Here is a 55,808-nt window from a genome sequence, read left to right as displayed (position 1 = left end):
GAGGCGGCGCGCCCGCCGACGGACTTCGCGTCCGGCGTATCGAAGGGCTGGCGGCTTTCAAGATCGTACTCGACTGACTGACGGATGCAGGACACGTGTCGCGATGAAGCACGTGCGGCAATGCCGCGCGGCGACACGTCGGCAAGGTGTGTCGCAACGGTTTCCGGTGCGGTGCGGCCACGATCGATGGCTCCGCCGCCGGTGCGCGCGCGACGACTTCCTGACATTCAGCTTATATCACCTAAGAATTGCGTCAAATTTTCGGGTGCCGATGACGATATCGATCAGACAAAAAAAACGGCATCGATCGCCGGGATCGATGCCGTGTTGTGCATTGCGTCGGTGCGCACGCTACATGCCGACGGGCTGCCGCCCATTGCTCCGCCGCGCCGCCGCAAGCGGGCGGCCCGTGCTCAGCGATGCGCGAGCGCGGTTTCGACGAGCGTCTGCAGCAGCGGCACGATCCGCGCTGCACGCGCTTCGTCGTACGCGTAGGGGCGCGTCTCGTCCATGTAGGTGATCTGCGACAGCTCGAGCTGCACGGCTTCGACACCGGTATGGGGCACGCCGTAGTGACGCGTGATGTAGCCACCCTTGAAGCGCCCGTTCGCGACGGCCGTATAACCGCCATGTGCGAGCACGCGCTCGGCCAGCGCCTCCGCGAGGCCCGGTGCTGCGCTCGCGCCGCCCGACGTGCCGAAGTTGAAGTCCGGCAGGCGGCCTTCGAAGAAGCGCGGCACATGCGAGCGGATCGAATGCGCTTCCCACACGAGCACGCGACCGTGCTCGCGCTTCAGGCGCGCGACTTCGCTTTGCAGCGCGTCGTGATACGGGCGCCAGTAAAGGTCGCGGCGACGCATGATCTCGTCGTTGCCGGGCAGTGCGTTCGCCGGATACAGCGGCGCCTTGTCGAACGTATCGACCGGCACGAGCCCCGTCGTGTCCTGCCCCGGATACAGGTTCTCGTTATCGGGTGGACGGTTCAGGTCGACGACGTAACGCGCATGCGACGGCACGAGAATCGATGCGCCGAGGCTCGCCGCGAACCCGTACAGCCGCTCGAGATGCCAGTCGCAGTCGTCGACGAAGCGCGCGTCGGGCGTCATCGTCGCGGCGATGTCGTCGGGGATGTGCGTGCCTGCGTGCGGAATCGAGATCAGCAGCGGCAGTGTGCCCTGCTTCAGCGTGAATACAGCCGGTTGTTCAGTCATGTCGCATCACCGTTAGAGTCTGCCGGCGCACGCATGCGGCGTGCGCCGGTTGCCGCGCGTCAGCGCAGCAGTTGCGCCAGCGCGGCGCGGTAGTCGGCATACGCGACGGCTTCGTCGCGATGGCGGCGGCCGCTCACGACGCACTCGCCGCCCGTATAGACGTCGAGCACGGGTGTCTCGCCGTGCTCGGCGAACACGACGCCCGACAGCCAGGATGCGCTGCCGTGTTCGGCGATCGCCGGATGATCGGGATCGAGCACGAGCCAGTCGGCGCGGCAGCCTTCGCGCAGCGCACCGACGCGCCGCCCGCTTGCCTGCGCGCCGCCTGCGAGCGATGCGTCGAACAGGCGATCGGCGACATGCGCCTGCGTGTCGCTCGCCAGCACGTTGCGCGCGCGGTGCACGAGCCGCTGCCCGTATTCGAGCAGGCGCAGCTCCGCGCGCCAGTCGACCGACGCGTGGCTGTCCGAGCCGACGCCGATCACGCCGCCCTGCGCGAGATAGTCGACGGCCGGGAACACGCCGTCGCCGAGGTTTGCTTCGGTCGTCAGGCACAGGCCGGCGACCGCGCGACGCTTCGCGAGCGCTGCCGTTTCAGCCGCGTCGATGTGCGTCGCGTGCACGAGGCACCAGCGCGCATTGACGTCGAAGCGATCGAGCAGCCATTGCACGGGGCGCGCCCCGTATGTACGGACGCAGTCGTCGACTTCGGCCGTCTGCTCGGCGATATGGATATGCACGGGCGCGTCGTCGGGCAGCCCGTCGAGCAGCGCGCGCAGCCCGTTCTCGGACACCGCGCGCAGCGAGTGCGGCGCGACGCCGTAGCGCAGCCCGCCGTGCTCGGGCGCGGCGCGACGCATGGCGTCGAGCAGTTCGAGCAGGCCTTCGGGCGTGTTGATGAAGCGGCGCTGGTCGTCGCGCGGCGGCTTGTTGCCGAAGCCCGCGAACTGGTACGACACGGGCAGCATCGTGATGCCGATGCCGGCCGAGCGTGCGGCGTCGACCACGCGCGTGCCGAGTTCCGCGATCTGCGGATAGCGCGAACCGTCCTGCGCGTGATGCACGTAGTGAAATTCGCACACCGACGTGTAGCCGCACTTGAGCATCTCGACATACAGCCAGCGCGCGACCGCCGCGAGTGCGTCGGGCGTGATCTTCAGCGCGAATCGGTACATCAGGTCGCGCCAGCTCCAAAAGCTGTCGGCGGGATTCGCGCGGTATTCGGTGAGCCCTGCCATCGCGCGCTGGAACGCGTGCGAATGCAGGTTCGGCATGCCGGGCAACACCGGCCCGGCCGCGCGCGCGACGCCTGCCGGCGCGTCGGTGTCGGGCGTCACTTCGGTCAGCGTGCCGGTTGCGTCCCAGCGCAGCAGCACGTTGCGGCGCCAGCCATCGGGCAGGTAGGCATGGTCCGCGAACAACATCGAGTTGGTCATTCCGAGTCCTTGTCGACCGGACTTAGCGCTTCAGCGCTTAGTCCAGTCCCATGCAAAGCGTCGACCGGACCAGGCACTTGAGCACCCGGCCCGATCCCACGAAAGTTATCCGTTCATCCGGCGAAACACGGTCGTGCCGCCGCGCACGACCCGCTCGCACAGCGGCCGGCCAATCCAGTAGGCGAGCTCCGACAGCGAACCGACCGACCACGCGGCGAAGTCGGCCTGACGCCCGACCTCGAGCGCACCGTGCCGATCCGCGCGGCCGAGCGCCGCGGCCGCATGGCGCGTGACGCCCTGCAGTACCTCGGGCACCGTCATGCGGAACAGCGTGCAACCCATGTTCAGCGTCAGCAGCAGCGATTCGAGCGGCGACGTGCCCGGGTTGTGATCGGTCGCGAGCGCGATCGGCACGCCGTGCTTGCGCAACAGCGCGATCGGCGGCATTTGCGTTTCGCGGATGAAGTAGTACGCGCCGGGCAGCAGCACGGCGACGGTACCGGCCGCCTTCATCGCCTCGATACCGGCTTCGTCGAGAAATTCGAGGTGGTCGGCGGACAGTGCGCGATAGCGCGCGGCGAGTGCCGTGCCGCCCGCGTTCGACAGTTGCTCCGCATGCAGCTTCACGGGCAAACCGCGCCGCGTCGCGGCTTCGAACACGCGCTCGGTCTGCGCGAGCGAAAAGCCGATGCGTTCGCAGAACACGTCGACCGCGTCGACGAGCCCCTCGTCGGCCAGCGTCGGCAGCATCCGTTCGCACACTTCGTCGATGTACGCATCCGCGCGGCCCGCATATTCGGGCGGCAGCGCATGCGCGCCGAGGAAGGTCGTGTAGACGGTGACCGGGAAGCGCTCGCCGAGCTGGCGCGCGACGCGCAGCATCTTGCGCTCGCTCGCGAGGTCGAGCCCGTAGCCCGACTTGATCTCGATCGCGGTCACGCCTTCGGCGAGCAGCGGCTGCAGGCGCGCCGCGGCCTGCACGAACAGCGTCGTCTCGTCGGCCGCGCGCGTCGCGCGCACCGTCGACACGATCCCGCCGCCTTGCCGCGCGATTTCCTCGTAGCTGACGCCCGCGAGGCGCTGCGCGAATTCGTCGGCGCGCGCGCCGCCGTATACGAGGTGCGTATGGCAGTCGACGAGGCCCGGCGTCACCCACGCGCCGTGCAGATCCTCGCGCTGCCAGTGCGCATGAGCGTGCGGCAGCGCGGACAACGCGCCGAGCCAGACGATCGTGCCGGTTTCGTCGACGGCGATCGCCGCGTCGTCGATTGTCTCGTCGGGATGGCCATGCGGACACAGCCTCAGGTGATGCCAGACAGTCGGTTTCATGCGTTCAGCCTCGTTCGCCGACGGTGAGCGAGGCGGCAAGCAGCGCGCCGCCCCCGCTCACGACGACGTCAAACGCACGCCGCGACCCGTCAAGCCGCAGCGTGTCCATTTCTTCCAGTGCGTAGTGCGTGCCGTCGATTTCGACGCCGACCGCACCGGCCGCGCAAAACAGCAGCACGGTATCGGCACGCTCGATGCGGTGTGCGCCTGCGCGCCATACGTCGAGCGCGCCGCGCGCGGCCGAACGGCGCGTCATCAGGTTGAAGTCGCGTGTCGCGCCGTCGTGCAGCGTCGCGTTGATCACCGTCTCGCCCGCGAAATCCGCGCGCGTCAGCGGCGTATCGAGCACGTGGCGTGCACCGCCCGCTTCGGCGAGCGTCATGCCGGCGCCGGACAGCAGCACGAGCGTGCGGTCGATCCCGTCGAAACGCGAGAACGGCCCGGCCGTGCCGACATCCGCGACGCTCACGCGCCACGCGAATGCGTCGAGCGCGGCGCCAGGAGGGAATGCACCGATCTCGCGCGTCACGCCGCCGCCGTTCTTCCACGGCGACGCGACGAGATCCGCTGCGCGGATCATTGTCGCGTTCACCGGCGCCTGGTCGAGCGCCGTCATGCTCAGCGGCCGAGCATCGGCAGCTTCAGGCCGGCTTCGCGGGCCGTCTGCTGCGCGAGTTCGTAGCCGGCATCCGCATGGCGCATCACGCCCGTCGCCGGGTCGTTCAGCAGCACGCGGCCGAGACGCTCGTGCGCTTCGGCGGTACCGTCGGCGACGATCACGACGCCCGAGTGCTGCGAGAAGCCCATGCCGACACCGCCGCCATGGTGCAGCGACACCCACGATGCGCCGCCTGCCGTGTTCAGCAGTGCGTTCAGCAGCGGCCAGTCGCTGACCGCGTCCGAACCGTCCTTCATCGATTCCGTCTCGCGATTCGGGCTTGCGACCGAACCGGTGTCGAGGTGGTCGCGGCCGATCACGATCGGTGCCTTCAGTTCGCCGCTCTTCACCATCTCGTTGAACGCCTGGCCGAGGCGGTAGCGATCCTTCACGCCGACCCAGCAGATCCGTGCGGGCAGGCCCTGGAACGCGATGCGCTCGCGTGCCATGTCGAGCCAGTTGTGCAGGTGCGGATCGTCGGGGATCAGCTCCTTCACCTTCTGGTCGGTCTTGTAGATGTCTTCCGGATCGCCGGACAGCGCGACCCAGCGGAACGGGCCCTTGCCTTCGCAGAACAGCGGGCGGATGTACGCCGGCACGAAGCCCGGGAAGTCGAACGCGTTCTCGACGCCCATTTCCAGCGCCATCTGGCGGATGTTGTTGCCGTAGTCGAGCGTCGCCGCGCCGCGGTCCTGCAGCGCCAGCATCGCACGCACCTGAACGGCCATCGACTGCTTCGCGACCTTCACGATGCTCTGCGGATCGACCTTCTGCGCTTCGCGCCATTGCGCGACGGTCCAGCCCTGCGGCAGGTAGCCGTTGATCGGGTCGTGCGCGCTCGTCTGGTCGGTCACGCAGTCCGGCGTGATGCCGCGCTCGACGAGTTCCGCGAACACGTCGGCCGCGTTGCCGAGCAGGCCGATCGACACGGGCTTGCCCGTGCGCTTCGCTTCGTCGATCATGCCGAGCGCCTCGTCGAGCGTCGTCGCCTTCTTGTCGACATAGCGCGTCTTCAGGCGGAAGTCGATGCGCGTCTCGTCGCATTCGACCGCGATCATCGAGAAGCCGGCCATCGTCGCGGCGAGCGGCTGCGCGCCGCCCATCCCGCCCAAGCCGCCCGTCAGGATCCAGCGGCCCGACGGATCGCCGTTGAAGTGCTGGTTCGCGACCGAGAAGAACGTTTCATAGGTGCCCTGCACGATGCCCTGGCTGCCGATGTAGATCCAGCTGCCGGCCGTCATCTGGCCGTACATCATCAGGCCCTTGCGGTCGAGCTCGTGGAAGTGATCCCACGTCGCCCAGTGCGGCACGAGGTTCGAGTTCGCCAGCAGCACGCGCGGCGCATCCTTGTGCGTGCGGAACACACCGACCGGCTTGCCCGATTGAATCAGCAGCGTCTCGTTCTCTTCGAGATCCTTCAGCGACGCGAGGATCTGGTCGTAGCATTCCCAGTTGCGCGCGGCGCGGCCGATGCCGCCGTACACGACGAGCGCGTGCGGGTGCTCGGCGACTTCCGGATCCAGGTTGTTCTGGATCATCCGGTAGGCCGCTTCGGCCAGCCAGGTCTTGCAGGTCTTCTCGCTGCCGCGCGGCGCGCGGATCGTGCGCGTCGGATCGAGACGGGGATCGATGTGTTTCGGATGGTTCATGACGACTGCTCCCGAAGGAAAATGAATATCAAATAGGAATCAGAAATGCCCGGTGAAGCGATAACGGCTGCCGGGGTGCCACAGATTCGCCACCGAGGCGACGACGCCCTGCGACCAGGTGCGCCGATGTAAAACCAGACACGGCTCGACGTCGTCCATCCGCAGCTGCTCGCGCCGCTCCGGCGCCGGGGCCGCCGCTTCGATCCGGTACTCGACGCGCTGCAGCGGAGCCGCGCGCATCAGGTACAGGTTCGGCGTCGTGTTCGTGAAATCCTGCTCGGCGTAATCCGGCGCGACCGCCGGATTCACCCATCGTTCTTCGAGCTGCACCGGCTCGTCGTTCTCGAAGTGCAGCACCAGCGAATGAAACAGCTTCGCGCGCACGGCCACCTGCATCTCGTCGGCAAGCGCCTCGTCGGCGCGGATCGTCTCGAGACCGAGCACGCTGGCGTGGTACGCATGCCCGCGCGCGCCGACCTCCTCCGAGATGCTGCGGATCGCCACCAGCGTCGATTCGTACTTCGGCCGCGCAACGTAAGTGCCCGCGCCCTTCATGCGCGTGAGCACCTGCTCGGCCGTCAACTCGCGCAGCGCGCGGTTGACGGTCATGCGCGCAACCTTGAATTCGCGCGCCAGCTCGTTCTCGGACGGCACCTGGTCGCCCTCCTCCCACTCGCCGGCGTGGATGCGGCCCAGGATGAAATCCTTGATCTCCTGGTAGACCGGCGCGCTCATGGGCTTACTGTTCCGATGCGAACGAGAACGGGCTGATCTTCGCGAACGCGCGCTCGCCGACGAGCTTCGCGATCGCTGCGATGTCCGGCGCGAAGTAGTGGTCGAGCTCGTAGTGCGCAACCTTGCCGCGGATCGCTTCCATCGCGGGCGTCAGCTTCGGGCTCGTGTGATACGGCGCGCGCAGGTCGACGCCCTGCGCGGCGGCCAGCAGTTCGATCGCGAGGATGTGCTTCGTGTTGTCCGCGATGTCGGCGAGCTTGCGCGCGGCGAACGTCGCCATCGACACGTGGTCTTCCTGGTTCGCCGAGGTCGGCAGCGAGTCGACCGACGCCGGGTGGGCAAGCGTCTTGTTTTCCGACGCCAGCGCGGCGGCCGTCACGTGCGCGATCATGAAGCCCGAGTTCACGCCGCCGTCCCGCACGAGGAACGGGGGCAGGCCCGACAGCGTCGCGTCGATCAGCAGCGCGATGCGGCGCTCGGCCAGCGCGCCGATTTCCGCCGCGGCGAGCGCGAGGTTGTCGGCTGCGAACGCGACCGGCTCCGCATGGAAGTTGCCGCCCGACAGCACTTCGCCGGTGTCCGGGAAGATCAGCGGGTTGTCCGACACGGCATTCGCTTCGATCAGCAGCACGTCGGCCGCATGGCGCATCTGGTCCAGGCACGCGCCCATCACCTGCGGCTGGCAGCGCAGGCTGTACGGATCCTGCACCTTGTCGCAGTCGCGGTGCGACTGGTTGATCGGCGAGCCATCGAGCAGGTCGCGGTACGACGCGGCCGCGTCGATCTGGCCTTGATGGCCGCGCAGTTCGTGGATGCGCGCGTCGAACGGCTTCACCGAGCCGGCGGCCGCGTCGACCGACAGCGCACCCGCGACGAGCGCGGTGCGGTACAGGTCTTCGATCGAGAACATGTTGTCGAGCGCCAGCGCCGTGGATGCCTGCGTGCCGTTCAGCAGCGCGAGGCCTTCCTTCGCCTGCAGCGTCAGCGGCGCGAGGCCCGCGACGCGCAGACCGTCGAGCGCGCTGGCACGCTCGCCGCGGATGAACACTTCGCCGACGCCGAGCAGCACGGCCGACATGTGCGCGAGCGGCGCGAGGTCGCCCGATGCGCCGACCGAGCCCTTCACCGGGATCAGCGGCAGCACGTCCGCGTTGAACAGCTTGATCAGCGCGTCCATCACTTCGCGGCGGATGCCCGAGTGGCCGCGGCCGAGGCTCGACAGCTTCAGCGCCATCAGCAGGCGCACCGACGAACGCGCCATCGGCTCGCCGACACCGACCGCGTGCGACAGCACGAGGTTCTTCTGCAGCAGCTCGAGCTGGTCGTGCGGGATGTGCGTGCTGGCCAGGCGGCCGAAGCCCGTGTTGATGCCGTAGGCCGGCTCGCCCTTCGCGGCGATGTCGGCGACGGCCTTCGCGCCGGCGTCGATCTTCGCGAAGCTGGCCGGGTCGAGCGTCAGTTGCACGGATTCGCGTGCGATCCGGCGCAGTTGCGGGAGGGTCAGGTGGCCGGGGGTCAACGTAATCATGTGAGCAATCCTGTCTAGACAAGTTCGGAATGGATTGAAGTGTAGCCACCCGAACTTGTCTAGACAACCCGTTTTTCACCGATTTCGACTTGGGAGTTTCCCTGATGTCCGGCGCGGCCCGCCGGACCGACTGATGTGGCCCGTTCTTTAACATATGTTGCGTTTATTTTATTTTTGTCAACATACGGATCACCATTCGACAAGGAGATCCCCGTCATGAACATCCCGCCTCGGTTCGCCGCCCTGTTCGGCCGCAGCCTGCTCGTCGCCGCGTGCTCGCTCGCGTGCGGCGCGTCACTCGCCGCCGAGCCGCTATCGGGCACGCTCGAGAAGATCCGGCAGAACAACCTGATCTCGATCGGCCATCGCGAAACGTCGGTGCCGTTCTCCTATGTCGACGCGAGCGGCAAGGTGATCGGCTTCTCGCAGGACCTGTGCGATCGCGTGATCGCCGCGGTGAAGGCGCGCACCGGCAAACCCGACCTGCAGGTGCGCTTCGTCCCCGTCACGTCGCAGAACCGCATCCCGCTCGTGCAGAACGGCACCGTCGACCTCGAATGCGGCGTGACCACGAACCTCGCCGCGCGCCATGCGCAGGTCGCGTTCTCGACCACGTTCTTCGTCGCGACGACGCGCCTGCTCACGCGCACGACGTCGGGCATCCGCGATTTTCCCGACCTCGCCGGCAAGACGGTCGTGACGAACCAGGGCACGACGTCCGAACGCCTGCTGCGCAAGATGAACGAGGAAAAGAAGATGAACATGCAGATCATCAGCGCGAAGGACTACGGCGAAGGACGCCTCACGCTCGAATCGGGCCGCGCGGCCGCGTACATGATGGACGACGTGCTGCTCGCGGGCGTGCGCCAGCTCGCCGCGAAGCCGGGCGACTGGCAGATCGTCGGCACGCCGCAGTCGTCGGAAGCCTACGGGTTCATGCTGCGCAAGGACGATCCGCAGTTCAAGGCACTCGTCGACGGCGTACTCGTGCAACTGATGAAGCGCGGCGAGATCGACGCGCTGTACGACAAGTGGTTCATGAAGCCGGTGCCGCCGAAGGGGCTGACGTTCGACTTCCCGATGAGCGACGTGATCAGGGCGCGCTACGCGGCGCCGAACGACGCGCCGCTCGAATGAGCGCCGCTCGCTGACGCCGGTTCACGCGCGCGTCCACGCGACGCACGCCGCGTAGCCGGGCGCCGCGTCGAGCCACGCCGCGTCGAACGCCGCGACGCCGGCGGCGGGAGCGGCCGGCTCGACGATCGTCGTCGCGGGGCTCGTCGCATCGCGCGGCGGCACGACCGCGAACGCGCGCAGCCCGCCGACGATGCCGGTGCCGAGCGCCTTGAGCAGCGCCTCTTTCGCGGACCAGACTCGCATGAATTCGCCGGCGCGCGCGGCAAGCGGCAGGCCGTCGAGATACGCGGCTTCGGCGGGCGCGCAGACTTCGCTCGTCAGCGCACGCCAGTCGGCGGTGCGGTTGCAGGATTCGATGTCGACCCCGACGCGGCCCGCGGGCGCCCACGCGAGCAGCGCATGATCGCCCGCGTGCGATACGTTGAAGTCGAGCGCCGTGCCATGCGCACGATCCAGAGATGGCCGCCCCGATTCGTCCACGACGATCGCGACCGCGTGCGGCGCGACACCGAGGGCCGCGCCGAGCACGTCGCGCAGCGCGGCGCGCGTCGCGGCGCTGCGCACCGCATCCTCGTGACGCATGAAGCGTGCGGCGCGTGCACGCTCGTCATCGCTGAGCGCCGCATACGCGGGCGACGCCAGCGGCACGCGCCAGTCGAAATCGACGCGCGCGATCCGCACGCGGGCGCGGGACGCGGCGGCCGGCACGTCGAGCGCTTGCACGCGCCACGCGCGCGGTGTTTCGACAGGGAAAGCGGAATCGGACGGCATGGACATCGGCACGCGGCAGCCTGTTCTGTGGAATGAAACGTCCGATCTTAATCGATCGCGCAGGTGCACGAACCGGCGTGAGCGCGGATTGCCGCGCCCGCATCGAACGACGGATGCTTCACGAACGACATTCGAAAGCTGCGCACGGCAACGTGCCGCGCATGCGCCGCATTGCGCGACCGCGCCGCTTCATCCGTTCGCGGCAACGCCCGGCACGCCGCTACCCGCCATCCGAGCGCGCGACGCCGAATGCAGCGCGTGCACGTTGCCCGGCGCATCGGCCGGCAGCACGCCGTGTTTCAGCCAGTACAGCGCGACGGGCCACAGCGTGTCGGTGAAGCGGCTGTGGAAAAACGCGAAATGGCCGATCGCGTCGACGCCGATGTCGGCCGGCGCGATCCGCAGGTGCGTGACGTCGCTGCCCGTGTAGTAGCCGACCAGCCGCTCGATCGCGTCGACCGTGCCGAACGCGTCGTCGTCGGTGCCGATCGCGAGCATCGGCGCCGACAGCCCCGCGAAGCGCGCGGGCAGCGCCGCACGGCTCACGGCACCTTCGTCGAGCAGGCCGCCGACGTAGCCGTCCTCGAAACGCGGCCGCGAGCGCGCCCACGACAGCGCGATGCCGCGCGGCGTGTCCTCCATCCAGCCGAGCCGCTTCGCGGGCACGTAGCCGAACACGGCCGCGAGCGCCGGCATCGCGACATGCCACTTCCACCACATGCGGCGACGCTCGGCCGGCAGGTAATCTCGCCAGTACGCATACTGCGCACCGACGGTCACCGCGTGCCGCACATGCACGTTCGATGCGGCCAGCCCGAGCAGGCAACCGCCGATGCTGTGCGCGACGACGTCGATCGGCTGGCCCGGAAATGCGTCGCGCGCGTATTGCAGCGCGGCTTCGCAATCGAGCTGGCCCCAGTCGAGCCAGTTCGCGCGCAGCTTCGCGAGCCGTGCCGGGCGCGAGCCGCCGATGCCGCGATAGTCGTAGACGAGCACGTCGCGCCCCTGCGCGAACAGCCAGGCCGCGAAACGGAAGTAATAGTCGCAGCGCACCGACGTCGCGCAATTGACGACCGTCACGGGCCGCATCGCGCCGCCGCCGCGATGGCGCCACACATGGCCGCGCAATGCATAACCGTCGGCCGCGCGCAGCGTCACGGGCTCGGGCGGCAACGCGCCTGCCGCGCAACTACCCAGTGCCGCGCCGTCCCCTTCGTTCGAAATCGTCATCCTGTCTCCTGTCGATCGCAGTTAGCGCTTTAGCGCTCTTACTGCGATCCCATGCTTCGCGGTCGGCCGGAGTTTGCGCTTTAGCGCCTGCTCTGGTCCCATGCTTCGCGGTCGGTCAGAGTCAGCGTTTTAGCGCCTCCTCTAGCCCCATGTTTCGCGGGCCGGGCCCGCGCGAACCACTACTCGCACCCATCGGCCAGCCTCCATTGAACTTGACGCATGCTGCGTTCTCAACCAATCTTGCTGCTCCGTTCGCATGAGTCACGCGCATGTCAACGCCTCTCGTCCGTCTCCCGTCGCTCGACCTGGTCCGCGGTTTCGTCGCCGTCGGCCGCCGCATGAGTATCACGCTCGCCGCTCAGGACCTGTGCGTCACGCAGTCGGCGGTCAGCCGCCAGATGCATGCGCTCGAAGCGCACCTCGGCGTCGCGTTGCTGCAGCGCGGCTACCGGAAGATCGCGTTCACGCCGGAAGGCGAGCGGCTGTTCCGCGTCGCGGATGCGGCGCTGCACAGCCTGCAGGACACCGTCGCGTCGCTCGCCGCCGCGCGCGAACGCCAGCCCGTCACGATCACCGCGAGCATCGGCGTCACCGCGCTGTGGCTGCTGCCGCGGCTCGGGCGGCTGCAGGCGCGCCTGCCGGAGATCGACCTGCGCGTCGCCGCGAACGACAAGGTACTCGATTTGCGCACCGAAGGCATCGACCTCGGCATCCGCTATTGCCCGCGCGATCGCGCGCCGGCCGGCGCGCTGCGTCTGTTCGACGAGATCGTCGTGCCGGTCGCGCATCCCGCGCTCGCCGCGCGGCCGGTCACGAGCGCGGCCGCGATCGCCGACCATGTGCTGCTCGAGTTCGACGGGCCGCCGCAACCGCAATTGCAGTGGCGCACGCACCTGCATGCGGCCGGGCTCGGCGATGCGCGCCCGAAAGGCGTGCTGCGCTTCAACCAGTACGACCAGGTGATCCAGGCCGCGATCGCGGGCCAGGGCGTCGCGCTCGGCCGGCTCGCGCTGGTCTCGCCGATGCTCGCGGACGGGCGGCTCGCGGTGCTCGGGCCGCACACGCAGGCACTGTCGGATGCGTACGGGTACTGGCTGTTCCAGCACGATCCGGCACCGCGCCGCGAAGTCGCCGACGTGCGCGACTGGATGCTCGCCGAAGCGGCCGAATGCGATACCGCGATGCGCGCGCACGACATGGCGTCGACGTAAGCCGGCCCCGGCTTTTCGGATACCCCTGACCACGCACGGCCGGCCGCTGCCGACCCGACCGCCCCGTCACATTCCCCGCACGCATGCCAACCTGACCGAATGATCGCTTGAGCGACGCCGGGCCCGATCGTCTAATCGGATCGAGCGCAGCCGTTCGCCGCGCGCCTACATCCGGAGACACGCATGACCCCGATCGAGCAGGAAGTCCGACGCCGCTGGCTGCCCGTGCTGGCCGGCGGCCTGATCATGGGCGCCGCGCTCGGCATCCGCCACGTGCAGGGCCTGTTCCTCGCGCCCGTTTCGCTCGACCACGGCTGGTCGCGCGAAGCGTTCGGGCTTGCACTGGCGCTGCAGAACCTGATCTGGGGTGTCGCGCAGCCGTTGACGGGGATGATCGCCGACCGCTTCGGCTCGGTGCGCGTGATCGTCGCCGGGATGCTGCTGTATGCGGCCGGGCTCGTCACGATGGCGCATGCGGCGTCGACCGGCATGTTCACGGTCGGTGCCGGGCTCGTGATCGGCATCGCGCTGTCGGGCTCGGCGTTCGCGTCGATCTACGGCGCGCTGAGCCGCCTGTTTCCGCCCGACCGGCGCGGCTGGGCGCTCGGCGTCGCCGGTGCGATCGGCGGGCTCGGCCAGTTCTGCATGGTGCCCGTCGCGCAGGAACTGATCGGCGGTATCGGCTGGCGGCACGCGTTCGTCGCGCTGGCGCTCGTCGCGGCGCTGCTCGCGCCGCTCGCCGTGCTGCTGCGCGACCGGCCCGCGCAGGCGTCCGGCACCGCCGCCGGCCCCGACCAGTCGATCGGCGAAGCGGTGCGCGAGGCGTTCGCGCATCGCGGTTTCTGGCTGCTCAACGCGGGCTTCTTCGCGTGCGGCTTCCAGCTCGCGTTCATCGCGACGCATCTGCCCGCGTACCTGCTCGACCACGGGCTGCCGGCGCGCCACGCGAGCGTCGCGCTCGCGCTGATCGCGCTGACCAACGTGGCCGGCACCTATGCGTGCGGGCATCTCGGCGGGCTGCTGCGGCGCAAGTACGTACTGTCGGCGCTGTACCTCGTCCGCGCGCTCGCAATGGCCGCATTCGTCGCCGTGCCGCTGTCGCCCGCGAGCGTCTATGTGTTCGCGGCCGTGATGGGGTTCACGTGGCTCGGCACGGTGCCGCTGACGAACGGCGTGATCTCGCAGGTGTTCGGTGTGCGCTACATCGCGACACTGTTCGGTTTCGTGTTCTTCGGGCACCAGCTCGGCAGCTTCTTCGGCGTCTGGCTCGGCGCGCTCGTGTACGACGCGACGCATTCGTACCTGCCGCTGTGGATCGGCTCGATCGTGCTCGGCGTGCTCGCGGCGCTCCTGCACCTGCCGATCGACGACGCGCGTGTCGCGCGCCCGGCATCGCGCAACGCGGCATGGGCATGATCCGCGCGGCGCTGGCGGCCGGCATGCTCGCGTTCGTCGCGTGGTGCGGCGCGGCCTACTTCGATTCGGGTATCGCGTACGCGCTGCTCGAACACGTCGCGTTCTGCAACTGACGCGGCAAACCGTGCCGCGCAGGCAGACGGTCAGCGACGTTTCGGCAATGCGGCCAGCGCATCGAGCGCGCGAGCGCGCGCGGCGGCATGATCGACGAGCGGTGCAGGATAGTCGACGCCGAGCCGCACACCGGCCGCGTCGAGTTGCAGCGGCGACGCTTCCCATGGCGTGTGGATCGACGCGTTGTCGAGGCCCGCGAGTTCGGGCACCCAGCGCCGCACGTACGCGCCGTCCGGGTCGAACTTCTCGCCCTGCGCGACCGGATTGAAGATGCGGAAATACGGCGCGGCGTCGGCGCCGCAGCCCGCCACCCACTGCCAGCTCGCCGCGTTGTTCGCGGGATCGGCGTCGACCAGCGTGTCCCAGAACCACGCTTCGCCCGCGCGCCAGTCGATCAGCAGGTGCTTGACGAGGAACGACGCGACGACCATCCGCACACGGTTGTGCATCCAGCCGGTCGTCCACAGCTCTCGGAGGCCCGCATCGACGAGCGGATAGCCGGTCCGGCCGCGCTGCCATGCGCGCAGCGCCGCGGAATCGTCGCGCCACGGCATCGCGTCGAACTGCGCGCGGAAGTTCTCGGTCGCGAGCGCCGGGAAGTGATACAGCAGCGCGTAGCTGAACTCGCGCCAGCCGAGCTCGCTCAGGAACTTGTCGGCGCCCGCAACGTACGCCGCGCCGCCTGCATTCGCGGCGCCCTGCACCGCGTGCCACACCTGTCGCGGCGATACGTTGCCAAAGCGCAGGAACGGCGACAGCCGGCTCGTCGCGGGCCGGTCGGGACGATCGCGCGCGTCCGCGTAGCCGGCGAGCGCCGCCGTCAGGAACGCGTCGAGCCGTTCATGCGCACCGGCCTCGTCGGGCACGGGCCATGCGTCGCGCAAGCCGCCGGCCCAATCCGGCACGGGCGAGCGCAACGCGAGCGTGTCGAGCGCCAGCGCACGGCCACGCACGGTTTCCGGCCATGGTTGAAACACGATCCGTTCCGGCTCCGGCAACGGCGCGGCGACCGTGCGGTCGCGGCGCACCGCGCGCCAGTACGCGGTGAACACCTGGTATGGCGCACCGCTGCCCGTCAGCACCTCCCATGGCTCGTTCAGCAGGCTGCCGTTGCTGCTCTCGACCTTGACGCCGCGTGCCTTGAGCGACGCCTTCAGCGCCGCGTCGGCGTCGCGCTGCGGCTGCGCGTAGCGGCGGTTCCAGTACACGGCGGCCGCGCCCGTGTCGTGTACGACGCGCTCGATCTCGCGCTGCGCGTCGCCGCGCAACAACAGCAGGCGCCCGCCGTGACGCGCGAGCGCGGCGTCGAGCCCGGCCAGCGCCCCGTGCAGCCACCAGCGCGCTGCGCCGCCCAGCGGGCGCCCCGAACCGGCGCCCGTATCGTCGACGAACACGCACACGAGCGGCCGGCCTGACTCGACCGCGCGCGTCAGCGCGGGCTGGTCGGTCACGCGCAGATCATCGCGAAACCAGACGATCGCGGGAGCAACGGACGACTTGGCGGGCACGGGCACCTCGATGCGGAACGCGGAACAGGATGCGTATTGTCGCGGCTGCACCGCGCGGTGTCGACGTTCGACGTTCGACGTTCAGCGTGCCGATGACGGCCACGGCCATCGCACCGCGTCGCGCGTCCGGTAAAACGCCTTGGTCCATTCCGACGATTCTTCGCCGCGTCCGCCGGCCTACGCTCGATGTCGGGTGCACGTGCACCGCGATGCGCGGCACGTGCCGGCCGTGCTCGCGGGTGCGACCGGCTGATTCGGCTGATCTGGCCACGACGCGCGCCGCGCAACGGCTGCACGGCGCGCGTCGCCGATCGCTTCGTCAATCGAGCCGGAACGCCGCCTCGAAACGCGCGGCGAATGCGTCGAACTCGGTTTCCGGCAGATGGTTGATGCCGCCCGCGCGCTTGCGCCCGCCGCCGGTCGCAAAGCCGCGGCAGAACTCGTCGGCGCCGAGCGGCCGGCCGTCGGGCACGCGCACGCTGACGACGAGCCCGCCATCGGCGCGCGGCGACAGCACCGCGAGCGCCGCATGCGGCGCGTTGCGCATCCGTTCGTTCGCGAGCATCCCGGTCGCGCGCCGCGCCCACGGTTGATCAGGCATCCGTACCAGCGTCGCGCCCGGCACCTCGCGCAGCGGCGCGAGCGCGCATGCGCGCGCCATGTCGTCGCGGTAGCCGTCGTGCAGTGCGGCGAACACGGCGGTCTCGCGCACGAAATCGAGCGGGTCGACGCACGGCAGCATCGCGTCGGCGAGCGCCGCCGGATCGAAGTGCAGATCGCCGACGCAATCGCCGTATGCGTTGTAGTTCAGGTAGAGCCCCAGTTCCGCAAGCATGCCGCGTTCCGCGTCGCCGATGGCGTGCTCGCGCGCGAGCGCGTCGCCGAGCGCCGGCAGTTCGTCGCCGTACGCCGCGACGATCGCCCAGCGCACGTACCGACCGCCGAGATGGCGGTTCACGAGCGCGCTCGTGCAGACATCAGCCGCCGTGTCGATATGCGCGTGGAAGCCCGGATCGTCGGGCAGCTCGCCCGCGAAGTGATGATCGAAATAGCGGACTGTCGCGCCGTCGCGCAGCAGCCGCGCACAGGCGTCGCGGTTCTGGTCGTGCGACACGTCGAGCACGGTGACGATGTCGCCCGCGCGTGCATCGATCCGCTCGAGCAGCTTGATGTCGCGCTTCACGCCGGTCACGAGCGTGCCGCGCACGCCTTCCGCGAGCCGCAGTTGCTGAAGCGCGCACAGGCCGTCCGCATCGCCGTTGAACGCGAAGAAGTGACGTCCGTGGTGGTTGTCCTGCATGTTCCGTCGCTCCGTCTTCAGCATGAAATTGCCGCCGTTCGCGCACATGCGATGCACACCGAGCGCGCGAGCCCGGTATTTTGCCGCAACCGCGCGCGCTCTCGATACAGCGTAGCCGGATTCACCTGCAAATGGCTTGCAGCGCACATGCCCACGATAGTCATACGTCATCAGACATTATCGAAGATCCAACCGATCTCATGGCATTCACCAATATCTGGGAAATTTCCGGGTAAACCCGTGACGCCTCCATCAGAGCTCAGGCGTACCATGTCGTACGACGACATACTACATAAGCCATCACCCAGACGCCGACGCGGGCTGCCGCCCCGTCCGCCGCCCGACCGGAGACACCCTTGAACCCGCCCTCGCCCGCGCTGCCCGACCGCGACCCGCTCGCGTCCGCCGTCTCGAAAGTGAAGTGGCACGTGCTGCCGCTCGTGCTGATCATGTTCATCGCGAACTACATCGACCGCGTGAACGTCGGTTTCGTCGATCGCCACCTCGAAGCGTCGATCGGCATCGGCGCGGCCGCGTACGGGCTCGGCGCAGGGTTGTTCTTCGTCGGCTATGCGCTGTTCGAAGTGCCGTCGAACCTGCTGATGCAGCGCTACGGCGCACGCGTGTGGCTCGCGCGGATCATGGCGACGTGGGGCATCGTCGCGGCCGCGATGGCATTCGTGTGGAACGACACGTCGTTCTACGTGCTGCGCTTCCTGCTAGGCGCGGCCGAGGCCGGCTTCTTCCCCGGCGTCGTGCTGTACCTGTCGCAATGGCTGCCGCCGCAGGAGCGCGGCAAGGCGATGGCGATCTTCCTCGGCGGCTCCGCGTTCGCGTCGGTGCTGTCCGGGCCCGTCACCGGCGCGCTGCTGTCGATCCGCGGCTTCGGCCTCGAAGGCTGGCAATGGATGTTCCTGATCGAAGGGCTGTTCTCGGTCGCGCTGTGCGGCGCGAGCTGGCTGCTGCTGAAATCACACATCCGCGACGCGACGTGGCTCACGACCGACGAACGCGCGGCGCTCGAAAACGCGCTCGACGCGGAGCGCGCGACGCGCGACGTACGCTCGAACGTGCCCGTGCGCGCCACCGCGCTGCTGCGCGATCCGCAGATCATGCTGTTCTGCTTCCTGTACTTCTCGATCCAGCTGACGATCTACGCGGCCACGTTCTGGCTGCCGACGATCATCCGCAAGATGGGCGGCCTCACCGATTTCCAGGTCGGCCTGTACAACACGATTCCGTGGATGATCGCGATCGGCGCGATGTACGGCTTCGCGGTGCTGTCGTCGAAGTGGAAACATCCGCAGCGCTGGCTCGCGTTCGCGCTCGTGCTCGCCGCATGCGGGCTGTTCGCGTCGACGTCGCACGATCCCGTGTGGTCGTTCGCGTCGATCTGCTTCGCCGCGCTCGGCTTCAAGGCCGCGGCGTCGCTGTTCTGGCCGATCCCGCAGGGTTACCTCGACACGCGCGTGGCCGCGGCCGTGATCGCGCTGATCAACTCGGTCGGCAACCTCGGCGGCTTCGTCGCGCCGACGGCATTCGGCTATCTCAAGCAACATACGGGTTCGATCACGGGCGGGCTGTATGCGCTCGCGATCGCGTCCCTCGTCGCCGCGGTCGCCGCGCTGTTCGCGCGCACGCACCGGCGCAGCGATCCGCCGCGCGGCCTGCCGGCCGACGCATCCTTCACGAACGCCACGATGCTCCGCCATGCCGAACACTGACCGCCTGACCGTTGTCGTCTCGAATGCCGCCGACGGTGACCTCGCCACGTTCTCCCTCGCGAGCGACGGCACGCTCGCGCCGCTCGCCCGCTACCCGGCCGCCGACATCGCGATGCCGATCGCCGTGCAGGCCGACCGCGCGCGGCTCTACGTCGCGACGCGCGGCGAGCAGCCGACGATCGTCGCGTTCCGCATCGCCCCGGCTACGGGCACGCTTGCACGCATCGGCGCGACCGCGATCGACGCGAGCCATGCGTACCTGTCGCTCGACCGCAGCGGCCGCTGGCTGCTCGGCGCGTCGTACGGCGGGCATTCGCTGAGCCTCTACGACGCCGCACGCGTGCGCGACGGCGACGGCGCGCCGCTGCAGGTAGCCGGCGGCATCGCGAACGCACACGCGGTGATCGTGTCGCCGGACAATCGTTTCGCGTACGTCAGTTCGCTCGGCTCGGATCGCGTGTTCAGCTTCGCGCTCGTCGAGGACGCAGCCGGCCTGCGTTTGGCCGAACACGGCGAAACGCGCGTGCCGGCCGGCTTCGGCCCGCGTCACCTGCGATTCGCGCGCGACGGCCGCGCGCTCGTCGTCGTCAGCGAATTCCAGGGCACGCTCGCGACGTTCGCGCGCGATCCCGACAGCGGCCGGCTCGGCGACGCGCATGTGAGCGCGCGCCACCCGGCCGTCGCCGGGCTTGCGCAAGGCCATGCACGGCCGCCCGCGCCTGCCGAACCTTCGGTGTGGGCCGCCGATCTGCACCTGACGCCCGACGAGCGGTTCGCTTATGTCAGCGAACGCACGTCGAGCCAACTGCTCTGCTATCGCCGCACCGCCGACGGTACGTTCGAGCCCGCGCACGCGACAACCACCGAAACGCAGCCGCGCGGCTTCGCGATCGATCCGTCGGGGCGCTGGCTCGTCGCGTGCGGCGAGCAGTCGGAATACGTGTCGGTGTATGCGATCGCGCCGGACGATGGCGCGCTGTCGCTGCACACGTGGGCAGCGAGCGGGCGCGGCGCGAACTGGGTCGAGATCGTCTGACGAAACAGCGCCGGGCGCAGGATCGAGGAGGCCGCAGCAACGATCCGTTCGACCCCGCGCTCAGCGCCGCTCGCTCGGCGCAACACCCGTCCAGCGCTTGAACGCGCGCGTGAAATTGGCGCGGTCCGTATAACCGACCCGCGCCGCGATCTCGTCGACCGGCAGGCGCGTGCCCTCCAGCAACCGCAGTGCATCGCGCAGCCGGATCTCGTCGAGCAGCGCCGAATAGGTCGCGCCGTACTCGGCGAGCTTGCGCTTGAGCGTGCGCGCCGATACATGCAGCTCGCGCGCGACGTCGTCGACCGACGGATAACCGCCGTCGCCGCAGATCAGCAGGTTGCGCACGCGCTCGACGATGCTCTCCGCATAACCGAGCCGAGCGAGTTCGGCCTCGCATTGCTGGACGATCATCTGCGCGGTCTGCGCGTTCGCGGTGCCGATCGGCTCGTCGAGCAGCGCGGCGTCGCAGCGGATGCGGTTCGCTCTCGCGTCGAAATGGCAGCGCGGCAGCCGCGCGCGATAACGCTCGAACCACGACGGCTCGGGCCATTCGAAATGCAGTTCGGCGCGCGACTGCAGCGTGCGCCCCGGCGCCGGATACAGCAGCGAATTGAACAGGATCGCGGTCTCGACCAGGAAGTTTTCCACTGCAAACTGGCGTAGCCGGCCGAGCGGAAACGCTTCGAGCACGTCGATGTCGACGATCCCGTCGAGCTGCGCGAGCCGCACCGAGAAGAACGGCACGCGCGTCGGCAGATAGCGGATGCCGAGCGCGATCGCCTCGCCGAGCGTCGCGCAGCTCATCAACCCGAAGCCGATCAGCCCCGCTTTCGTCAGGCTGCTGCGCAGGCCGATCTCGATCGCGATCGACGGGTCGTCGGTCGCGTCGAGCAGGTTGAACACGATCGCCGCCTGCTGCAACGGCGTGATGCGCGCATCGGGCTGCGCGAGCCGCTCGCGCTCGACGCCCGAGCCGGCGAGAATGCGGCCGCCATCGATGCCGCGCTCCTCGGCCAGCATCAGCATGAACAGCGCATACGCGGACGACACCGTCGCCTTGTTCAACTGGCGCGCGGCATCCGGGACGGACAGGGCCATGCACAGGACTCCGGAGCGGCTTCGGCGGATTGTAGCGTCGCTGGCCCCCAATGACACCGCGGCGGCACTCTAGCCGCGCGGCGCACCGTCGAGCGCCCGCTCGCCGGCCGTCGTGGCCCGAAATGACACCATCATTGGCACCGGCGGCCCTCGCGTGCGGTGCGGCGCGCGCCTATGCTTGTCACATCGGCATAACGCCCCACTCTTTCCGCACGGATTCCGGTCGATGAGCCAACCCGCACGAATCGTCTTTCGCAACGACGCGGACAAGGTCGCGTACGTCCGCCGCGAGGTCAACGCCGCGAGCGACGCGATCCGCGCGCGCTTTCCGCTGCTCGACAACCAGAACCTCGTCGGCGCGACCGTGATGGCCGTGTCGGTAACCGCGATGCTCGCGATCGCGTGGCTGTATGCACGCGGCACGATCGCGTGGTACGTCGCGCTGCCGCTCGCCGCATTCGTCACGTCGCTGATTCACGAACTCGAGCACGACCTGATCCACCTGATGTACTTCAAGAAGACGCCGTGGGCCTATCACCTGATGATGGCGCTGTGCTGGCTCACGCGGCCCGGCACGATCAACCCGTGGACGCGGCGGCGCATGCACCTGCATCACCACAAGGTGTCGGGCGGCGAATCGGATCTCGAGGAATTCGGCATCACCAACGGCGAGCGCTGGGGCCTGAGGCGCCTGCTGATGATCGCGGACGGGATGCTCGCCGTCGTGCTGCGGCCGGCCGCGATGCGCCGCAAGGTGAAGCAGTACGTGGCCGCGCAGCCGGTGCAGGATCGGGCCGAGCGTATGCAGTTGCGCGTCGAGCAGGTGTCGTCGTACATGCCGGTCGGTCATGTGTACTACGCGCTGTGGCATGCGTTCATCGTCTATCACGTCGGGCTGTTCGCATTGCGTGCGTTCGGCTACGCGGTGACGGTGCCGGCCCCGGTCGAGCGTGTGATGGATCTTGCCGATTTCCTGGCGGTCGTATGGCTCGGGCCGAACTTCGTGCGCAGCTTCTGCATCAACTTCGTCAGCTCGAACATGCATTACTTCGGCGACATCGATTCGCGCAACGTGATCCAGCAGACGCAAGTACTGAATCCGTGGTGGATGATGCCGTTCCAGCTGTTCTGCTTCAATTTCGGCAGCACGCACGCGATCCATCACTTCGTGGTGCGCGATCCGTTCTACATCCGGCAACTCACCGCGCGAACCGCGCATGCGGCGCTGCGCGAAGTGGGCGTGCGCTTCAACGACGTCGGCACGTTTGCGCGTGCGAATCGCTGGGGCGCTTATCGTCCTTCGCGCGGCACGCGCCACGCGCAGGCCGACGCGTAATACCTGCGCCGGCTGCGCGCCGCATCATTCGCCGATCGGCGGCATCGCCCCCTGCCCGCGGATCCACGACCAGTTCGCGAGTTCGGCCATTTCCTTGTCGCCGCGGCTGTCGCCGTACGCGAACAACCGCTTCGGCGGCCGGTTGCCCCACCACCCGCGCAGCCGCACGACCTTCTGCGGCCCCCAGCAATTCTCGCCGTCGAGCCGCCCGGCGAATGCGCCGCGCTCGAACGCAAGCCGCGTCGCGAGCACCGCGTCGAAACCGGCCGTCTTCGCCCACTTCTCCAGATACAGCGACGGCGACGCACTGACCAGCACGACTTCATGCCCGCGCGCCCGATGCTCGCGAATCCGCTCGAGCATTTCCGGACGCACGAAGCGCGGCAGGTATGTATCGACGAACGTGCGTGCCAGCGCATCGAGCGCGTCCTCGCGAACCGGCCCGAACGCGAACGACGCGAACTTCGCCTTCGCGTCGCCGCGCGACAGCAGCCCGGCCTTCATCGCGACGATCCACGGCAGTGCGCGCAGCCCTGCCCACGCGAAGCGCGGCGTGCCGACCGCGTAGCGGACGAAGTGGCGGAAGCTGTCGGTGGTCGTGATGGTGCCGTCGAAATCGAACGCGGCGACGATGCGGTCAGTCATGGAGAATCGGCGGGAAAGCGATGAGATGCCCGGGAAGATAGCAGACTCGCGGCGGCACGCGCGAATCGGTGTAACGAAGCGCGCCCCGGGGCAGCGACCACGCGCCGAAGCGCACGTGGCGATCGTGCCGTTCGCTCAGCGCTGCGGCCGCGCCGCCAGCGCCGCCGGCAGCACGACGTTCATCAGGTGGTCGGCGCGCGACAGCAGATCGGTCACGCGCTCGTCGAGCCCGCGCAGTTGCGCGGGCTGCATCCGGATCTGCTGGACGGCCTGCCCGACGATGTTGCGGCGGTCGAACAGCGTGCGCTCGACACCCGCATCGTCCGGCACGCGCACGACGTCCGCCACCGCACTCAGCGCCGCGAGTACGATCACGAGGTTTTCTTCCGCATGGCGGACCTTCGCGGCGAGCTCCTCGGTGCGGCGCGGGAAGAAGCCGAGCGATTGCTTGAGCGCGCCGAGCGCCGCGCGGTAGTCGACATGGCTCGACGCCGCGCCGAACCAGCGTTCGAACATGCCGACCTTGCGCGTCGCCTGCGCGAGCATGCCGGCCATCATGTCGGCCGCGCCGAGTTCGTTGAATTCGCGCGTCGTCGCCGCGACGGCTTCGACGAGGTTGCCCGCCGTCTCCAGCGCGCCGTCGCCGATCGTCGCAACCGTCGCGAGCTTGAGCGGCACCAGTTGCCGGATGTGCCGCTCGATGCGCGGCGCATAGTCGGGATAGAGATTCGGGAAGCTGGCCTGCGCGGCGCGGAAGCACGATTCGAGCAGCGGGTGGTTCGATTCGCCGAACAGCGCGCGTCCGACCGCATCGGCGGGCGCCGCGCGCATGGCCTTGTCGGGCGCTGGCCCGAAGTCGAGCGCCTGCGGCGCCGGCCGGTCGGGCGCACGTGCGGCCGGCGCACCGGCCGTGGGCGGCACATCGAACGCAAGACGCCCGGGCGTGCGCTCGGGCGTCGTATCGAACTCGAGCCGCTTCGGCTCGTCGGACGGATTCGTCATCGTTGCATCCTGCCCGGCGCGGCGGTTTCCCGCACGCCGGGCTGCCGCCAGTCAGACCGCGCCGCCGTACGCGCGCACGAAGTCGCCAAGGCCGCGGTTGTAACCGGCGCCGACCGCCTTGAACATGAAGTGGCCGTCGCGGCGGTAGAAGCTGCCGACCTGCACCGACGTCTCCATCGAGAAGTCCTCTTCCAGCGCATACTTCGCGATCACCGCACCCGACACCTCGTCGGCGATCTGGATGTAGCTGTTGCGAACCTGCCCGAAATTCTGGCGGCGCGCTTCGGCCTGGTCGATCGTCACGACCACCGAGATTTCCTCGACGTCGGCCGCGAGTTTCGTCACGTCGATGAAGATCACTTCGTCGTCGCCGCCGCCGCTGCCCGTGCGGTTGTCGCCGCTATGCACGACGCCCATGCACTTCGACGCCGGCATCCCGCGCTTCGGGAAATCGTCGCCCGGCTGGATGAAGGTTTCGTTGCGGTCCATCGTGCGCACTTCGCTGTTGTAGAACACGAAGTGCTGATCCGAGATCAGCTTCGGATTGGTCTGCGCATCGTACTTGCACAGGAACACCGACACGTCGAGATCGAAATCCGTGCCCGTGTCCGTCGCGTTCGCGTCCCAACCGAGACCGATGCGGAATTTCTGCGTGCCGGGCGCTTCCTTCGACAGGTTGACGCGACCGCCTTTCGACAAATTGATCATCTGAACCTCTTCTGCTGGAACCGCCGTTGCGCCGGCGGCAATGCCGGGCCGCCCTGCGCGGCCCGTCGTTGATGGTTTCCGTGCCGCGTCTATTACTTGCTCGCCACCGCGGTCCGGTCTTCCTTGCGCTGCACGACGATCGACGACCACACGGCCGCAGCGATCATCGCCGCGCCGATCAGGCCCGTGACAACCTCGGGCACCTCGAATTTCACGCCGAGGAACATGATCGTTGCGAGCGCACCGATCGCCCAGAACGCACCGTGTTCGAGAAAGCGATACTGCGCGAGCGTGCCCTTCTTCAGCAGCACGAGCGTCATCTCCCGGATGTAGGCCGCGCCGACGCCGAGGCCGAGCGCGATCAGGAAGATGTTGTTCGACAGCGCGAACGCACCGATCACGCCGTCGAAGCTGAACGACGAATCGAGCACTTCGAGATACATGAAACCCGCGACGCCTTCGCGCACCACGCGCGTGCCGGTGTCCTCGCCGCCGACCAGGTCGCCCACGCCGTGCGCGATCACGAAGCCGATCACGCCGAACGCGCCCGCGAGCAGGAAGCTCACCTGCTCGGCCGCCGGCACGTAGAACGACGCGACGATCACGATCGCGAGCGTCAACGCCACTTCCAGCGCCGTGATGCGGCCGAGATGGCGCATCGGGCCTTCGAGGAAACCGATCCAGTGCTCGTCCTTCTCCGTGTCGAGCATGAACTTGAAGAACACCATCAGCAGGAACGCGCCGCCGAACGCCGACACCTCGTGATGTGCGGACGTCAGCACCGCCGCGTACTTGTCCGGCGATTCGATCGCGAGCGTCAGCGCGTCCCACAGGCCGATGTGGCCGATCACCGCGACGATCAGCAGCGGAAACACGAGCCGCATGCCGAACACGGCAACCGGCAGGCCGAACACCATGAAGCGGTTGCGCCACTTCTCCGACCAGTTCTTGAGCACCGATGCGTTGACGACCGCGTTGTCGAGCGACAGCGAAATTTCGAGCACACACAGGACCGCGACGATCAGCATGTCCTTCACGCCGCCGAGGAGATAGGCCGCGATCAGCGCGAGCACCGTGAGCGACAGCGGGATCTTGAAGTCTTTCAACATGATGGGGGGGGTAGGCGAGTTTTGAAAAAGGGGCATGCGGGCCGCGCTTACTTCGCGCGCACCCAGTCGCAGAATTCCTGCGTGATCAACTGTTCGTAGATCTGTTCGTCGCTGACGTCGAGCGATTCGAGATGCAGGAAGCCGACGTTCGGCATTTCGTCCGCGATTTCCGCGAGGAAGCCGAATTCGCTCGGATCGCCGACGCCGACGAGCGACCAGTACAGCGGGAAGTGCTGCGACTCGGCCAGCAGCTGGCGCACGCGCTTGCGGTCGTTCTTCGGGTTCTGGCCGTCGGTGACGAACAGCACCCATGCGGGCAGATGGCCGTTCACCGGCGCGGATGCGGCCGGCGCGGTCGTTTCGTCCGCGCCGCCGAACAGCCGGCTCAGGAAGCCGCGTTTCTCTTCGCGCTTCGGCGCCGGCTCCGGCGCGCGGAAGAAGAAGTCGACGATGTCGTTCATCACCGGCGCGTACTGCGTGCCGCCCCACTTGTCGATCCGCGCTTCGAGCACGTGGTCGGAGATATACGAGCCGTAGTTGTCCGGCGTCGCGGTCGGCAGGCGGTCGTAGCCTTCGGTGAAGGTCCACGTGTCGACTTCACCGTTGTCGTCGAACTTCAGTGCGATGCCGAGGATCCGGTCGTGCGTCTCCTGGATCACGCCCGACTGGTAAAGCGGCTTCGCGGAACCCGAGATGTCGAGCGCCGCGCCGACACGCACGACGGGCGGCTTCAGGATCTGGCGTTTTTCGAGGACGATCGCGACCTTCGCCGCGCGTTTCTCAAGCGTAATCATGCGGTGTTCCTTAGTTATGCTTCGGAGCGAATCGGGTGATCAGGTCCTGTTCGAGCTGGCGCAGGCGCGGCGCGTCCTGCTCGCGCTGGCGCTTGCCGTCGGCGATGATCTGCGTGATGTCGTCGAACGCGCCGAACAGCTGCTGCTGCGCGTATTCGAACGTGTCGGTCGAGATCACCGGGCGCTGGCCGAGCCTCGCGACTTCCTGCGCGTTCTGGCGATTCAGGTCGGCCTGCGCCCGGATCGCCTCGTCGGCCGCGTCGTATGTCGCGTTCGCGAGCGCCGCCGCGCGCTTCGTGCTGAGCTGTTCGAGGTAGAGCGCGAACGCGTTGGTCCACGCGGGGATCAGCACGGTCTTGATCGTCATGAACTTCGACGTCAGCGTGCGTTTCTGGTCCTGCTCCATCCGGATCTGCGGCGCGAGCTGCTTCGACATCAGCATCGCGCGGTCGAGGTCGTCGAGCTTGCTTTCGAGCGCGTCGACCTTGCGCTTCACGTCGAACAGGCGCTGCGCGGCGAACGCGTCGTCCGCCGGCTGCTGGCCGGCCGCGAGATGCGCGCGCAGCGTCGCGAGCGCCGTTTCGCCGTGCGCCTTCGACTGCGCGAGCTCCTGGTGCAGCGCGTAGTTGTCGTTGTACATCCGCTCGAGCTCGTCGATGCCGGCCTTCTGGCGCTGCGCATGGTTTTCGAGCTCGACGACGAGCGTGTCCATCCGCTTGCTCACCGACTCGTATTGCGACAGCAGCTTTTCCTTCGTCGAGCGGAACAGACGCGTGACCTGCGTGAGCAGCCCGCCCTTGTCGGCGCCGCGCGGATCGAGCCCCTTCGCGGTCGCGATCAGTTCGTTGAGCTTGTCGCCGAACCGGTCGGCATCCGATGCGCGGACGCTTGCGAGAATCTGCCGGGAGAAGGCGGCGATCCGCGTGCCCTGCGTCGCGCCGAGCTGGTCGATCTCGTCGACGGAGATCAGGCGCGCGTGCTCCGTCGGCTGCACTGCCGGCACGACGGCGGCGGCGGGCACTGCGACGGGTGACAAAGACGGGGTGGAAGGACGATCGCTGACCGCATCGGATTTCTTGTCGTCGAATAGCGGCTTCATGTGGCTACCACGTTTCCTTTTCTGCTTTTTGCTACGTGCTGTCGTCGTGCGCGCGAGGCGCGCATCAGCGATAACCGCCGTGCTCTCTCACGGGCGGCAGACGGACAATAAATGGCACGGACGCATCGCGTCAAGGGAAGGAATTCTTTCACTTTCCATTCATTTTGTAATGTTGTGTGCGGACGCGGTGCCCGGACGTCGCCCTTCCTGCCGCCATGCGCGTGGGCCGCGCAAGTTCAGCGCGCGCCGAAACTTACATGTCTGATCAATGCGAAAGAAAAATGAAACTGCCGATTCCGGCGGATTTCAGATGGTGCGCACGCACGCATGAGGCGCTCGCGGCAGTCGATCGCACACTACCGATCCTGTACGCGATGCATGCCGAGCCGAGGCAGAATGAACGGCACGGATCGGTCACGAATCGTGAAATCCCATCGCCCGTCGATATCCACGAACGTCGCGCTGAAATGACGGTCGTCGGACCACGTGATGTCGTCCAGATGGCACGACGCATACATCGCGCCGACCGTGCGCTGCGCGCGCACCTTCAGCGGATCCTTCGACACGAGCGTGAACGTGACGGCTTCCTCGAACGGGCAGTCGTAGTCGGTGACGAGCAGATACGCGGTCGGTGTGGCTGTCGATGACGACCGATTTCTGACGTGCGTGCAAGGGAGTGGCGGGCCGCCGCCAGAGTTTGCTATACTCTCGGTCTTCCGGAGAGATGGATGAGTGGTTTAAGTCGCACGCCTGGAAAGCGTGTATAGGTTAATCGCCTATCGGGGGTTCGAATCCCCCTCTCTCCGCCAGAATGCAAGAAGCCCCTTGATTTCCCGAAATCAAGGGGCTTTTCGTTTTTGGGCGTTTGGAGCGCCGACACGCTCCCCATCCGTCCGCCTCCCGCATCACGGATGCCTGATGTAATCCACCAACGCCCGCGTATATTCATCCGGCTGCCGATCGCACAGGCTCACCGCAATCGCCACCGCAAACCCCGCCGGCACGCCGAACACGCCCGAACTGATCGGCTCGATCCCGAACCACGTGCTCCCCGCGAACCCCGTCAACTGCGTGAAGTACGGATAGGTCGACACGATGTAGTACACGCACACCGCGAGCCCCGTCACCATCCCGGCGATCGCGCCGCGCGTCGTCGTGCGCTTCCAGAACACACCGAGCACGAGCACCGGAAAGAAGCTCGATGCTGCCAGCGAGAACGCCGCGCCGACGAGAAACAGGATCTTCCCGGTATTGAGCGACGCGACATACGACGCGAACAGCGCGACGCCGAGCAGCAGCACCTTCGAGATCGTCACGCGCCGCTGGCTCGACGCGTCCGGCGCGACCATGCAGTAATAGACGTCGTGCGACAGCGCGTTCGCGATCGTCAGCAGCAGCCCGTCCGCGGTCGACAGCGCGGCGGCAAGCGCGCCGGCCGCGATCAACCCCGACACGACATACGGCAGCCCCGCGATCTCCGGCGCGGCCAGCACGACCATGTCCGGCTGCATCTGGATTTCCGACCAGTGCACGATGCCGTCGCGAATCACCTCGACGACGCTGATCAGGTCGGGTTCGAAGTGATGCCATTGCGTGACCCACGCCGGCAATTCGGCGAACGGCCGCCCGACGAGGTTCGCCAGGATCTCGTATTTGATCAGCACCGCGAGCACCGGCACGCTCAGGTAAAACAGCGCGATGAAGAACAGCGTCCAGCCGACCGAGCGGCGCGCCGACGCAACCGACGTGGTCGTGTTGTAGCGCGTCAGGATGTGCGGCAGGCTCGCGGTGCCGAGCGACAGGCACAGCAGCAGCGCGAGGAAATTCCGCTCGCGCGGCTTGCGTTCGTCGTCGCTCGCGGCGGGAAACGGCTCGTGCATCGGCACGGGCGGCTCGGCACGCGCCAGCATGTCGTCGCGCGCCTGTGTCCACACGACGCGCGCCGCCGCCGGATCGCGCGGGAAGTCGGCCAACTCGCGCTCGCGCTGGCTGATCTCGCGCAGCGGCCCGTTGTGGCGCCGCAAGTCGGCGAGCTGGTCGACGAGATGCCTGCGCGCGTCCGCATAGGACACCGGCAACCGGTCGAGCCGCGTCTGGATGTCCGCGGCTTGCCGCCGGTACGCGTCGCGCACCTTCTGCTCGTCGGCCGCATCGCGCACCTGCGCCTCGCGCGCCGCGACGCGCTCCATCAGCTTGCCGTAATTGAACTGCGGCACCGGGCCGAGCCCGTTCTTCATCGCGATCAGCGACACCGGAATCAGGATCGCGCTGATCAGGATGATGTACTGCGCGACCTGCGTCCACGTGACCGCGCGCATCCCGCCGAGAAACGAGCACACGAGAATGCCCGCGAGCCCGCAGAAGATCCCGATCGCGAAATCGACGCCGATGAAGCGCGTCGCGATCAACCCGATCCCCTGGATCTGCGCGACCAGGTACACGAACGAACACAGGATCGCCGCGCCGGCCGCGAGCGCGCGCACGGCCGTGCTCGAGAAGCGCGTGCCGAGAAAGTCGGGAATCGTGTAGCGCGCGAGCTTGCGCACATAAGGCGCGAGCAGGAAGGCGACGAGGCAGAACCCGCCCGTCCAGCCCATCACGTACGCCAGCGCGTCGTAGCCGGTCGAGTAGAGCGATCCGGCCAGGCCGATGAACGACGCGGCCGACAGCCAGTCGGCCGCCGTCGCCATCCCGTTGAACGCGGACGGCACGCGCCGCCCGGCCACGTAGTACTCGACGAGATCGGACGTGCGCGACAGCAGCCCGATCACCGCATACACGGCGATCGGCACGAACAGGAACACATAGCCGATCCATACACCGGAGCCGGCCGCGCGCTCGATCCGCCACATCAGCAGCACGAACCCGAGAAAGCCCAGCGTGTAGAGCGCGTACGCGCGTATCAGTCGATGCGTCAGCATGAATCAGCGCCCGCCGTGCGCATTGCCGGTGCGCGCCGCATGGTCGTCGTACGCGCGGCGCAGCGTGCGGTCCGCGCGTTGCATCAGCCCGATGTAGACGACGATCAACACGAGATACACGAGAATCGCGCCCTGCGCGCCGACATAGAACGGCAGGCTGAAGCCGGCGAACCGGACCCCGGCGAGCGCGGGCCCGAAGAACGGCACGATGAACGACACCGAGAAACCGATCGCCATCAGCACCGCGATCAACGCGACGTTGAAGCGCCAGTAGCGCGCGTGGGCACGCGCGAGCGGTTCGGGAACGGGCGGCGGCGCGACAGGCGCGGGACGGGTCGGAACGGTCATGCCGTTATTTAGCAAAAAGCCCCTGCGCGGACAATCGGGATTGCCGCGCAGGGGCTCATGCGCGCGTGGCGCACGACAGGTGAGATCAGCGCACTTCGGCGAGCTGATCGAGGATGGCCGGATTCTCGAGCGTGGACGTATCCTGCGTGATCGCCTCGCCCTTCGCGAGCGAGCGCAGCAGGCGCCGCATGATCTTGCCCGAGCGCGTCTTCGGCAGGTTGTCGCCGAAGCGGATGTCCTTCGGCTTCGCGATCGGCCCGATCTGCTTGCCGACCCAGTCGCGCAGCGTCTTCGCGAGCGTCGCCGCTTCCTCGCCCTCCGGACGCGAACGCTTCAGCACCACGAACGCGACCACGGCCTCGCCCGTTGTGTCGTCCGGACGGCCGACCACGGCCGCCTCGGCAACGAGTTCGTGCGACACCAGCGCCGACTCGATCTCCATCGTGCCGAGCCGGTGGCCCGACACGTTCAGCACGTCGTCGATCCGGCCCATGATCGTGAAGTAGCCGGTGTCCTTGTCGCGCACGGTGCCGTCGCCGGCGAGGTAGAGCGTGCCGCCGAGTTCTTCCGGGTAATAACTCTTCTTGAAACGCTCCGGGTCGCCCCAGATCGTGCGGATCATCGCCGGCCACGGGCGCTTGACGACGAGGATACCGCCCTGACCGTTCGGCACGTCCTGGCCCGTCTCGTCGACGACGGCCGCCATGATGCCCGGCAGCGGCAGCGTGCACGAACCGGGCACGGTCGGCGTCGCGCCCGGCAGCGGCGTGATCATGTGGCCGCCCGTCTCGGTCTGCCACCACGTATCGACGATCGGGCAACGCTCCTGGCCGACGTGCTTGTGATACCACATCCACGCTTCCGGATTGATCGGCTCGCCGACCGTGCCGATGATGCGCAGGCTCGACAGGTCATAGCTCTTCGGATGCACCTTGTCGTCGGCTTCGGCCGCCTTGATCAGCGAACGGATCGCGGTCGGCGCGGTATAGAACACGCTGACCTTGTGGTCGCCGATCATCTTCCAGAATCGGCCGGCGTCGGGATAGGTCGGCACGCCCTCGAACACGACCTGCGTGCCGCCGCATGCGAGCGGGCCGTACGTGATGTACGTGTGGCCGGTGACCCAGCCGATGTCGGCCGTGCACCAGAACACGTCGGTCGGCTTCCAGTCGAAGGTCCACTTCATCGTCTGCGCGGCCCACAGCAGGTAGCCGCCGGTGCTGTGCTGCACGCCCTTCGGCTTGCCGGTCGAGCCCGACGTATACAGGATGAACAGCGGATGCTCGGCACCGACCCATTCCGGCTCGCAGCGGTCGGACTCGCCGTCCGCGATCTCATGCATCCACAGGTCGCGGCCCGCATGCCAGTCGATCTTGCCGCCGGTGCGGCGATAGACGATCACGCTTTTCACGGCTTCGCAGCCACCCATCGCGATCGCCTCGTCGGCGATGCTCTTGAGCGGCAGCGTCTTGCCGCCGCGCGCCTGCTCGTCGGCGGTGACGAGCGCCACCGCGCCGACGTCGACGAGCCGCTCGTTCAGCGATTTCGCGGAGAAGCCGCCGAACACGACCGAGTGGGTCGCGCCGATGCGCGCGCAGGCCTGCATCGCGACGATGCCTTCGATCGACATCGGGATGTAGATGACAACGCGGTCGCCCTTGCCGATCCCGCGTTTCTTCAACGCGTTCGCGAAGCGCGACACGCGCGCCAGCAGATCGGCATAGGTGACGCGCGTGACGGTGCCGTCGTCGGCCTCGAAGATCACCGCGACGCGCTCGCCGTTGCCGGCTTCGACGTGGCGGTCGAGGCAGTTGTACGACGCGTTCAGTTCGCCGTCGTCGAACCATTTGTAGAACGGCGCGTTGGACTCGTCGAGCACCTTCGTGAACGGCTTGTGCCACGCGAGGCCCTCGCGCGCGAGACGCGCCCAGAAGCCTTCGTAGTCGCGCTCGGCCTCGGCGGCGAGCGCGCGATAGGCCGGCATGCCGGAAATGGTCGCCGCCTGCTCGAGCGCCGCGGGCGGCGCAAACTGGCGGGTTTCGTGAAGAACCGATTCAATCGCAGACATCGACAACCCCTTGGTGAACATGAATCCTCTGCATGGCGGCGCGATCGTGCGCGCCGCGTCTTGGCCGGCGCATCCGCGCCGCTGTCTCCCACCCACCCGCACGCGGCCGCGAAGGCTGCGCGCGATGTTGCACCGCACCACGTCGCGCGACGATGAACGTGCGGCGCGGCAGTTTCCACGATAAGCGCTCCAACTTACCCGTCACTTACGCGGCATGGCCGTTTCGCACGCCGGGCGGCGCTTTACGCTGTAACGACCGCGACCCTACAATCCTAACTGAACTCGCCTCCCGGATTCCAGCTTGAATCGCTATGCCCTCTTCCTCATCCTGTCGATGCTGTTCGTCGGCAGCAACGTCGGTATCGGTAAATCCATCGTTGCATTCGTCCCCGTCGCCATCCTCGCCACGCTGCGCTTCGTGATCGCGATCGCCGTGCTGTGGCCGCTGTTCAGCCCCGTGAAGATGCGCGCGGTCAAGCGCGGCGAATGGCTGAACCTGTTCCTGCAGGCGTTCTTCGGCACCTTCATGTTCACGCTGCTGATGCTCAACGGTGTGCAGCGCACGAGCGCGGTGGCGGCCGGCGTCATCACGAGCACGATCCCGGCGATCGTCGCGCTGTTCGCGTGGCTGATCCTGCGCGAAAAACCGAACGGCCGTGCGCTCGTGTCGATCGTGCTCGCGATCGCCGGCGTCGTGACGATCAACCTCGCCAACGTTCGTGCGTCCGCGCACGGCGACGCATCCGGCTCGCTGACCGGCAACCTGCTGATCCTCGGCGCGGTGTGCTGCGAATCGATCTACGTGATCCTGTCGCGCCGGCTCACACAGACGCTCGCGCCGATCGACATCTGCGCGTATACGCACCTGTTCGGCCTGTTCCTGATGCTGCCGCTCGGTGCGACGGCGCTTTGGCATTTCGATTACGCGAGCGTGCCCACCGGCACGTGGGCGCTCGTCGTCTGGTACGGGCTGTCGGCCAGCATCTTCTCGTTCTGGCTGTGGATGAAGGGCATCCGGCACGTGCCCGGCAGCCTCGCCGGCGTGTTCAGCGCGGTGCTGCCGATCGCCGCGGCCGCGTACGGCATCGCGTTCCTCGGCGAGCGCCCGACGCTCGCGCACGGCATCGCGCTCGCATGCGTCGTCACCGGCATCGTGCTTGCGAGCCTGCGCGTGAAACGCGTGCCGGCGGCCGCATCCTGATCGGTCCCCGGCAGTGCCGGCGCGTCGCTGCAGTCGCGCCGGCCGACGCGTTACAATAGCGCGCCATTTCAAGATTACCCCCGATACCTGCGCACCGCGCCCGCACCGCCATCATGTCCGCCCCGCATTCGCCCGGCCGCCCCGCCCGTCGCCCGCTTCGCCCGCTTCCCGCGTTGATTTTCATGAGCCGCTGGCTCCAGGTTCCGCTTTACCTGGGCCTGATCGTCGCGCAAGCCGTCTACGTGTTCCTGTTCCTGAAGGAAGTCTGGCACCTGCTGTCGCATGCGGCCGGCCTCGACGAAGTCAGCGTGATGCTCGCGGTGCTCGGCCTGATCGACGTGGTGATGATCTCGAACCTGCTGATCATGGTGATCGTCGGCGGTTACGAAACGTTCGTGTCGCGCCTCGGCATCGAGGGCCACCCCGACGAGCCCGAGTGGCTCGATCACGTGAACGCGGGCGTGCTGAAGGTCAAGCTGTCGATGGCGCTGATCAGCATTTCGTCGATCCACCTGCTGAAGACGTTCATCAACCCCGACCAGCACACCACGCACGCGATCATGTGGCAGGTGATCATCCACGTGTCGTTCCTCGTGTCGGCGCTCGTGATGGCGTGGGTCGACCGCCTGACGACCCACACGCACCCGGCCCATTTCCACGAGACGCATGCGCCCGCCGCGGCCGCGTCCCGCAAGCCGGTCGAAGCGGCCGTCAACGCATAAACGCATTCCCCACTGTCCTCACAGAGTCTCAGCCATGACCGTCATCAAACAGGAAGACCTGATCCAGAGCATCGCGGATTCGCTGCAGTACATCAGCTACTACCATCCGCTCGACTACATCCAGGCACTCGGCCGCGCGTACGAGCTGGAAGAGAGCCCGGCCGCGAAGGACGCGATCGCGCAGATCCTCACGAACAGCCGCATGTGCGCGGAAGGCAAGCGCCCGATCTGCCAGGACACCGGCATCGTCACGATCTTCGTGAAGGTCGGCATGGACGTGCGCTGGGACGGCGCGACGATGGGCCTCACCGACATGATCAACGAAGGCGTGCGTCGCGGTTACACGCACCCGGACAACGTGCTGCGCGCATCGATCGTCAACCCGCCGGAAGGTGCCCGCAAGAACACGAAGGACAACACGCCGGCCGTGATCCACTACGAGATCGTGCCGGGCGACAAGGTCGACGTGCAGGTCGCGGCGAAGGGCGGCGGCTCGGAGAACAAGTCGAAGTTCGTGATGCTGAACCCGTCCGACTCGATCGTCGACTGGGTGCTGAAGACCGTCCCGACGATGGGCGCGGGCTGGTGCCCGCCCGGCATGCTCGGGATCGGCATCGGCGGCACCGCCGAGAAGGCGATGCTGATGGCGAAGGAATCGCTGATGGAGCCGATCGACATCCAGGAAATCATCGCGCGCGGCCCGAAGGACTGGGTCGAGGAACTGCGCGTCGAGCTGCACGAGAAGGTCAACGCGCTCGGCATCGGCGCACAGGGCCTCGGCGGCCTGGCGACCGTGCTCGACGTGAAGATCATGGCCGCACCGACGCACGCCGCGTCGAAGCCGGTCGCGCTGATCCCGAACTGCGCGGCCACGCGCCACGCGCACTTCGTGCTCGACGGCTCGGGCCCGGCCAAGCTTGAAGCGCCGTCGCTCGACGCCTGGCCGAAGGTCCAGTGGGAACCGAACACGGAAACCAGCAAGCGCGTCGACCTGAACACGCTGACGCCGGAAGAAGTCGCGAGCTGGGCGCCGGGCCAGACGCTGCTGCTGTCGGGCAAGATGCTCACCGGCCGCGACGCCGCGCACAAGCGCATCGCCGACATGCTCGCGAAGGGCGAGAAGCTGCCGGTCGACTTCACGAACCGCGTGATCTACTACGTCGGCCCGGTCGATCCGGTTCGCGACGAAGTGGTCGGTCCGGCCGGCCCGACGACGGCCACGCGCATGGACAAGTTCACCGAGACGATGCTCGCGCAGACGGGCCTGATCTCGATGGTCGGCAAGGCCGAGCGCGGCCCGGTCGCGATCGACGCGATCAAGAAGCACAAGGCGGCCTACCTGATGGCGGTCGGCGGTGCGGCCTACCTCGTGTCGAAGGCGATCCGCGGCGCGAAGGTGCTCGCGTTCGAAGACCTCGGCATGGAAGCAATCTACGAGTTCGACGTGCAGGACATGCCGGTGACGGTCGCCGTCGATTCGTCGGGCACGTCGGTGCACCAGACCGGTCCGAAGGAGTGGCAGGCGAAGATCGGCAAGATCCCGGTCGCAGCCGCTTAAACGCGATCGCACGAAAGGCCGGACGGGAGTCCGGCCTTTTTGCTTCCCGTTCTCATTATTGCGTGCAGCCGGTTCTTCAAGGCTGATTCTCATTACACGCAAAAGGCAGGCCCGACAAGGCTGCGAGGCTTGGCTTTTCTCGTTCGAGCGATTATCGTTCGGTTTCTGAAGCCCCACTGAACAAGGAACAGCCATGCAAGGCGACAAGAAAGTCATCGAATATCTGAACGCCCAACTGAAGAATGAACTCACGGCGATCAACCAGTACTTCCTGCATGCGCGCATGTACAAGCACTGGGGCCTCGACAAGCTCGGCAAGCACGAGTACGACGAGTCGATCGGCGAAATGAAGCACGCTGACTGGCTGATCGAACGCGTGTTCATGCTCGACGGCCTGCCGAACCTGCAGGACCTGCACAAGCTGCTCATCGGCGAGGAAACCGAAGAAATCCTGAAGTGCGACCTGAAGCTCGAGCAGGTCTCGCAGGCCACGTGCAAGGAAGCGATCGCCTACTGCGAATCGGTTCGCGACTATGTGTCGCGCGAGATCTTCGAAAAGATCCTCGACGACACCGAAGAGCATATCGACTGGCTGGAAACGCAGATCGACCTGATCGGCAAGGTCGGCCTGCAGAACTACCAGCAAACGATGATGGGTTCGGCCGAGTAATCGCCCCGCCCGCACGACGATGACGAACCAGCCAGCCGCTCCCGCGATGCGCGCCGCCGCCCCTGTCGGAATCTTCGATTCGGGGCTCGGCGGCCTGTCGGTGCTGCGCGCCGTGCGCGCGCACCTGCCCGGCGAGTCGTTCGTCTATACCGCCGATACGCGCTACATCCCGTACGGCGAGCGCGACGACGCCTTCATCACCGAGCGCACGCTCGCGATCGGCGAATGGTTTGTCCGGCAGGGCGCGAAAGCACTCGTCGTCGCCTGCAATACGGCAACCGCCCAGTCGATCGCGGCGGTACGCGAGCATCTCGCGATCCCGCTCGTCGGCGTCGAGCCGGGCATCAAGCCGGCCGTCCAGCAGTCCGCGAGCGGCGTCGCCGGCGTGCTCGCCACCCAGGCGACGCTGCGCAGCGCCCGATTCCAGGCGCTGCTCGAACGTCATGGCGCCGGTTGCCGCTTCATCTGCCAGCCGGGCCACGGGCTCGTGCAGGCAATCGAGAACGGCGACACAGGCTCGCCCGCGCTGCGCGCGCTGCTCGACAGCTATCTGCAACCGATGCTGGACGACGGCGCCGATACGGTCGTCCTTGGCTGCACGCACTACCCGTTCCTCACCGCAACGATTCGTGACATTGTCGGCGACCGCATGGCGATCATCGACACGAGCGACGCGATCGCGCTCCAGCTCGCGCGCGTACTCGACCAGCACGGCCTGCGTGCGCCCGACGGCACGCCCGTCGCGTCGCCCCGCTTCTGCTCGACCGGCGACGGCCGGCAATTGCAGGCGCTCGAGTCGACGCTGCTCGGCCTCGATGCGCCAGTCGAATCCGTCACCATTTCCTCGCCGAACGCACGCGCCTACGCGACTGCCTGACGCGGGCCGGCACGCCCTCTCCCGACGCGGCTCCGCCGCCCCCGTCGTTTCAAGGGTCCGATGACCTTAAAAAAAGCCCGACCCAGGCTTGTCAACGCCCGCAAAATTAATGATAATAATTCGCATTACCGTTAGCTATCGCAACTCATCATGATCGTCTGCGTGTGCAAGTCTGTTTCCGATCGCAAGATTCGCGCGTCCCTCGCTGAGGGCATGAACTCTTTCGATGAACTCCAGTTCGAGCTCGGCGTGGCCACGTGCTGCGGCAAGTGCGAGGAGTCCGTACGCGACCTCATGGCCGAGCAAGGCGTCTGCGCGAGCCGGTGCGGTGTCGAGCATCACGCTCACCCGATCCCGGTCACGTTCTACGAACGCAAGGCCGCCTGACCGGCGCCGAGTGTGCATATGCGGCCCCGGCCGCATTTTTTGTTTTGACCGTCAGCAAGCCACCGTCTGCGCGAGCCAGCGGCTTACCTGCCAAGGAGCCTGTGATGGAATTGCTGATCGGATTCGTGACCACCGTTTGCATCTCGCTGCTGATCTTCCGCAAGTGATGCCGATTCACCCGCCGCGCCCCGGGTGCGACATCGTTCTTTCAAGCTAACATGCAGGCTTCGCATTCCGCTCCTGCCGGCGTCTTGCCGGCTGCACCACGTATGAATCCCCGAGTGATCGTCGTCGCGGTCGGTGTGCTTGCCGCACACGCGGTCATGCTGACGGCCGCCTGGCTCCATCGCAACGCGCCGCCGCCGAAGGAGATCGAGGTCCAGTCGATCACCGCGCAGCTCATCCCGCCCGCGCCTGCTGCGCAGCCGGTCGCGGTCCAATCGGCCGCGCAGCCCGCACCGCCGAAGCCCACGCCGCGCGTGAAGCCGAAGGTCGAGCCGAAGCCGACGCAGAAAGCGGTCAAGCCGACGCCCCAGCCGGTCGCGCAATCGCCGTCGCCGACACCCGTGCCGGCAGCCGCCGATCCGGCACCTGCGCCCGCCGTGCCTGCTCCTGCTGCGCCGGCCGCCACGCCCGGCCCGGCTCGCGAAACGATGCAGGTCAGCGCGCCGAAGAACGTTTCTGCACTCAGCTGTAATTTCGTGAAGCCCACCTATCCGTCGATGTCGCGTCGCCGCGGCGAAACGGGCACGGCCTATGTTCACTTCATCATCGGCGTGACGGGCAAGATCGAGAGCGTCCAGTTGCAGAAGAGCAGCGGCTACCCGCGTCTCGACGAAGCCGCACTCGATGCGACGCGCGCCAGCACCTGTCCGCCGTATATCGAGAACGGCCAGGCGATCCGTGCCGCCCATACGCTGCCCTTCAACTTCACGCTCGACGATTAATCCGTCTCATTCGGTAGATTCAAAGGAAACACAAAAATGCAAAGCTACGGTATCGCGCACGTCTGGGCGCAAGGTGATTTCGTCACGCGCGCCATTGCAATCACGCTGCTCGTGATGTCGGTCCTTTCGTGGATCGTGATCGTCGTCAAGGGCTGGAACGTGGTTCGCCTGAACCGCCTCACGAAGAACGCCGAACAAGCGTTCTGGCATTCGGACGATTTCGACGACGGCGTCAAGAAGCTCGGCCTCGCCGCATCGACGCCGAACGACAACCCGTTCCTCGCGCTCGCGCTGTCGGGCAAGGAAGCCGCCGATCACCACCACCAGACGCAACCGCACCTGCACGACCGCATGGACGTGTCCGACTGGGTCACGCGCTGCCTGAAGGACACGATGGACGAAGGCATCTCGCGCATGCAGAGCGGTCTCGCGATCCTCGCGTCGATCGGCAGCACGGCGCCGTTCGTCGGCCTGTTCGGCACGGTCTGGGGGATCTACCACGCACTGCTCGCAATCGGCGCAACCGGCCAGACGTCGATCGACCAGGTCGCGGGCCCGGTCGGCGAATCGCTGATCATGACGGCCTTCGGCCTGTTCGTCGCGATCCCGGCCGTGCTCGGCTACAACGCACTGACCCGTGCGAACAAGGGTGTCGTCAGCAAGCTGCGCCGCTTCGCGCATGGCCTGCACGCGTACTTCGTGACGGGCGCAAGCCTCGCATCGTCGTCGACGCGCGACGGCCTGCGTCTCGCGACGCGCGCCAGCTGAGGCGGGGTGAACCATGGCAATGAACACCGGTTTCAGCGACGATGACGACGATGCCGTGATGAGCGAGATCAACATGACGCCGCTCGTCGACGTCATGCTCGTACTCCTGATCATTTTCCTCGTGACGATCCCGGCGATGCAGCATGCGGTGAAGATCGACCTGCCGCACGCCAGCAGCCAGCCCGTCGACGAAAAACCGCAGACGGTCGACGTCGCGATCCAGGGCGACGGCACGATCCTGTGGGACGACCACACGGTCACGCGCGAACAGTTGCAGGCGCGCATTGCGGAAGCCGCGAAACGCACGCCGCAGCCGGAGTTGCACCTGCGTGCGGACCGCAAGGTTGCATACGAACATGTGGCCGAAGTGATGTCGGATGCGCAGGCCGGCGGCCTGACGAAGCTCGGCTTCGTGACGGAGCCGCGCGCGAAAACGAAGTAACGCAGGCGCGTTTCGCACCTCGCGAGGTGCACATCGCCGGCCGCCCCTAAGCGGGCGTCCCTAACCGGGCGTCCCTAACCGGGCGTCCCCAAAGTAAAAGGCCTTCATCGCCAGATGAAGGCCTTTTTTCATGCGCACGCGGGCGCCTTCGGGCGGCGGGCTCTTCGGCGGTATCGGTTGCGCCTCGAGCAACGCAATGCGGCTACCGTGGTCTGCACGGACTGCGCGTTCTGCCCTATCTGGCTCGCAATATATGCGGCCACCTGATTTCGCTCAGAAACTTCCTTCACGAAATGGGATTCCAATATAGGCCCGCCCGCCCGCGCATTCAAGGTTCCGGCGATTGAAACTTGCGATTGCCGGCGACGCTTCAATGACAAAACAAATTTGCCTCGTCGTGCGCGTCGTGTTCAGGTCGCCGAAGCATCGGCCGCCGCTTCCTTCTTCGCGCGCTCGGGGCAACCCGGCTCCTTGTAGGCGCCGTGATCGAGCTTCTCGACCAGGTAGTCGACGAACGCACGCACCGCGGGCGGCATCCCCTGCCGCGACACGAATACCGCATACAGTTGCGGCACCGGCAGCGTCCAGCCCGGCATCACGGGCGACAGTTGGCCCGCGCGCAGCGCGTTGCCGTACATCATCTCCGGCAGCGCCGCGATGCCGAGGCCATCGAGCACGGCCTCGCGGATCGTCATCAGGTCGGCCGTCACGAGCCGCGGGTCATGCTCGTGCACATGGCGCGTACCGTCCGGCGCAATCAGGTTGAATACGTGCCGCCCGTCGACGCTCGGCGTATCGAGCGTCTCGAAATAAGTCAGGTCGTCCGGCACCAGCGGCGGCGCATTCTGGCTCAGCAGACTCGGCGCGCCGACCAGCATCTGTTCGGTGCGCCACAGCGGCCGCACGACGATGTTGGCGTTCTGCGGCGGCTCCGAGCGCACGCGCAGCGCGACGTCGATCGAATCCTCGAACAGGTCGATCACGCGGTTCGTCACGCGGACGTGCACCTTCACCTCGGGATAACGGCGCAGGAATTCGGGCAGGATGCGAGACAGCATCGTCTGTGACAGCGTGACAGGCACGCTGACACGCACCGAGCCGCGCGGCGACGCGCGCAACTGCTGCACCGCGTTCATCGCAGCCTGCGCTTCGGCGAGCATCGCCTGGCAATGCTGGTAGAACAGTTCTCCCGCCTCGGTCAGCGCGAGCTTGCGCGTCGAGCGCTGCAGCAGGCGCACGCCGAGCGCCGCCTCGAGCTCGGTCAGGCGCCGCGACAGGCGCGATTTCGAGATGCCCAGCACGCGCTCCGCCGCCGAGAAACCGCCATGTTCGACGACCTGCGAAAAGTACATCAGGTCGTTCAGGTTATGTGCATCGAGATTCATGTCATCGTTCCAATTTCAGAACAATCCATTGCGAACCGTCGCAAATCGAACGGTAAAACGCTCAATATAATAGCGCTGTGTTTCAAAAATAACGCTATTTCGACGATTTCGAGGGCTTCCCCATGACGACCGCTCGCTCGCTTGACCGCACGTACCCCGCGCTTCGCACCACCGAAGGCGGCGGCTTAGTGGTTCACCGCCCGTTCCCGACCCGACTGCTGATGGACTTCGATCCGTTCCTGCTGCTCGACGAAATGGGCCCCGTCGACTATGCCCCCGGCGAAGCCGTGGGCGCTCCCGACCATCCGCATCGCGGCTTCGAGACCGTGACCTACGCACTCGACGGACGCTTTTGCCATCGCGACTCGTCCGGCCATGCTGGCACACTCGGCCCCGGCGACGTGCAATGGATGACAGCCGGCGCCGGCGTCGTGCACAGCGAGATGCCGGACCCGGTGTTCGCGCAGGCGGGCGGCCGCTCCCACGGCTTCCAGCTATGGGTCAACCTGCCGCGCCGCGACAAGCTGATCGCGCCGCGCTACCAGGAGATCCCGGCCGACCGCATTCCGAGCGCGACGTCGCCGGACGGCCGCGCACGCGTGCGCGTCATCGCCGGTGAAGCGTTCGGCGTCCGGGCCGCGATCGAGACACGCACGCCGATCCTCTACCAGCATTTCACGCTGGAACCCGGTGCAACGGTCACGCAGCCCGTGCCGGTCGGCTATCGCGTGTTTGCCTATCCGATCGACGGCACGGGCCTCTACGGGCCTGACAGGCAGGCTGTCGACGCACGGCACATGATCGTGTACGGCGACGACGGCGACACGGTCACGTTCGCCGCCGGCGACACGCCGCTCGACCTGCTGCTGATCGGCGGCGTGCCGCTCAACGAGCCGATCGTCCGCTACGGCCCGTTCGTGATGAATACCGAGGAAGAGATCCGGCAGGCCGTCGTCGACTACCAGACCGGCCGCATGGGCCGCATCGAGGCCTGACGCCCGATCCGGGGCGGCAGGTGCCGCGAAACGGATGGTTTTGCGTCACAATAACTTCTTGAACCATGTGGCCGCCCACCACCAGAAGGAATCTGTCCCCTTGAACTTCGAACATCTGATCCAGATCAACTCCGACGATCCGGCCGTGCCTGCCCTCACCCGCGACCAGCTCTGGGAAGGCCTCGTGTTGCGGGCCGAACAGCCGCAACTGTTCGTGCTCGGCCTCGACAGCTGCGACATCCGCGAACGGACCGACACGACGCTCGAACGTGAACTGCACTACGGCCACGCGACCGTGCGCGACCACGTCACGTTCACGCCGAACCAGCAGGTCCGCTACGATATCCGCGCGGCCGATGGCGAGATAGGCGGCTCGCTGACGATGACGATCGAGGAGCGTGACGACCACGAGCTGTTCCTGCGTTTCGAATACCGCACGACGCTGACCGTGTCGGACGACAGCGAAGAAGCGCGACAGACGCACGGAATCGTCAAGGAAGCGTACCGCACGTCGGATATCGACACGGTCCGCCTGATCCGCGAATACGCACAGGGCCGCAAGGACCCAGATCCGCTGCACTGAGCCCGGTGGCGGCCTGCGGGCCGCCCTTTGATTCAAGCTATCAAGTCCGCCGCCTCGATCGATAAAGAGTTTTTGTAAATGGGAATAGTTATCATTTAGAATTCATTCCATCGTATCGACAGTCACCGATCAACCGAATGACCGACACCATGCGCCCGACCACGCTGACCTTGCGCCGCCCGACCGGCACCGCAGGCAGCAGCCGTCAAAAGACGGCAGCGGTCACGACGCCGGCGAAGCCCGCCGGCAACCGCGATGCAGGCACGCGGGTCGTCAGCAGCGATGCGCTGCTGCAAGGCCACAGCCACATCAGCATCGCGCATAACGGAGAGACCTATCAGTTGCGTGCCACACGGCTCGGCAAACTGATCCTGACGAAGTAACGACCGAGTATTGTGGGGACCACCTCCCTGAGAGGTGTTGGGCATTAGCCAGCGTAACGGCTTGCACGCGAGATCTAGACCCCTTCGTGCAAACACACTCAAGCAGCCGTTGCAGCAAGCCAAGCCACTTTTTTTGGTTCTCGCACAAGGAAGAAAAAAAGCGACACGTCCTTCGACGTGTCGCTTTTTTGTTTGAGCGTCCAATGCGTGAAGCAGATCGCCCGCATTGAGCCGAAGCGGCACGCGAGCCGCTTCAGAAGCCCCAGAACATCAACCACCATGCGCTGTCGACGACGGCAAGCCCGACGGCGAACCATGCGAATGCCGCGAGCCGGCGCGGCCAGGCCGCATAGCGCCCCGTCACCTTCCACGCGAGCCACGCACTCCACGCGTTGGCGCCGACCAGGATCGCGATGCGCACATCGGTCGCCCAGCCGAGCGGCACATGCTCGGCGCGCAGCAACGACAACGTCGTTGCCGACAGCCCGAGGAACACGCCCGCGCCCGCGATCGGAATCAGCGCCTGCGCGAGGTGATGCAGCCGCACGCGATCGAAGCGGCCGAGCATCAGCGTGGCGCCTGCCAGCAGCACCAGCAGCGCCGTGCCGTACACGAGCCCCGTGCCGACGATGTAGCTGACGATCAGGCCGCCGTCGAGCCAGGAGAACACGTCGTTGCGATCCGGATAATGCGTGAGCAGGAACCACGGCGCATTGGTTTCGAGCGGCCACGTGATGTCACGGTCGATCAGCCAGCCCGCGAGCCATTGCTTGATCTGCACGAACCACGGACTGACGGTCCAGTGGAACGCGCCGATCGCGACACCGAGCAGGCCGTACAGGATCAGCGCGGTGTCCCACGGGCTCGCCTGCTGCGCGCCGAGGTTCACGACTTCGTCGGACGGCGAGCGCAACGACAGCGAGATCGCGTCGCGATGCCCGCTGCAGCGGCCGCACATATGGCACGCCGCGGCGCCCTTCATGTTGCGCAACGGCACGAGCGGTGCGCAGTTGATCGGAATCACGCGATGACCGTGCTCGCCATTCTTGTACGAACGGCGCCACGCGTCCTCGTCGACCTTGTAGCGCATTGGCGCAAGCCGCGCGAGCAGCCCGAACACGCCGTTGACCGGGCACAAGTACTTGCACCACACGCGCTTCTCACGGCCGTACAGCACACCGATCACGATCGCGCCGACAGTCGAGCCGCCGAGCACGAACAACACCGCGAGCGGGTACTGGTACACGCTCACCATCTGCCCGTAGATCGTCGTGATCCCGAATGCGACGAACGGCCAGCCGCCCCACCGTATCCAGCGCGGAATCGGGCCGCCGCGACCGAACTTGCTTGCGTATTCGGTGAGGGCGCCTTCCGGGCACAGCACGCCGCACCAGACGCGGCCGAGCATCACCATCGACAGCAGCACGAACGGCCACCAGATGCCCCAGAACGTGAATTGCGCGATCAGCGTGAGGTTGCTCCACAGATGCGCGGAATCGTCCGGCAGCGGCAACACCGCCGGCACGATGATCAGGAATGCGTAGACAGCGACGACGACCCACTGGATGCCGCGGATCAACGCACCGCGGCGCTGCATCCACTGGCCGGCCTGCGCGAGCCAGCCGGGTTTGGCTGCGGCGACAACGCTCATGCCGCGCGGCCCGCGGTAACGGCCGGACGACGGCTCGCGCGCTTCATCAGCAACCAGACGACCGCCCAATACACTGCATAGGCGACCAGGTTGGTCAGTGCCGGGTGCGCGCGATAGCCTGTCAGCGTCGCGACCAGCGAGCCGAACGTGCCCGAATCATCGAGGATCGCGGACGTGTCCCACACCTGCGAAATGCCGAGCGGCAGGATTTCCTTGTCGATCAGCTTGTCGACGCCGGTCTGGAACAGGCCCGCGCCGAGGAACAGCAGCATCACTTCGGTGACGCGGAAGAAATGCCGCCACGAGAAGTACTTGCCGCCGAGCTGCAGCAGATAGAACGTGAGGAACGCGAGACCGAGGCCGATCAGGACCGCGAGCATCTGGTTGCCGTCAACGTGCCCCGACTGGCCGAAACCGAGGCCGTACAGGAAGATCACCGTCTCGCTGCCTTCGCGCGCGATCGCGAGCGCGACCAGCACGGCGACGCCCCACCAGTTCGAATCGCGCGTGCTCTGCTGCAGCGAGTGCTCCATGTCGCGCTTCAGCGTGCGGCCGTGGCGGCGCATCCACAGCACCATCTGCACGATCAGCACGCATGCGATCAGCACCATCGCAGTCTGGAAGTAGTCCTGCGCGTCGCCGGACAGCACTTCGGTGAAACCGACCAGCGCGGCGCCCAGGCCGACCGCCATCAGCAAGCCGACACCGACCCCGGCCCACAGAAAAGGCAGGCCGCGGCGCGCGTCGTCGTCGCCGTTTTTCAGCCATGCATAGAGAATGCCGACAACGAGCAGCGCTTCGACGCTCTCTCGCCAGACGATGAACAAGATCTGACCCATCGATACCTCCTGACGCGCGGGGCAACGGATATAGCGTGCCCGCACGCAGATAAAACGCGTTACTTCGCGACGATCACGCCCTGCGCCTGCTGGTGGAAATCGTCGAAAAACTTGTATTCGCCCGGCGACAGCGGAGCGACGACCACGAACGAATCAGCGCCCGGCGCGAGCACCTTCTCCTTGCGCAGTTGCACGCTCTCGAATTCGGCGGCGCCCTTGCCGGTGTTCTTGATCTCGATCTTGAAACGCTGGCCGGCCGGCACTTCGATGCGGGCGGGATTCAGCTTGCCGTCCGCCATCTCGAGCTTGAACGTCGGCAGATCGGCGGCGTACGCCGCGCCGGCAAGCCACAATGCAGCGGCTGCAGCAACGATTTTCTGGGGAATTTTCATTCTGGGTTCTCTACGCCGACGGCGCGCGGAAGCGCGCCGTTCGTGATGCCGCCGATCAGTAACCGCCCTTCTTGCCGATACCGGCGAACGGGAAGTCGTACTCGAGCGTAACGGGCTTGAACCATGCGCCCACGCCCGTTTCCTTGTCGACGTGACGGCCGAACGCCATGTGGCCCGACTGCATCGGCGGCTTGACGACCATCGTCAGGTGGTACTTGCCCGGGCCGTTCAGCTTCACATTGTCGCCATAGTGCGGACCGTCGCTCGCGACCATGCCCATCAGGTCGCCTTCAGACTTCCACTTCGTGTCGCCCTGCTTCGTCAGCTTGTACGTGACCTGCAGATACGGCATCCAGTCGCCTTCGGCGAAACCCGTCGGGTTGTTCTTGACCGCATGGATGTCGGCCTCGAGGTGGATGTCGGAATCCGACGCCTTGCGCATCATCCCTTCCGGATCCATCGTGATCGGCTGCAGGTACACCGCGCCGATTTCCATGCCGCCCTGGATCTGCTGCTTGCCGATCGGATATTCGGCAGCCGAGGCCGACATCGCGGCAAGCGCCGCTGCTACCGCAACCGTCGTGCGGATGAACGAAGAACCCAACATGGACACTCCTTGTTATTTGTCTGACTATCTTGACGACATGCGGGCCGCCGCCGGGGCGGCTCGCTGAAAACACTAACGCAATGAAGAACGCTAATGCGAACAATTCTCAATAATTGTGGAGTTTAGCACCGAACCTGTTTCGGAACAAACCGGATACCGCGTAAACCCCTGATCCGACAAGGCTTACAGACCGGTTACTGACAGGTTTTGGTGACGTTTGGAAAGATTTACCGGCCGCCGCTGATGTGGTCGCCGACGTTCGCGCCGAACACACGCTCGCGCAGCAGCGCAAGCTGATCCCGCGTCGCAGCGGCCTTCTCGAATTCGAGGTTCTTCGCGTAGTCGGCCATCTGCTTCTCGAGACGCTTGATTTCCTTCGCGAGCTGCTTTTCCGACATGTCCTCGAATTTCGCGCGCTGCTGCGCTTCCTTCAGTTCCGCGCGCGCCTCGTCCGCGTTGTAGACGCCGTCGATGATGTCCTTGATGCGTTTCACGACACCACGCGGCGTAATGCCCATTTTCTCGTTGTGCGCGATCTGCTTCGCGCGGCGGCGCTCGGTTTCGCCGATCGCGCGCTTCATCGACTCGGTCATCGTGTCGGCGTAGAGAATCGCCTTGCCGTTCACGTTCCGCGCGGCGCGGCCGATCGTCTGGATCAGCGAGCGTTCGGCGCGCAGGAAGCCTTCCTTGTCCGCATCGAGGATCGCGACGAGCGACACTTCCGGAATGTCGAGGCCCTCGCGCAGCAGGTTGATCCCGACCAGCACGTCGAACGTGCCGAGCCGCAGGTCGCGGATGATCTCGACCCGCTCGACCGTGTCGATGTCGCTGTGCAGGTAGCGCACCTTGACACCATGGTCGGCCAGAAACTCGGTGAGCTGTTCGGCCATGCGCTTCGTCAGCACGGTGATCAGCACGCGCTCGCCGGCCTTCACGCGCGCGTTGATCTCGGTCAGCACGTCGTCGACCTGCGAGCTCGCCGGCCGCACTTCGATTTCCGGATCGACGAGCCCCGTCGGCCGCACGACCTGTTCCGCAACCTGCCCCGTCACGCGCTTCTCGTAGTCGGCCGGCGTGGCCGACACGAACACGACCTGACGCATCTTGCGTTCGAACTCGGGGAACTTGAGCGGCCGGTTGTCGAGTGCCGACGGCAAGCGAAACCCGTAATTGACGAGGTTTTCCTTGCGTGCGCGGTCGCCGTTGTACATGCCGTTCAACTGGCCGATCAGCACGTGCGATTCGTCGAGCAGCATCAGCGCGTCGGGCGGCAGGTAGTCGACGAGCGTCGGCGGCGGATCTCCAGGCTCCGCACCCGAGAAATGCCGCGAGTAGTTTTCGATGCCCTTGCAGAAGCCGAGCTCCTGCAGCATCTCGAGATCGAAGCGCGTGCGCTGCTCGAGGCGCTGCGCCTCGACGAGCTTGCCGTCGCGGTGGAAGAACTCGAGGCGTTCGCGCAATTCGTCCTTGATCGTCTCGACCGCTCGCATCACGGTGTCGCGCGGCGTCACATAGTGCGACGACGGATACACGGTGAAGCGCGAAATCTTCTGCCGCACGCGCCCGGTCAGCGGGTCGAACAGGTGGAGCGTCTCGACTTCGTCGTCGAACAGTTCGACGCGCACGGCCATTTCCGCGTGTTCGGCCGGGAAGATGTCGATCGTGTCGCCGCGCACGCGGAACGTGCCGCGCTGGAAATCCTGCTCGTTGCGCGTGTATTGCATCGCGATCAGCCGCGCGATCACGTCGCGCTGGCCGAGCTTATCGCCGGTGCGCAGCGTCAGGATCATCTGGTGGTATTCGGACGGGTTGCCGATACCGTAGATCGCCGACACCGTCGCGACGATCACCACGTCGCGGCGCTCCATCAGGCTCTTCGTCGCCGACAGCCGCATCTGCTCGATGTGCTCGTTGATCGACGAATCCTTCTCGATGAACAGGTCGCGCTGCGGCACGTAGGCCTCAGGCTGGTAGTAGTCGTAGTACGAGACGAAGTACTCGACCGCGTTGCGCGGGAAGAACTCGCGGAACTCGGCATAGAGCTGGGCCGCGAGTGTCTTGTTCGGCGCGAACACGATCGCCGGGCGGCCGAGCCGCGCGATCGTGTTCGCCATCGTGAAGGTCTTGCCCGACCCCGTCACACCGAGCAGCGTCTGGAAGGCAAGGCCGTCGCCGATGCCTTCGACGAGCGTGTCGATCGCGGTCGGCTGGTCGCCTGCGGGCGGATACGGTTGATACAGCTGGAACGGCGACCCTTCGAAGGTGACGAATTTGGATTCGTCGAGCGCGTCGCCGGCTTCGGCATGATGTTCGGACATGGAATGCGGCTGGAGCGAGGGCAAAGAAAGCATTCTAGCGCTTCGCGGCCGCGCGAACTGCTGTCGGCTCCTGACGCGCGACGGCCGCCCGAAATCGCGATTCGCCGCCGAATCGCGCGCCCCCGCCAGCGCGAATTCGCTACAATGTCAGGCTGCTGCGCTTTCCGGCGTCGCGCCCGTTGGCGCGCGGTTCGCTGCGCCCGCCCCGCCGGCTGAAAGCCTGACCCTCTTTTCACTACTGCCGAATCATCATGTCGCTCTTCTCCGCTGTCCAGCTTGCTCCCCGCGACCCGATCCTGGGCCTGAACGAAGCCTTCAACGCCGATGCGCGTCCGACCAAGGTCAACCTCGGCGTCGGCGTGTACACGAACGAAGAAGGCAAGATTCCGCTGCTGCGCGCGGTTCGCGAAGCAGAAAAGGTGCGTGTCGAAGCTGGCCTGCCGCGCGGCTACCTTCCGATCGACGGGATTGCCGCCTACGATGCGGCTGTGCAGAAGCTGCTGCTCGGCAACGATTCACCGCTGATCGCGGCAGGCCGCGTGGTCACGGCCCAGGCGCTGGGCGGCACGGGCGCGCTGAAGATCGGCGCTGATTTCCTGCGCACCGTGAATCCGAACGTGAAGGTCGCGATCAGCGATCCGAGCTGGGAAAACCACCGCGCGCTGTTCGAGGCGGCCGGCTTCGAAGTCGTCGCGTACCCATATTACGACGCCGCCACCAACGGCGTGAACTTCGAAGGCATGCTGTCGGCGCTGAACGGCTATGCGGCAGGCACGGTCGTCGTGCTGCACGCGTGCTGCCACAACCCGACCGGCGTGGACCTGACCGAAGCGCAATGGCAACAAGTCGTCGACGTCGTGAAGGCGCGCAACCTCGTGCCGTTCCTCGACATGGCCTACCAGGGCTTCGGCGAGAACATCGAGGCCGATGCGGCCGCCGTGCGCCTGTTTGCCGCGGCCGACCTGAACGCGTTCGTGTCGTCGTCGTTCTCGAAGTCGTTCTCGCTCTACGGCGAGCGCGTCGGCGCGCTGTCGATCATCACGTCGAGCAAGGAAGAAGCCACGCGCGTGCTGTCGCAACTGAAGCGCGTGATCCGCACGAACTACTCGAACCCGCCGACCCATGGCGGCGCGGTCGTCGCAGCGGTGCTCGCATCGCCGGAACTGCACGCTTCGTGGGTGCAGGAACTCGGCGAAATGCGCGATCGCATCCGCGCGATGCGCAACGGTCTCGTCGAGCGCCTGAAGGCAAGCGGCGTCGATCGCGACTTCAGCTTCATCAACGCGCAGCGCGGAATGTTCTCTTACTCGGGCCTGACCTCGGCGCAAGTCGATCGCCTGCGCGACGAGTTCGGCATCTATGCGGTCGGCACGGGCCGGATCTGCGTCGCAGCGCTGAATACGCGCAACCTCGACACGGTCGCCAATGCAATCGCAGCCGTGCTGAAGTAACTCGGCACCGGCAGCCGTCACCGGCCCCGTCCCGCCCTGCCGAAATGAAAAACGCGCTCCCCGGAGCGCGTTTTTTTGTGCCATTCGACGCGGCGGGCGGCTACACCGCCCGTGCACGCGTTACTGCATGAACCAGCCGTGACTGACGACGAACGACTGGCCCGTCAACGCGGCGCTTGGGAACGCCGACAGGAACAGCACCGTCTGCGCGACGTCCTGCACCGTCGTGAACACGCCGTCGACCGTGTTGCCGAGCATCACCTTCTTCACCACTTCCTCTTCGCTGATCCCGAGCTCCTTCGCCTGCTCCGGAATCTGCTTGTCGACCAGCGGCGTGCGCACGAAGCCAGGACACACGACGTGCGAGCGCACGTTGTGCTTCGCGCCTTCCTTCGCGAGCACGCGTGCGAGGCCGAGCAGCCCGTGCTTGGCCGTCACGTACGCGGACTTCAGCGGCGACGCTTCGTGCGAGTGCACCGAACCCATGTAGATCACGACGCCGCCGCGATCGTCCTTGTACATGTGCTTGAGCGCGGCCTTCGTCGTCAGGAACGCGCCGTCGACGTGGATCGCCTGCATCTTCTTCCAGTCGGAGAACGAGTAGTTCTCGATCGGGTTCACGATCTGGATGCCCGCGTTCGACACGAGGATGTCGACCGAGCCGAACGTTTCGGCAACCTTGTCGATGCCGCTGTTCACGGCTTCCTCGTTCGTCACGTCCATCGCGACGCCGATCGCCTTGCCGCCTGCCTTGTTGATCTCGTCGGCGACCGCATTCGCGCCGTCCTGGTTCAGGTCGGCGATCGCGACAGCCGCGCCCGCCTTCGCGAGCTCGAGTGCGATTTCCTTGCCGATGCCGCTCGCGGCGCCCGTGACGACTGCGGTCTTGCCATTCAGCTCTGCTGCCATGTCCGTCTCCTCCCGTTATCGGATCGATAAAACACGCGCCCGCCGCATCCGCTTCGTCGCGCGACCGTACCGGCGGGCCAGCCGCCATTGTGCACGATCGGCCCCACCGTTCGCGCGCAAAACGTCTAAGCTTAAGGTCGGTTCTGTCACGCAGGAGATTCGCATGCACTATCGACGGCTAGGCCGTTCCGGCCTGCAGATCAGCGAGCTCTCGCTCGGCTCGTGGGTCACATACGGCAACCAGGTCGACCAGCGGGTCGCACGCGAATGCCTCGCCGCGGCCCGCGACGCGGGTGTCAATTTCTTCGACAACGCCGAGGTGTATGCCGGCGGCAAATCCGAGGAAATCATGGGCCACGCGCTCAAGTCGCTCGACTGGCCGCGCATCAGCTATATCGTGTCCACGAAGTTCTTCTGGGGGCTCGCGGAAGCGCCGAACCAGTATCACACGCTGAACCGGAAATACCTGCTGAACGCAATCGACGGCTCGCTGCGCCGGCTGCAGCTCGACTATGTCGACCTCGTCTATTGCCATCGCCCCGACCCGAACACACCGATCGAGGAAACCGTCTGGGCGATGAGCGACATGATCGTGCGCGGCAAGGCGCTGTACTGGGGCACGTCGGAATGGAGCGCCGACGAGATCCGCGCCGCGTGCGAGATCGCCGAACGGCATCACCTGCACAAGCCGGTCGTCGAGCAACCCCAGTACAACCTGTTCCACCGCACGCGGGTCGAACGGGAATATGCGCGGCTCTACGACGACTACGGCCTGGGCCTCACGACCTGGAGCCCGCTGGCCTCGGGCCTGCTCACCGGCAAGTACCGCAACGGCGTGCCGCCGGGCAGCCGCGCGCAGTTGCAGGGCTACGACTGGATGCGCGACCGCCTGACCGATCAGGCCAGCAACGACATCGTCGAACGGCTCGGCGGGATCGCGGCCGACCTCGGCTGCAGCACCGGCCAGCTCGCGATCGCTTGGGTGCTCGCGAATCCGCACGTGAGTTCGGTGATCACCGGCGCATCGCGAATCGAGCAGATCGGCGAGAACATGCGCGCGCTCGACGTCGCCGCGAAGCTGACGCCGGATGTGAAGCAACGCATCGAGGAGGTGGTCGGCGACGCATACGAGTAAGGCGACTCACGGCCACTCGCGTACAATACGCGACCGCATCGGCGCCGGCCCGACGGCCGCGCACGATCGACCGCTTTCATCGATTCACCTTCTGTTTCAGGCAGCCCGCCATGCTCAGTTATCGTCACGGTTTTCACGCAGGCAACCACGCGGACGTGCTCAAGCACGCCGTCGTCGTCCAACTGCTGCGCTACCTGAACAAGAAAGACAAGTCGTACTGGTACATCGACACGCATGCCGGGGCCGGCGTGTACTCGCTGCGCGACGGCTACGCGGCAAAGACAGCGGAATTCGACACCGGCATCGGCCGACTGTGGAACGACAAGAACCTGCCGGAAGCGCTGGGCGATTACGTGGACGAAGTACGCGCACTGAACGACGACGGTGAACTGCGCTTCTACCCCGGTTCCCCTTATATCGCATGGCGATCGATGCGCGAACAGGACCGGATGCGCCTGTTCGAAATGCACACGACGGAGATCGACGTGCTGCGCCACAACTTCCGCGACGCGGGGCGACGCGCGATGATCTTCGCCGGCGACGGCTTCGAAGGCATCAAGGCGCTGCTGCCGCCGCCGCCGCGACGTGCGCTCGTGCTAATCGACCCGTCCTACGAGGACAAGAAGGATTACGCGCGCACGGTAAGCTGCGTGACGGAATGTCTGAAGCGTTTCGCGACGGGCTGCTATGCGATCTGGTATCCGCAGGTCGCGCGGACGGAATCGCAGCGCTTTCCCGAGCAGTTGAAGCGCCTGCAACCGAACAATTGGCTGCACCTGACGCTGACGGTATCGAATCCGCCTGCTGACGGACTGGGCCTCTACGGCAGCGGGATGTTCATCCTGAATCCGCCGTATACGCTCGCGCAGAGCATGAACGAGGCACTGCCCTATCTGGTCGAGATGCTGGGCCAGGATAGCGGCGCCCGCTGTCAGATCGAGCAGCGCGGAAACTGATCGGGCGACCGGCCGTTACGGCTGCGGCCGCGGCGCGAGTCTCGGCTGGTTGGCCGGCGGCACGCCCCAGCCGGGCACATTGATATACGGCGCAACGAACAGCGGCACCGACGTATTCGGCGCTTGCCCGGCCGGAGCCCGCATGCCCGCCGGCTCGACGATCGGCTCGGAAGACAAAGGCGCTGTCTGCAGCACCAGCCCGCCCTTGCCGTCCTGGATACCATGCTGCGTATCGAGAATCAGCGGTTTGGACGAAGTCGCGGCACCGGCCGCGAGGCCATGGACAAGCACGGCAGCGCCCAGAACGAGACGCGCGCGAGTGCTGCGACGCACATCGAGACGCAAACGCATGATCGTGTCCTTCACGATGAAAAGCAGGTCCATACCATAGCGCCGCATCGTCGATTTCGCCAGATCCGGCGCACAAAAAAACAAAGCCCCGTCAATACGGGGCTTGCTTATCGTTCGGTGCCACACGGCACCTGACGGTAACTCCGATTACAGCGAGTAGCCGTTGGTTTCGAGCGAGCGGATTCGGTGCTCGAGCTGGACGATGTCCGACGACGTGGCGAGGTAAGCCTCACGGCGCTCACGTTCTGCGGATTCGAACCAGTTGCTCAGCTTTTCGACGATGTAGGCGATCATGATGTTCTCCAAGGAAGGGGGACCCCTGGCGAATCGAGATTCAGGGATTTCCCGTATAGGGTATTCCCGAATTATAACGACGCCGCACCAAGATGCTAGTGAAATACTTGCATGGGAACCATTCCAATTTGGAATGAACTTACGCACACTGAGCGTAACCCATTGATTTTTATAGAAGTTGAATCAGGCGCCCATTTCCGGCCTCGAGTGCACGCACTAATCTGGTTCACTGACAGGATCGGCCAGGCGCGCCAAAATCGGGCATTCGGGTCGCCCATCACCATGGCAGTGCGCGGCCAGGTCGGCCAGCGTATCACGCATGTCGCTTAGCTCCGCGATGCGCTTGTCGAGTTCGGCCACGTGCTCGAGGGCGATCGACTTCACCTCGGCGCTGGCGCGGGAGCGGTCTTGCCAGAGCATCAGCAGCTTGCGGATGTCCTCGACGAGAAAGCCGAGCCGTCGCGCCTGACGGATGAAGCGCAGGATGTGGATTTCATCCGCACCGTAGATCCGGTAGCCGGCGTCGGTCCGCTTGCTCGGCGCAAGAAGGCCGACCTCCTCGTAGTACCGGATCATTTTTGCGCTGACTCCGGATTCGCGCGACGCGTCGCCGATATTCATTCCCCACCCTCTCCATCAAGCCCCGGTTTCGAACATGAACGTCGACGAACGCAATCGCCGAAGACATTTCGATCGTATCAAATCACGCGGTTTCGTTCCGCGACGGGCGCGGGTAGACGAATGGAAGACGGCTGATCCGGCGTGTGCCGACGGGATGCGATGATGGAGCACGGCGCCCCTTGCCCGGCCGGCCTGCATTTTGTCCGCGCCAATGCAAAAACCCCCGCCTGTTCGGGCGGGGGTTT

54 protein-coding genes and 1 tRNA gene are annotated in these 55,808 nt (G+C 66.5%); 23 read left to right on the top strand and 32 right to left on the bottom strand.

Annotated features, from left to right (window positions below; all coding sequences use genetic code 11):
* Positions 1–413: 413 nt before the first annotated feature.
* From hutG to hutH, 7 genes are all read right to left on the bottom strand, one after another.
* Entirely contained in the window at positions 414–1,211 is a 798-nt protein-coding gene (gene hutG / locus OEJ37_RS18955) for an N-formylglutamate deformylase (protein ID WP_263345101.1), read from the bottom strand.
* Between the two features lie 59 nt (positions 1,212–1,270).
* Positions 1,271–2,647, bottom strand: a complete 1,377-nt coding sequence (locus OEJ37_RS18950; RefSeq protein WP_263345100.1) for a formimidoylglutamate deiminase — start codon at positions 2,645–2,647, stop codon at positions 1,271–1,273.
* A gap of 105 nt (positions 2,648–2,752) precedes the next feature.
* Positions 2,753–3,976 (bottom strand): imidazolonepropionase, encoded by a 1,224-nt coding sequence (hutI, locus tag OEJ37_RS18945; protein ID WP_174422293.1) that lies wholly within the window; start codon positions 3,974–3,976, stop codon positions 2,753–2,755.
* Positions 3,977–3,980: 4 nt separating this feature from the next.
* Entirely contained in the window at positions 3,981–4,592 is a 612-nt protein-coding gene (locus tag OEJ37_RS18940) for a HutD family protein (RefSeq protein ID WP_263345099.1), read from the bottom strand.
* A gap of 2 nt (positions 4,593–4,594) precedes the next feature.
* A complete protein-coding gene (gene hutU / locus OEJ37_RS18935) occupies positions 4,595–6,283 on the bottom strand; it encodes a urocanate hydratase (protein WP_263345098.1) in 1,689 nt (562 codons plus the stop codon).
* Between the two features lie 39 nt (positions 6,284–6,322).
* Positions 6,323–7,018, bottom strand: coding sequence for a histidine utilization repressor (hutC, locus tag OEJ37_RS18930; RefSeq protein ID WP_174422246.1), 696 nt, complete (start codon positions 7,016–7,018; stop codon positions 6,323–6,325).
* Between the two features lie 4 nt (positions 7,019–7,022).
* On the bottom strand, positions 7,023–8,546 hold the full coding sequence (gene hutH, locus OEJ37_RS18925; RefSeq protein ID WP_263345096.1) for a histidine ammonia-lyase: 1,524 nt from the start codon (positions 8,544–8,546) through the stop codon (positions 7,023–7,025).
* A 216-nt stretch (positions 8,547–8,762) separates the two neighbouring features.
* Between hutH and OEJ37_RS18920 the strand changes: the two genes are divergently transcribed.
* Complete coding sequence (locus OEJ37_RS18920) at positions 8,763–9,683, top strand: glutamate/aspartate ABC transporter substrate-binding protein (protein ID WP_174422244.1); 921 nt, start codon at positions 8,763–8,765, stop codon at positions 9,681–9,683.
* Positions 9,684–9,704: 21 nt separating this feature from the next.
* On the opposite strand, the gene OEJ37_RS18915 is transcribed toward OEJ37_RS18920, so the two are convergent.
* Both OEJ37_RS18915 and OEJ37_RS18910 read right to left on the bottom strand, forming a co-directional pair.
* Complete coding sequence (locus OEJ37_RS18915; protein ID WP_174422243.1) at positions 9,705–10,460, bottom strand: 4'-phosphopantetheinyl transferase family protein; 756 nt, start codon at positions 10,458–10,460, stop codon at positions 9,705–9,707.
* Between the two features lie 183 nt (positions 10,461–10,643).
* On the bottom strand, positions 10,644–11,684 hold the full coding sequence (locus OEJ37_RS18910) for an alpha/beta fold hydrolase (protein ID WP_174422242.1): 1,041 nt from the start codon (positions 11,682–11,684) through the stop codon (positions 10,644–10,646).
* A 269-nt stretch (positions 11,685–11,953) separates the two neighbouring features.
* Here OEJ37_RS18910 and OEJ37_RS18905 point away from each other — a divergent pair, with 269 nt between their 5' ends.
* The 3 genes from OEJ37_RS18905 to OEJ37_RS18895 all read left to right on the top strand — a co-directional run bounded on the left by OEJ37_RS18905 (position 11,954) and on the right by OEJ37_RS18895 (position 14,424).
* Positions 11,954–12,895, top strand: coding sequence for a LysR substrate-binding domain-containing protein (locus OEJ37_RS18905; protein WP_263345095.1), 942 nt, complete (start codon positions 11,954–11,956; stop codon positions 12,893–12,895).
* 183 nt (positions 12,896–13,078) lie between these two features.
* Positions 13,079–14,311 carry an MFS transporter gene (locus OEJ37_RS18900; RefSeq protein ID WP_263345094.1) on the top strand — a complete coding sequence of 411 codons (1,233 nt, stop codon included), beginning with the start codon at positions 13,079–13,081 and terminating at the stop codon, positions 14,309–14,311.
* Entirely contained in the window at positions 14,302–14,424 is a 123-nt protein-coding gene (locus OEJ37_RS18895; RefSeq protein WP_258281448.1) for a hypothetical protein, read from the top strand. Before OEJ37_RS18900 ends, OEJ37_RS18895 begins: the two co-directional genes overlap by 10 nt.
* A 30-nt stretch (positions 14,425–14,454) precedes the next feature.
* Here the strand turns inward: OEJ37_RS18895 and OEJ37_RS18890 are convergent, their stop codons facing one another.
* Positions 14,455–15,933, bottom strand: a complete 1,479-nt coding sequence (locus tag OEJ37_RS18890) for a cryptochrome/photolyase family protein (RefSeq protein ID WP_263345144.1) — start codon at positions 15,931–15,933, stop codon at positions 14,455–14,457.
* A 319-nt stretch (positions 15,934–16,252) separates the two neighbouring features.
* Positions 16,253–17,233 carry an acetyltransferase gene (locus OEJ37_RS18885; protein WP_263345093.1) on the bottom strand — a complete coding sequence of 327 codons (981 nt, stop codon included), beginning with the start codon at positions 17,231–17,233 and terminating at the stop codon, positions 16,253–16,255.
* Positions 17,234–17,589: 356 nt separating this feature from the next.
* Here OEJ37_RS18885 and OEJ37_RS18880 point away from each other — a divergent pair, with 356 nt between their 5' ends.
* Positions 17,590–18,957: an MFS transporter gene (locus tag OEJ37_RS18880; RefSeq protein ID WP_263345092.1), complete on the top strand. Its 1,368-nt coding sequence runs from the start codon at positions 17,590–17,592 to the stop codon at positions 18,955–18,957.
* Entirely contained in the window at positions 18,944–19,993 is a 1,050-nt protein-coding gene (locus OEJ37_RS18875; protein ID WP_263345091.1) for a lactonase family protein, read from the top strand. The genes OEJ37_RS18880 and OEJ37_RS18875 overlap by 14 nt, the downstream gene beginning before the upstream one ends.
* A gap of 60 nt (positions 19,994–20,053) precedes the next feature.
* Here the strand turns inward: OEJ37_RS18875 and OEJ37_RS18870 are convergent, their stop codons facing one another.
* Positions 20,054–21,091 (bottom strand): AraC family transcriptional regulator, encoded by a 1,038-nt coding sequence (locus tag OEJ37_RS18870; protein ID WP_263345090.1) that lies wholly within the window; start codon positions 21,089–21,091, stop codon positions 20,054–20,056.
* Positions 21,092–21,317: 226 nt separating this feature from the next.
* Between OEJ37_RS18870 and OEJ37_RS18865 the strand changes: the two genes are divergently transcribed.
* On the top strand, positions 21,318–22,427 hold the full coding sequence (locus OEJ37_RS18865) for a fatty acid desaturase (RefSeq protein WP_263345089.1): 1,110 nt from the start codon (positions 21,318–21,320) through the stop codon (positions 22,425–22,427).
* Positions 22,428–22,451: 24 nt separating this feature from the next.
* On the opposite strand, the gene OEJ37_RS18860 is transcribed toward OEJ37_RS18865, so the two are convergent.
* From OEJ37_RS18860 to OEJ37_RS18830, 7 genes are all read right to left on the bottom strand, one after another.
* Entirely contained in the window at positions 22,452–23,072 is a 621-nt protein-coding gene (locus tag OEJ37_RS18860; RefSeq protein WP_263345088.1) for an HAD family hydrolase, read from the bottom strand.
* Positions 23,073–23,207: 135 nt separating this feature from the next.
* A complete protein-coding gene (locus tag OEJ37_RS18855) occupies positions 23,208–24,074 on the bottom strand; it encodes a hypothetical protein (protein ID WP_263345087.1) in 867 nt (288 codons plus the stop codon).
* A 51-nt stretch (positions 24,075–24,125) separates the two neighbouring features.
* The gene (locus tag OEJ37_RS18850) at positions 24,126–24,782 is read right to left on the bottom strand and encodes a TerD family protein (protein ID WP_174421988.1); all 657 of its coding nucleotides are present in this window, start codon (positions 24,780–24,782) and stop codon (positions 24,126–24,128) included.
* Positions 24,783–24,874: 92 nt separating this feature from the next.
* On the bottom strand, positions 24,875–25,891 hold the full coding sequence (locus OEJ37_RS18845) for a DUF475 domain-containing protein (protein ID WP_152856933.1): 1,017 nt from the start codon (positions 25,889–25,891) through the stop codon (positions 24,875–24,877).
* A gap of 47 nt (positions 25,892–25,938) precedes the next feature.
* Positions 25,939–26,685 (bottom strand): VWA domain-containing protein, encoded by a 747-nt coding sequence (locus tag OEJ37_RS18840; protein ID WP_175921107.1) that lies wholly within the window; start codon positions 26,683–26,685, stop codon positions 25,939–25,941.
* A gap of 10 nt (positions 26,686–26,695) precedes the next feature.
* Positions 26,696–27,784 (bottom strand): toxic anion resistance protein, encoded by a 1,089-nt coding sequence (locus OEJ37_RS18835; protein ID WP_263345086.1) that lies wholly within the window; start codon positions 27,782–27,784, stop codon positions 26,696–26,698.
* Positions 27,785–28,140: 356 nt separating this feature from the next.
* Positions 28,141–28,350 (bottom strand): hypothetical protein, encoded by a 210-nt coding sequence (locus OEJ37_RS18830; protein ID WP_263345085.1) that lies wholly within the window; start codon positions 28,348–28,350, stop codon positions 28,141–28,143.
* A gap of 152 nt (positions 28,351–28,502) precedes the next feature.
* On the opposite strand from OEJ37_RS18830, the gene OEJ37_RS18825 reads away from it, so the two are divergent.
* Positions 28,503–28,593 (top strand) — tRNA-Ser (locus OEJ37_RS18825).
* A gap of 96 nt (positions 28,594–28,689) precedes the next feature.
* Here the strand turns inward: OEJ37_RS18825 and OEJ37_RS18820 are convergent.
* The 3 genes from OEJ37_RS18820 to acs form a co-directional block, all read right to left on the bottom strand.
* Positions 28,690–30,705, bottom strand: coding sequence for a sodium:solute symporter family protein (locus OEJ37_RS18820; protein WP_263345084.1), 2,016 nt, complete (start codon positions 30,703–30,705; stop codon positions 28,690–28,692).
* 3 nt (positions 30,706–30,708) lie between these two features.
* Entirely contained in the window at positions 30,709–31,053 is a 345-nt protein-coding gene (locus OEJ37_RS18815; protein WP_034183498.1) for a DUF4212 domain-containing protein, read from the bottom strand.
* Positions 31,054–31,138: 85 nt separating this feature from the next.
* The gene (acs, locus tag OEJ37_RS18810) at positions 31,139–33,121 is read right to left on the bottom strand and encodes an acetate--CoA ligase (protein ID WP_263345082.1); all 1,983 of its coding nucleotides are present in this window, start codon (positions 33,119–33,121) and stop codon (positions 31,139–31,141) included.
* A 301-nt stretch (positions 33,122–33,422) separates the two neighbouring features.
* On the opposite strand from acs, the gene OEJ37_RS18805 reads away from it, so the two are divergent.
* The 9 genes from OEJ37_RS18805 to OEJ37_RS18765 all read left to right on the top strand — a co-directional run bounded on the left by OEJ37_RS18805 (position 33,423) and on the right by OEJ37_RS18765 (position 40,693).
* Entirely contained in the window at positions 33,423–34,322 is a 900-nt protein-coding gene (locus OEJ37_RS18805; protein WP_263345081.1) for a DMT family transporter, read from the top strand.
* Positions 34,323–34,435: 113 nt separating this feature from the next.
* The gene (locus tag OEJ37_RS18800) at positions 34,436–35,044 is read left to right on the top strand and encodes a TIGR00645 family protein (protein WP_263345080.1); all 609 of its coding nucleotides are present in this window, start codon (positions 34,436–34,438) and stop codon (positions 35,042–35,044) included.
* Positions 35,045–35,078: 34 nt separating this feature from the next.
* Entirely contained in the window at positions 35,079–36,602 is a 1,524-nt protein-coding gene (locus tag OEJ37_RS18795) for a fumarate hydratase (protein ID WP_043188737.1), read from the top strand.
* Positions 36,603–36,795: 193 nt separating this feature from the next.
* Positions 36,796–37,272 carry a bacterioferritin gene (bfr, locus tag OEJ37_RS18790; protein WP_152865252.1) on the top strand — a complete coding sequence of 159 codons (477 nt, stop codon included), beginning with the start codon at positions 36,796–36,798 and terminating at the stop codon, positions 37,270–37,272.
* 19 nt (positions 37,273–37,291) lie between these two features.
* A complete protein-coding gene (gene murI / locus OEJ37_RS18785; RefSeq protein WP_263345079.1) occupies positions 37,292–38,149 on the top strand; it encodes a glutamate racemase in 858 nt (285 codons plus the stop codon).
* Positions 38,150–38,299: 150 nt separating this feature from the next.
* Positions 38,300–38,536 (top strand): bacterioferritin-associated ferredoxin, encoded by a 237-nt coding sequence (locus tag OEJ37_RS18780; protein WP_152865256.1) that lies wholly within the window; start codon positions 38,300–38,302, stop codon positions 38,534–38,536.
* 218 nt (positions 38,537–38,754) lie between these two features.
* The gene (locus OEJ37_RS18775) at positions 38,755–39,483 is read left to right on the top strand and encodes an energy transducer TonB (RefSeq protein WP_263345078.1); all 729 of its coding nucleotides are present in this window, start codon (positions 38,755–38,757) and stop codon (positions 39,481–39,483) included.
* A gap of 36 nt (positions 39,484–39,519) precedes the next feature.
* Positions 39,520–40,251, top strand: coding sequence for a MotA/TolQ/ExbB proton channel family protein (locus OEJ37_RS18770; RefSeq protein ID WP_174422077.1), 732 nt, complete (start codon positions 39,520–39,522; stop codon positions 40,249–40,251).
* Positions 40,252–40,264: 13 nt separating this feature from the next.
* Positions 40,265–40,693 (top strand): ExbD/TolR family protein, encoded by a 429-nt coding sequence (locus OEJ37_RS18765; RefSeq protein WP_174422076.1) that lies wholly within the window; start codon positions 40,265–40,267, stop codon positions 40,691–40,693.
* 410 nt (positions 40,694–41,103) lie between these two features.
* Here OEJ37_RS18765 and OEJ37_RS18760 read toward each other — a convergent pair whose 3' ends face one another.
* On the bottom strand, positions 41,104–42,078 hold the full coding sequence (locus tag OEJ37_RS18760) for a LysR family transcriptional regulator (RefSeq protein WP_152865264.1): 975 nt from the start codon (positions 42,076–42,078) through the stop codon (positions 41,104–41,106).
* 122 nt (positions 42,079–42,200) lie between these two features.
* Here OEJ37_RS18760 and OEJ37_RS18755 point away from each other — a divergent pair, with 122 nt between their 5' ends.
* The 3 genes from OEJ37_RS18755 to hemP all read left to right on the top strand — a co-directional run bounded on the left by OEJ37_RS18755 (position 42,201) and on the right by hemP (position 44,039).
* The gene (locus OEJ37_RS18755; RefSeq protein ID WP_263345077.1) at positions 42,201–43,073 is read left to right on the top strand and encodes a pirin family protein; all 873 of its coding nucleotides are present in this window, start codon (positions 42,201–42,203) and stop codon (positions 43,071–43,073) included.
* A gap of 100 nt (positions 43,074–43,173) precedes the next feature.
* The gene (locus tag OEJ37_RS18750) at positions 43,174–43,656 is read left to right on the top strand and encodes an SRPBCC family protein (protein ID WP_174422074.1); all 483 of its coding nucleotides are present in this window, start codon (positions 43,174–43,176) and stop codon (positions 43,654–43,656) included.
* Positions 43,657–43,793: 137 nt separating this feature from the next.
* Positions 43,794–44,039 (top strand): hemin uptake protein HemP, encoded by a 246-nt coding sequence (hemP, locus tag OEJ37_RS18745; RefSeq protein ID WP_174422073.1) that lies wholly within the window; start codon positions 43,794–43,796, stop codon positions 44,037–44,039.
* Positions 44,040–44,292: 253 nt separating this feature from the next.
* Here the strand turns inward: hemP and OEJ37_RS18740 are convergent, their stop codons facing one another.
* The 5 genes from OEJ37_RS18740 to uvrB form a co-directional block, all read right to left on the bottom strand.
* Positions 44,293–45,690 (bottom strand): 4Fe-4S binding protein, encoded by a 1,398-nt coding sequence (locus OEJ37_RS18740; RefSeq protein ID WP_263345075.1) that lies wholly within the window; start codon positions 45,688–45,690, stop codon positions 44,293–44,295.
* Positions 45,687–46,529: an FTR1 family protein gene (locus OEJ37_RS18735; protein WP_263345074.1), complete on the bottom strand. Its 843-nt coding sequence runs from the start codon at positions 46,527–46,529 to the stop codon at positions 45,687–45,689. Before OEJ37_RS18735 ends, OEJ37_RS18740 begins: the two co-directional genes overlap by 4 nt.
* A gap of 59 nt (positions 46,530–46,588) precedes the next feature.
* On the bottom strand, positions 46,589–46,921 hold the full coding sequence (locus OEJ37_RS18730; RefSeq protein WP_047898577.1) for a cupredoxin domain-containing protein: 333 nt from the start codon (positions 46,919–46,921) through the stop codon (positions 46,589–46,591).
* A gap of 55 nt (positions 46,922–46,976) precedes the next feature.
* Complete coding sequence (locus OEJ37_RS18725; RefSeq protein ID WP_072445376.1) at positions 46,977–47,528, bottom strand: iron transporter; 552 nt, start codon at positions 47,526–47,528, stop codon at positions 46,977–46,979.
* A 227-nt stretch (positions 47,529–47,755) separates the two neighbouring features.
* Positions 47,756–49,846, bottom strand: coding sequence for an excinuclease ABC subunit UvrB (uvrB, locus tag OEJ37_RS18720; RefSeq protein ID WP_174422070.1), 2,091 nt, complete (start codon positions 49,844–49,846; stop codon positions 47,756–47,758).
* A 251-nt stretch (positions 49,847–50,097) separates the two neighbouring features.
* On the opposite strand from uvrB, the gene OEJ37_RS18715 reads away from it, so the two are divergent.
* Complete coding sequence (locus OEJ37_RS18715; protein WP_111016555.1) at positions 50,098–51,297, top strand: amino acid aminotransferase; 1,200 nt, start codon at positions 50,098–50,100, stop codon at positions 51,295–51,297.
* 120 nt (positions 51,298–51,417) lie between these two features.
* Here OEJ37_RS18715 and OEJ37_RS18710 read toward each other — a convergent pair whose 3' ends face one another.
* Positions 51,418–52,206 (bottom strand): 3-hydroxybutyrate dehydrogenase, encoded by a 789-nt coding sequence (locus tag OEJ37_RS18710; protein ID WP_263345072.1) that lies wholly within the window; start codon positions 52,204–52,206, stop codon positions 51,418–51,420.
* 163 nt (positions 52,207–52,369) lie between these two features.
* Here OEJ37_RS18710 and OEJ37_RS18705 point away from each other — a divergent pair, with 163 nt between their 5' ends.
* Both OEJ37_RS18705 and OEJ37_RS18700 read left to right on the top strand, forming a co-directional pair.
* Positions 52,370–53,341: a potassium channel beta subunit family protein gene (locus OEJ37_RS18705; protein ID WP_174422374.1), complete on the top strand. Its 972-nt coding sequence runs from the start codon at positions 52,370–52,372 to the stop codon at positions 53,339–53,341.
* A 110-nt stretch (positions 53,342–53,451) separates the two neighbouring features.
* Entirely contained in the window at positions 53,452–54,297 is an 846-nt protein-coding gene (locus tag OEJ37_RS18700) for a 23S rRNA (adenine(2030)-N(6))-methyltransferase RlmJ (RefSeq protein ID WP_152865292.1), read from the top strand.
* 15 nt (positions 54,298–54,312) lie between these two features.
* Here OEJ37_RS18700 and OEJ37_RS18695 read toward each other — a convergent pair whose 3' ends face one another.
* From OEJ37_RS18695 to cueR, 3 genes are all read right to left on the bottom strand, one after another.
* Positions 54,313–54,681, bottom strand: a complete 369-nt coding sequence (locus OEJ37_RS18695; RefSeq protein WP_174422373.1) for a hypothetical protein — start codon at positions 54,679–54,681, stop codon at positions 54,313–54,315.
* 114 nt (positions 54,682–54,795) lie between these two features.
* A complete protein-coding gene (locus OEJ37_RS18690) occupies positions 54,796–54,942 on the bottom strand; it encodes a DUF3563 family protein (protein ID WP_072445473.1) in 147 nt (48 codons plus the stop codon).
* A 216-nt stretch (positions 54,943–55,158) separates the two neighbouring features.
* Positions 55,159–55,563, bottom strand: coding sequence for a Cu(I)-responsive transcriptional regulator (gene cueR / locus OEJ37_RS18685; protein ID WP_174422372.1), 405 nt, complete (start codon positions 55,561–55,563; stop codon positions 55,159–55,161).
* Between the last annotated feature and the right edge of the window lie 245 nt (positions 55,564–55,808).

This window comes from Burkholderia sp. BKH01 (assembly GCF_025685725.1).
Classification (GTDB): Bacteria; Pseudomonadota; Gammaproteobacteria; order Burkholderiales; family Burkholderiaceae; genus Burkholderia; species Burkholderia pyrrocinia_C.
This window is presented reverse-complemented; position numbering and strand designations above follow the sequence as displayed.

Bases quoted from the DNA above. Each gene is read 5' to 3' on its own strand.
- hutG (WP_263345101.1), bottom strand. From the start codon at position 1,211: ATGACTGAACAACCGGCTGTATTCACGCTGAAGCAGGGCACACTGCCG.
- OEJ37_RS18840 (WP_175921107.1), bottom strand. From the start codon at position 26,685: ATGATTACGCTTGAGAAACGCGCGGCGAAGGTCGCGATCGTCCTCGAA.
- acs (WP_263345082.1), bottom strand. From the start codon at position 33,121: ATGTCTGCGATTGAATCGGTTCTTCACGAAACCCGCCAGTTTGCGCCG.
- OEJ37_RS18690 (WP_072445473.1), bottom strand. From the start codon at position 54,942: ATGATCGCCTACATCGTCGAAAAGCTGAGCAACTGGTTCGAATCCGCA.
- OEJ37_RS18715 (WP_111016555.1), top strand. From the start codon at position 50,098: ATGTCGCTCTTCTCCGCTGTCCAGCTTGCTCCCCGCGACCCGATCCTG.
- OEJ37_RS18950 (WP_263345100.1), bottom strand. From the start codon at position 2,647: ATGACCAACTCGATGTTGTTCGCGGACCATGCCTACCTGCCCGATGGC.
- OEJ37_RS18845 (WP_152856933.1), bottom strand. From the start codon at position 25,891: ATGTTGAAAGACTTCAAGATCCCGCTGTCGCTCACGGTGCTCGCGCTG.
- OEJ37_RS18940 (WP_263345099.1), bottom strand. From the start codon at position 4,592: ATGACGGCGCTCGACCAGGCGCCGGTGAACGCGACAATGATCCGCGCA.
- hutU (WP_263345098.1), bottom strand. From the start codon at position 6,283: ATGAACCATCCGAAACACATCGATCCCCGTCTCGATCCGACGCGCACG.
- hutI (WP_174422293.1), bottom strand. From the start codon at position 3,976: ATGAAACCGACTGTCTGGCATCACCTGAGGCTGTGTCCGCATGGCCAT.
- OEJ37_RS18875 (WP_263345091.1), top strand. From the start codon at position 18,944: ATGCCGAACACTGACCGCCTGACCGTTGTCGTCTCGAATGCCGCCGAC.
- OEJ37_RS18850 (WP_174421988.1), bottom strand. From the start codon at position 24,782: ATGATCAATTTGTCGAAAGGCGGTCGCGTCAACCTGTCGAAGGAAGCG.
- OEJ37_RS18920 (WP_174422244.1), top strand. From the start codon at position 8,763: ATGAACATCCCGCCTCGGTTCGCCGCCCTGTTCGGCCGCAGCCTGCTC.
- OEJ37_RS18755 (WP_263345077.1), top strand. From the start codon at position 42,201: ATGACGACCGCTCGCTCGCTTGACCGCACGTACCCCGCGCTTCGCACC.
- OEJ37_RS18865 (WP_263345089.1), top strand. From the start codon at position 21,318: ATGAGCCAACCCGCACGAATCGTCTTTCGCAACGACGCGGACAAGGTC.
- bfr (WP_152865252.1), top strand. From the start codon at position 36,796: ATGCAAGGCGACAAGAAAGTCATCGAATATCTGAACGCCCAACTGAAG.
- OEJ37_RS18885 (WP_263345093.1), bottom strand. From the start codon at position 17,233: ATGCAGGACAACCACCACGGACGTCACTTCTTCGCGTTCAACGGCGAT.
- hutH (WP_263345096.1), bottom strand. From the start codon at position 8,546: ATGATTACGTTGACCCCCGGCCACCTGACCCTCCCGCAACTGCGCCGG.
- OEJ37_RS18695 (WP_174422373.1), bottom strand. From the start codon at position 54,681: ATGGACCTGCTTTTCATCGTGAAGGACACGATCATGCGTTTGCGTCTC.
- OEJ37_RS18905 (WP_263345095.1), top strand. From the start codon at position 11,954: ATGTCAACGCCTCTCGTCCGTCTCCCGTCGCTCGACCTGGTCCGCGGT.
- murI (WP_263345079.1), top strand. From the start codon at position 37,292: ATGACGAACCAGCCAGCCGCTCCCGCGATGCGCGCCGCCGCCCCTGTC.
- OEJ37_RS18775 (WP_263345078.1), top strand. From the start codon at position 38,755: ATGCAGGCTTCGCATTCCGCTCCTGCCGGCGTCTTGCCGGCTGCACCA.
- hemP (WP_174422073.1), top strand. From the start codon at position 43,794: ATGACCGACACCATGCGCCCGACCACGCTGACCTTGCGCCGCCCGACC.
- OEJ37_RS18770 (WP_174422077.1), top strand. From the start codon at position 39,520: ATGCAAAGCTACGGTATCGCGCACGTCTGGGCGCAAGGTGATTTCGTC.
- OEJ37_RS18900 (WP_263345094.1), top strand. From the start codon at position 13,079: ATGACCCCGATCGAGCAGGAAGTCCGACGCCGCTGGCTGCCCGTGCTG.
- OEJ37_RS18835 (WP_263345086.1), bottom strand. From the start codon at position 27,784: ATGAAGCCGCTATTCGACGACAAGAAATCCGATGCGGTCAGCGATCGT.
- OEJ37_RS18760 (WP_152865264.1), bottom strand. From the start codon at position 42,078: ATGAATCTCGATGCACATAACCTGAACGACCTGATGTACTTTTCGCAG.
- OEJ37_RS18740 (WP_263345075.1), bottom strand. From the start codon at position 45,690: ATGAGCGTTGTCGCCGCAGCCAAACCCGGCTGGCTCGCGCAGGCCGGC.
- OEJ37_RS18710 (WP_263345072.1), bottom strand. From the start codon at position 52,206: ATGGCAGCAGAGCTGAATGGCAAGACCGCAGTCGTCACGGGCGCCGCG.
- OEJ37_RS18735 (WP_263345074.1), bottom strand. From the start codon at position 46,529: ATGGGTCAGATCTTGTTCATCGTCTGGCGAGAGAGCGTCGAAGCGCTG.
- OEJ37_RS18705 (WP_174422374.1), top strand. From the start codon at position 52,370: ATGCACTATCGACGGCTAGGCCGTTCCGGCCTGCAGATCAGCGAGCTC.
- OEJ37_RS18815 (WP_034183498.1), bottom strand. From the start codon at position 31,053: ATGACCGTTCCGACCCGTCCCGCGCCTGTCGCGCCGCCGCCCGTTCCC.
- OEJ37_RS18730 (WP_047898577.1), bottom strand. From the start codon at position 46,921: ATGAAAATTCCCCAGAAAATCGTTGCTGCAGCCGCTGCATTGTGGCTT.
- OEJ37_RS18820 (WP_263345084.1), bottom strand. From the start codon at position 30,705: ATGCTGACGCATCGACTGATACGCGCGTACGCGCTCTACACGCTGGGC.
- OEJ37_RS18700 (WP_152865292.1), top strand. From the start codon at position 53,452: ATGCTCAGTTATCGTCACGGTTTTCACGCAGGCAACCACGCGGACGTG.
- OEJ37_RS18915 (WP_174422243.1), bottom strand. From the start codon at position 10,460: ATGTCCATGCCGTCCGATTCCGCTTTCCCTGTCGAAACACCGCGCGCG.
- OEJ37_RS18765 (WP_174422076.1), top strand. From the start codon at position 40,265: ATGGCAATGAACACCGGTTTCAGCGACGATGACGACGATGCCGTGATG.
- OEJ37_RS18795 (WP_043188737.1), top strand. From the start codon at position 35,079: ATGACCGTCATCAAACAGGAAGACCTGATCCAGAGCATCGCGGATTCG.
- OEJ37_RS18725 (WP_072445376.1), bottom strand. From the start codon at position 47,528: ATGTTGGGTTCTTCGTTCATCCGCACGACGGTTGCGGTAGCAGCGGCG.
- uvrB (WP_174422070.1), bottom strand. From the start codon at position 49,846: ATGTCCGAACATCATGCCGAAGCCGGCGACGCGCTCGACGAATCCAAA.
- OEJ37_RS18860 (WP_263345088.1), bottom strand. From the start codon at position 23,072: ATGACTGACCGCATCGTCGCCGCGTTCGATTTCGACGGCACCATCACG.
- hutC (WP_174422246.1), bottom strand. From the start codon at position 7,018: ATGAGCGCGCCGGTCTACCAGGAGATCAAGGATTTCATCCTGGGCCGC.
- OEJ37_RS18870 (WP_263345090.1), bottom strand. From the start codon at position 21,091: ATGGCCCTGTCCGTCCCGGATGCCGCGCGCCAGTTGAACAAGGCGACG.
- OEJ37_RS18895 (WP_258281448.1), top strand. From the start codon at position 14,302: ATGGGCATGATCCGCGCGGCGCTGGCGGCCGGCATGCTCGCGTTCGTC.
- OEJ37_RS18780 (WP_152865256.1), top strand. From the start codon at position 38,300: ATGATCGTCTGCGTGTGCAAGTCTGTTTCCGATCGCAAGATTCGCGCG.
- OEJ37_RS18800 (WP_263345080.1), top strand. From the start codon at position 34,436: ATGTCCGCCCCGCATTCGCCCGGCCGCCCCGCCCGTCGCCCGCTTCGC.
- OEJ37_RS18910 (WP_174422242.1), bottom strand. From the start codon at position 11,684: ATGACGATTTCGAACGAAGGGGACGGCGCGGCACTGGGTAGTTGCGCG.
- cueR (WP_174422372.1), bottom strand. From the start codon at position 55,563: ATGAATATCGGCGACGCGTCGCGCGAATCCGGAGTCAGCGCAAAAATG.
- OEJ37_RS18855 (WP_263345087.1), bottom strand. From the start codon at position 24,074: ATGACGAATCCGTCCGACGAGCCGAAGCGGCTCGAGTTCGATACGACG.